Here is a 54610-nt window from a genome sequence, read left to right on the forward strand (position 1 = left end):
ATGGCGGAGGGCTACACCCGCACCCACCCCGGCAACATCGGCGTGTGCATCGGCACCTCCGGACCGGCCGGCACCGACATGATCACCGGCCTGTACTCCGCGACGGGCGACTCCATCCCGATCCTGTGCATCACCGGCCAGGCGCCGACCGCGGTGATCCACAAGGAGGACTTCCAGGCCGTCGACATCGCCTCCATCGCCAAGCCGGTGACCAAGATGGCGGTCACCGTGCTGGAGGCCGCGCAGGTTCCGGGCGTCTTCCAGCAGGCGTTCCACCTGATGCGGTCCGGCCGTCCGGGCCCGGTCCTGATCGACCTGCCGATCGACGTCCAGCTCACCGAGATCGAGTTCGACCCGGAGACGTACGAGCCGCTGCCGGTCTACAAGCCCGCCGCCTCCCGTGCCCAGGTCGAGAAGGCGATCGGGATGCTGAACGCCGCCGAGCGCCCGCTGATCGTGGCCGGCGGCGGCGTCATCAACGCCGACGCCGCCGAACTGCTCGTGGAGTTCGCCGAGCTGACCGGCACCCCGGTCGTGCCGACCCTGATGGGCTGGGGCACCATCCCCGACGACCACGAGCTGAACGCCGGCATGGTCGGCCTGCAGACCTCGCACCGCTACGGCAACGCGACCTTCCTGGAGTCCGACTTCGTCCTCGGCATCGGCAACCGCTGGGCCAACCGCCACACCGGCAAGATCGACGTCTACACCGCGGGCCGCAAGTTCGTGCACGTCGACATCGAGCCGACCCAGATCGGCAAGATCTTCGCGCCCGACTACGGCATCGCCTCCGACGCCAAGGCCGCGCTGGAGCTGTTCGTCGAGGTGGCCCGGGAGCTGAAGGCGGCCGGCAAGCTGCCCGACCGCTCCGGCTGGTCCGCCGCCGCGCAGGAGAAGAAGGCGACCCTCCAGCGTCGTACCCACTTCGACGACATCCCGATCAAGCCGCAGCGTGTGTACGAGGAGATGAACAAGGCCTTCGGCCCGGAGACGCGGTACGTCACCACCATCGGCCTGTCCCAGATCGCCGGCGCCCAGATGCTGCACGTCTACCGCCCGCGCCACTGGATCAACTGCGGCCAGGCGGGCCCCCTCGGCTGGACCATCCCGGCCGCGCTGGGTGTCGCCAAGGCCGACCCCGAGGCATCCGTGGTCGCGCTCTCCGGCGACTACGACTTCCAGTTCATGATCGAGGAACTGGCGGTCGGCGCACAGCACCGCATCCCGTACGTCCACGTCCTGGTGAACAACTCCTACCTGGGCCTGATCCGGCAGGCGCAGCGGGCGTTCGAGATCGACTTCCAGGTCAACCTGGAGTTCGAGAACCTCAACTCGCCCGAGCTCGGCGTCTACGGCGTCGACCACGTCAAGGTCGCCGAAGGCCTCGGCTGCAAGGCCATCCGGGTGACCGACCCCAGTGAGCTGGGCGCGGCCTTCGAGCAGGCCAAGAAGCTCGCCGCCGAGCACCGGGTGCCGGTCGTCGTCGAGGCGATCCTGGAGCGGATCACCAACATCTCCATGTCCGGCACCAACGACATCAGCAACGTCGTGGAGTTCGAGGAGCTCGCGACGGAGCCCGGCCACGCACCGACGTCGATCAGGACGCTGAAGGTCTGATCCGGCGCACGACGGTCGAGGGCGGCTCACCCGAGGGGTGGGCCGCCCTGTCGTCGTTCTCCCGGTTCTGCAGCTCAGTCCCCGCCGCCCCCGCCACCGCCGCACCCGTACCCGCCGCCTCCGCCGTGACTCCCGACACCTCCGCCGTGGTACTCGCCGGAGCCGCCGCCGCCCTGCTCGTCGCCCTCCTCGGCGCCGAACGTGCGGCGCAGGCCGGTGCCCCGGCCGAACGGGAAGCGTCCCTCGTCCGCGAGGGCGCCGCGGCCGGCGAGCCCGCCGGCGCGGGTGAAGTGCGGTAGGAGTGACGTCAGGGCCCGCCGGCCGTGCAGCGCGACCGCGAGCAGGATCTCCTCGTCGGTGAGGCCGGCCGGGCCGGAGGGGAGCGGGTGCCGTGCGCGCAGGGCGGCGAGGTGACGGCGTGCCGTGCGGGTCGGGCCGGGCAGACCCGAGCGAAGCAGCCCGGCCGCGGTGAGGTCGCGGCGCATCCGGGCGAGGGCCAGGCGGACGGCCGCGCGGCCGGGCAACTCCCGGATGCCGGCGGGGCGGTGGAGTCCGACACGTACCGCCTTCTGCAGCGGGTGGTCGGGGGCGGGGAACGCGGCCGCCTTGCGCAGCGTCCCCGGCCGCCCGGCATCCACCAGGCCCCGCAGATGCAGGCCGACCACGGCGACGGTGACGGCGGCCCGGGGGCCGCCGCGCAGCAATCCGATCTCGTGCGGCTCCAGCCGCCCTGTGGCGTCGTCGTCGCTCATCACAACCCGTCCCCGTCACCCGGGACCCGCCGCCCCCGTGCCGGCGGGCCCCGGTGTGTGAGGGGTATGTGCCCGCGTCGGGGGGCACCCGAAGCGTGTGGGCGGCGGATTCAGAGGTTGATTTGAGGAAGCCGTACCCGGCGTACGCCCCCTGGCGTACGCGTGGTCATCCCGCGCCGGGCTGCTCGTGGTGCTCCGACAGTCCGGGCCAGTCCTCGGGCCCGCCGCCCTGCCACTCGATGAAGTCGGTGTCCTCCACGTCGGTCACGTAGAGGTCGGCGAGCCTCAGGATCTCGCTGACGTCGTCCAGGTGCGTGGCGACGCCCAGTGTCTCGCCGCCCTCGGTGACCCGCCGCGAGCCGTCCAGGGCCGGCGGATGCACCACCACGTGCGGGTGCTCCGGTGGATGTCCCATGCCTTCAGGGTGCTGCGGCCGGAGAGGTTTCGCACCCTCGTGCGCGAAGGCGCGCGGCGGACAGGCCCTGACACGGAGGAGCGCCGGGTACGGGACCGTCCGTACCCGGCGCTCCTCGGCCGGTGAATGCCGGCCGTCCGGCGGTGCGAGGCTGGGCGCGACAGGACATTCGCGCCGCCGGACGGAGTCTGTGAGGCTGGGACCGCGGCGGCCGGCGACGGCACCGGTTCCTTCCCTCAGGTCGAAGAAGGAGCTCCGGGACCTTCACCACCGCACTGGCTCGCATGCCGCCGCGGTCCTCGCCTTGCCCGCCCGGCCACCGTGCGACCACCCCTCATCCGGGTCGCCGGTGGCCTGGCGGGCGGTGCGTCCGAAGTCCTGACCTCCCGTCAGAGTCCGGACGCAGCCCTTGGGTTCAGTCCTCGCGCAGGGCGCGGACCGCTTCCTGAACACGCTTGCCGTACTCGGGGTCGGCGGCGTGGAAGTGGGCCAGGTTCTTCTCGATCACGTCGTCGCGGGAGACCTGCGAGAGGCTGCCGGCGATGTTGGCGATCAGCCGGGACTTCTCCTCGGCGGACATCAGGCGGTACAGCTCGCCCGCCTGGAAGAAGTCGTCGTCCTTGGTGTGCAGCGGTGCCACGTGGTTGCCGGTGTGGCCGGACACCGCCAGCGGGGCCGACAGGGGGCGGCCGGTCTCGACGGGGCCGTCGTAGGAGTTCGGCTCGTAGTTCTTGGCGTGCCGCCCCTGGGCGTTGCTCGCCATGAAGCCGTCCCGGCCGTAGTTCTGCGCGGTGGTCGCCTTCGGGGCGTTGACCGCGAGCAGCGTGTGGTTGACGCCCAGGCGGTAGCGGTGCGCGTCCGCGTAGGCGAACAGGCGGCCCTGGAGCATCTTGTCGGGGGAGGGGCCGATGCCGGGCACGAAGTTGTTCGGGGAGAACGCGGCCTGCTCGACCTCGGCGAAGACGTTGTCCGGGTTGCGGTCCAGGACCAGGCGGCCCACGCGCTGCAGCGGGTAGTCCTTGTGCGGCCAGACCTTGGTCAGGTCGAACGGGTTGAAACGGTAGTCGGCCGCCTCGGCGGCCGGCATGACCTGGACGTACAGGGTCCACGACGGGTTGACGCCCCGCTCGATGGCCTGGAGCAGGTCCGTCTGGTGCGAGTTGCCGTCCTTGCCCGCGATCTCGGCGGCCTGCTCGGTGCTCAGGCAGCGGATGCCCTGGTTCGTCTTGAAGTGGTACTTGACGAAGAAGGCCTCGCCGTCGGCGTTGGTCCACTGGTAGGTGTGTGAGCCGTAGCCGTTCATGTGGCGGTACGACGCCGGGATGCCGCGGTCGCCCATCAGCCAGGTCACCTGATGCGTGGCCTCGGGGGCGTGCGCCCAGAAGTCCCAGACGTTGTCCGGCTCCTGGCGGCCGGTGAACGGGTCCCGCTTCTGCGAGTGGATGAAGTCGGGGAACTTGATCGGGTCCTTGATGAAGAAGACCGGCGTGTTGTTCCCGACGAGGTCGTAGTTGCCCTCTTCGGTGTAGAACTTCACGGCGAAGCCGCGCGGGTCGCGCACCGCGTCCGCGCCGCCCAGCGAGTCCGCCACCGTCGAGAAGCGCACGAACGTCTCGGTGCGCTTGCCGACGGTGCTCAGGAAGTCGGCGTGGGTGAAGCCGGTGACGTCGTCGGTCACCTCGAAGTAGCCGTACGCGCCCGAGCCGCGGGCGTGCACCACGCGCTCCGGGATGCGCTCGCGGTTGAAGCGCGCGAGCTTCTCCAGCAGGTGCTGGTCCTGGAGCAGCAGCGGGCCGCCGACGCCGGCGGAGGCGGAGTTCTGGTTGTCGGCGACCGGGGCGCCGGACTCGGTGGTGAGCACGCGCTTCGACATGGTGACCTTCCGTACGAGGGGCAGCGGAAAAAGAATTCCACTTTGTGGAGCATCCGCTTTGTGGAGCCTAGGTTCGGGGCGATCGCGACGTCAACAGTTTGTTGAAGTCGAGGTGGGTTCCGGGCGGCGCCACCGCCTGGGCGCGACAGGACAGGTGTCAGCGGCGGCGCCGCCCGGAGGTCTCGTGAGGGTCAGACCCGGGCGCCGGACAGGCGCTCCACGGCCCGCAGCAGGGCCGAGTGGTCCAGGCCCCCGTCGCCCTGCGTGCGCAGGGAGGCCACCAGCTGGGCGACCACGGCGCCGACGGGCAGCGCCGCGCCGACGTTGCGGGCCGCGTCGGTGACGATGCCCATGTCCTTGTGGTGCAGGTCGATCCGGAAGCCCGGCTTGAAGTCCCGGTTCAGGAAGTTGTCCTTCTTCCGGGTCAGCACGGCCGAGCCCGCGAGCCCGCCGTTGAGGACGTCGAGGGCGGCCTTGAGGTCCACGCCGGACTTCTCCAGGAAGACCACGGCCTCGGCGCACGCCTGGATGTTCACGGCGACGATCAGCTGGTTTGCGGCCTTCACGGTCTGGCCGGAGCCGTGCGGACCGCACAGCACGATGGTCTTGCCGAGCGCCTCGAAGATCGGCCTGGCCTGGTCGAAGTCGGCCTGGTCGCCACCGATCATGATGGACAGCACGGCCTCGACGGCGCCGGCCTCACCGCCGGAGACGGGCGCGTCCAGCACCCGGATGCCCTTGTCGCGGGCGGCGGCGGCAAGGTCGACGGAGGTCTGCGGGGTGATCGAGGACATGTCGATCAGCAGCGCGCCGGACCTGGCGTTCTCCAGGATCCCGTCCGGACCGTAGGCGATGGCCTCGACCTGCGGGGAGGCGGGCACCATCGTGATGACCACGTCGGCGTCCCGCACGGCCTCGGCGATCGAGGAGGCGGTGGTGCCGCCGGCGGCGGCCAGCCGGTCCAGCTTCTCCTGCTCCAGCGTGAAGCCGGTGACGTCGTAACCCGCCTTGATCAGGTTCTCCGACATGGGGGAGCCCATGATGCCGAGGCCGATCCAGGCGATCTTGGGAAGGGTGCTCATGATGTAAGGGGTGCCTCTCGGTACAGGGGGATCAGCGGGACAGCCAGTCGAAGGCCTCGGCGCTCGGGCGGTCGCCCGGCTTGTACTCCAGGCCGACCCAGCCGTCGTAACCGGCCTTGCGGAGCTGGTCGAGGAGGTCCTCCAGCGGCAGCGAGCCCGTGCCCGGCGCGCCGCGGCCCGGATTGTCGGCGATCTGCACGTGGCCGGTCTGCTCGGCGTACGCGGCGATCACCTGCGGCAGGTCCTCGCCGTTCATCGACAGGTGGTAGAGGTCCATCAGGAACCGGGCGTTGCCGAGGCCGGAGGCCTGGTTGACCTTGTCGACGATGCCGATCGCGGCCGGCGCCGACACCAGCGGGTACAGCGGCGACTCGGGCTTGTTGAGGGCCTCGATCAGCAGGATCGCGCCGATCCGGTCGGCGGCGCGGGCCGCCAGGACCAGGTTCTCCAGCGCGAGCGCGTCCTGTTCGGCCGGGTCGACGCCCTCGACGCGGTTGCCGTAGAGCGCGTTGAGGGCCTTGCAGCCCAGGGACGCGGCGAAGTCGGCCGCCACGTCGATGTTCGCGCGGAACCGCTCCGACTCCGCACCGGGGATCGACAGGGCGCCCCGGTCCGGGCCCGGGAGCTGACCGGCGTAGAAGTTCAGGCCGGTGAGCTGGACGCCCGCCTCCTCGATCGCCTGCTTCAGGGCGTCGAGCTCGGACCGCTCGGGAGTGGGGGAGTCGACCCAGGGCCACCACAGCTCGACCGCGGTGAAGCCGGCCGCGGCGGCCGCGGCCGGGCGCTCCAGAAGCGGGAGTTCCGTGAAGAGGATCGACAGGTTGACGTTGAAGCGCTGCTCTGCGAATCCCATCGGGGGTCGGCGCTCCCTTCCTGCTCTGCGCTTATTCCGTATTGCGGAAGTTGCTTTCTGCTTAACGGAAGAGTGCCTGTGGGGGGTGAGCGCTGTCAAGACCGGCTCGCAAAAAAGCGCCCCCGCGCGGGTGGCACGGGGGCGCAGCGGAGGCGATGGTTCAGAGCGCGTCGACGGCGCTCACCTTCCACCCACCGGACGTGCGGGTCATCGTCATCCGCACCCGGTTCAGGTCCACGCGGGATCCGGTGACCTGGGTGCTGCGGGTGACCTGGTTGACGAAGAGCAGGACCACGGCCCTGTCCGCCGAGGCCGACACCACGGAGGCGGCCGGGGAGCCGCCGCCCCCCGGCCGCGCCACCGTCGCCCGCACCACGCCGTCGTACTTCGCCGCCGTGGGCCCGACCACGGTCCGCGTGGTCTTGCCGTACTCGTCGCGGAACGCCCCGGTGAGGTGGGCGCGCGCCGCGGCGAAGTCCCGGTCCAGGTGGCGGTGGTCGTACGACAGCACGACGGGTGCCGCCTTCCGCGCGGCCGCCAGCGCTTCGACGCGTGCCTGCTCGTCCCTGGCCCCCTCCCGGTACCGCTGTCCCAGTGCGACGACGGCGAGCAGGCCGGCCAGGAGCAGGACGGACAGGACCGCGGCCCACAGCCCCCGCCGGGACCGCCCTGCGGCCGTCTCCCGAGGGCCGTCCTGCGCGAAGTCCTCCGGTGACGGCTCCGGCGGGTCGTCCCAGCCGTCCGGCGGCTCGATGACCACGGTGCGCCCGGCGATCGGTGCCCTCACCGGGGCGGAAGCGGGGTGCCGCTCCGCGCGTTTGGCCGCGGCGCGGGCCGCCGCGGCCATCGTGCGCCGGGCCGGGGAACCGGAGACGCGTCCTCGGGTGCTGGGTTTCGTCACGGTCTTCCTCCTCACTGGATCGGGCGGGATCGGCTCAGCCCACGAACTCGACGGCGGAGGTCAGCCAGCGGCCGTCCTCGCGGACGAGGTCGAGTTGCAGCCGGTAGGTCCGTGCCTCGCCGTGGGGCACCGCGGTGTTGGTCACCTTGCTGTCGGCGACCACCAGCACGCGGGCCGAGCGCTCGTCGGAGCGGACGATGCCCGCGTCCAGGACCTGACCCTCGGACACGGACTTGTTCTGCGCGACGAGCTCTGTCAGTTCCTCGGTCTGCGCGGCGAACTCCTTCTTGAAGTCACCGGTCGCGCCCTTGAGCACGTTGGCGCTGTCCCGGTCGTAGCGCCGGTGGTCGAGCGAGGTGAAGTTCAGCGCCGACTGGCGGGCCGCCGCCAGGATGTCCTGGCGGCGATGCTCCGCCTCCCGCTGCTCGTACAGCCGGCTGCTCAGCCACAGCGCCGACGCGGTGCACAGGACGGTCGCGACGACCAGTCCCACCGACACCGCCGCGGAGCGTCCGGCTCGGGTGAACACCTCACGGGTCGCCCGGACCACCCTCCCGCTCATGCCATCGGTCCGACGAGCAGCCATTGCCACGACTCCTTTCCGAATACGGTCTGCTGGCCGCCCGTCGAGCCGATCTCGACGGGCGTTCCGTCCGGGCCGGTGAAGCCGCCGGTCTCCGGGTCGTACGGCGCCACGTGCGCTGTCCGGCCGGCGCCGCCGGTGCCGGACGGCGCGCCGGGGGCGTTCTGCGCGCCGCGCACCGAGGTGGCGCTGCCGCGCGGGGCCGTGCAGCGCGCGCCGGTGTTCGCCTCGCGCGTGCTGGTGTCGGCCGGGTCGCGCCGGGCGGTGCCGCCGTACCCCTGGGTGCAGGGCGGCGGGTCGTCGGCGTTCACGACCAGGCCGAAGTGGGTGGTGCCGTCGCCGGGGACGACCGTGTGGCTGCCCGCGACCACCACCGGGAAGGTGACCAGCGCCTGCTCCACGCCGGGCAGCCGGGCGAGCGTGACCTGTCCGCCGCTGATCAGGTTGGCCAGCAGCACCGACAGCCGCGGCTCGACCGACTTCAGCAACGAGTTGAGCTCGACCGCCGCCGGCGTCGCGTTGCCGATGAGCTTGCGCAGGTCACCGTCGCTCGACTTCAACTCCTGGGTCAGCAGCGCCAGGTCGCGCGCGAAGGACTTGATCGAAGAGCCCTGGTCGGCCTGCGTCTTCAGCACCTTCCGGGAGTCCTCGATCAGCGCGATCGTCTCGGGCAGCGACCCGGACGCCGACTCGACCAGCGCGTTGCCCGAATCGACCAGCCTGCTCAGGTGCGGTCCGGTACCGGCGAAGGCCTTGCCCAACTCGTCGACGGTGACCCGAAGATCGTCCTTGCCGACCGAGTTCACCAGCCGGTCGAGGCCGAGCACGAGGTCCGTCGTGGGCAGCGGCACGCGCGTGCTGCCGCGCGGGATCGTGCTGCCGTCCAGCAGGTACGGCCCGTCGGACGCGCGCGGCTGGAGGTCGACGTACTGCTCGCCCACCGCCGAGCGGTTCGCCACCACGGCGAGCGTGTCCGCCGGGATGCGCGGTGCCCCGTCCTTGATGTCCAGCGCGACCGAGACCCCGCCGCCGGTCAGCCGCAACTCCCCGACCCGGCCCACCGGCACCCCGCGATAGGTGACCTCGGCGCCGGTGAAGATGCCCCCGGACGCGGCGAAGTCGGCCCGCACGGTGTAGCCGCGGCCGAGGACACCGTCCACCAGGCCCGTGTACTCGGCGCCGACGTACGACACACCGACGGCGGTGATGGCGGCGAAGGCGACCAGCTGGGCCTTGACCGTACGGGTGATCACGGCTGTATCCCCTTCAGCAGCAGTTCGGCGAGGGCGAGGTCGATCCCCGGCGTCAGGCCCCGGCCGGTGCCGCGAGCGCCGGTGCCAGGTGCGCCGCTGCCCTGTGCGCCGGTCCCGTGAGCTGCCGTGCACACCGGCGGGCACAGCAGGTCTCCGGGCGGACGTGAGGGCGCGGGCGGCGCGCCGGGCAGGCCGGGGCCGGGCGTCGGCACGCCTGGCAGGCCCGGGACGTCGGGAAGTTCCGGGACATCAGGAAGACCGGGCGTATCCGGAAGATCCGGAGCGTCGGGAGCGCCGCGCCCGTCGCCGCCGTCCGGCTCCTCCGCCAGGTTCCCGTACAGGCTCGCCAGATCGAGATCGGCCGTGACACTCAGGTTCACGTAGTCGCCCTTGATCGCGTCCACCGCGTTCCGTGGGAAGGGGTAGGTGGTCAGCAGTTCCAGGGCGTTGGGCAGGTCGGCGCCCGCCTTGTTCAGCTGCTTCAGGATCGGGCGCAGCTGCTTCAGATTGGCGACCGTGTCGTCCCGCGAGGCCTTGACGACTCTGGTGCCGGTGGTGCCCAGCCTCGACAGGGCGGTGAGCATCTTCGTCAGGTCGCGCCGCTGATCGGCGAGTACCTTGAGCGCCGGCGGCATCGTGTCGACGGCCGTGGCGATCGTCCGCTTCTCCTTCCCGAGCCGCCCCGCGAGCCGGTCGACGGCCTCGATCGCGCGGACGATGTCCCGGCGCTGGTCGTCCAGGCCGCCCAGGAAGGTGTCCAGCTCCTCGAGCAGGGACCTGACCCGGTTCTCCCGTCCTTCCAGTGCCTTGTTGAGTTCCACGGTGATCGTCTTGAGCTGGGCCACTCCACCGCCGTTGAGCAGCGCGGACAGGGCGGACAGCACCTCCTCGATCTCCGGGCTGCGGCCGCTGCGGCCGAGCGGGACACGGTCGCCGTCGCGCAGCCGCCCCACGGGCGCCGTGCCGGGCGGGGCGGACAGGGCGACGTACTTCTCGCCGAGCACGCTGGTCTGCCTCAGCTCGGCGACCGCGTTGGCGGGCAGCCTCACCGAGTCGGCGACCCGCAGTCGTACGCGTGCGTGCCAGCCGTTCAGCTCCACCTTCTCCACGGAGCCCACGGTGACGTCGTCGACCTTCACGGCCGACTGCGGGACCAGGTCGAGGACGTCGCGGAACTCGACGGTGACGCGGTACGCGCGGCCGTCCGAGGCGGCCCCGCCGGGGAGTTCGACGTCGTACCAGCCGTTGAACTCGCAGCCGGACAGCAGCAGCGAGGCGACCGCCACCCACGCACACCTGCGCAGCCCGCTCATGCGCCGCCCTCCAGGATGCCGCCCAGCGTCCGGTCGACCGTGCCGGGCACGGCGGGCGCGGTCGGCACCTCGGGCAGGGAGCCGAACAGCTCCTCCAGTTCCGCGCAGTCGGCCCGCTCGCCGGTGGTCCTCAGCACGGAGCACAGCAGGGCGGCCGGGTCCTGCGGGTGCTGCGGGTTGTTGCGGGTGTCGAGGGTGCCGGAGGAGGCGTTGTAGGCGTTCTGGAGGTTCGACAGGCCCGTGGGGGCGACCTCCAGCAGCTCCTCCAGTGCCGCCCGCTGGGCGACGAGGACCTTGGTCACCTTGCTGAGGCCCTTCACGTTCGACGTCAGGGACTGCTTGTTCTTCTTCACGAACGCGGACACGTCACCGAGGGCGGCGGCGAGGTTGCGCAGGGCCGCCGCGAGGTCCTTGCGCTCCCCGGCGAGCTGCTCGGCCACCTGGGCGAGGCTGGTGTTGAACGACCGCACACTCCTGTCGTCCGCCGCCAGCGCCGCCGTGAACACCTGGAGGTTGCGCACGGTGCCGAACAGGTCCCCGCGTCCGTCGGACAGCGTGGTCACGGCCTCCGAAAGGTCCTTCACCGTCCGGTGGATGTTCTCGCCCTGGCCGTCGAGGTTCTCCGCGCTCACCCCGAGCAGCCGGGACAGGGAGCCGTCCTTGCCGGCGCCGTCGGGGCCGAGCGCCTCTGCCGTGGTGTGCAGGCTGTCGAAGATCCGGTCCAGCTCGACCGGCACGGCCGTGCGCGACTCGGGAATGACGGCGCCGTCCCGCAGGACCGGGCCGTTGCGGTACACCGGCAGCAGTTGCACGTAACGGTCGCTGACCACCGAGGAGTTGATGATCGCGGCCTGCGCGTCGGCCGGCACCCGGCGGGCCTCGTCGTACTCCAGCTCCACCCGTACCCGGCCGCCCTCCGGCGTGACGGCCCGCACCTCGCCGATCCGGACCCCGAGGACCCGGACGTCGGAGCCGGGATAGATCCCGACCGTGCGCGCGAAGTAGGCGGTGACCCGCACCGTCCCGTGGCGCGGCCACAGGACGAGGGCGAGTCCGGCGACCAGGGCCAGTACGACGAGCAGCGCCAGTCGTTTCCTCGTCGCGAGTCTCATCGTGCGCCTCCCGTGCTCGGGACCACCGGGGCGGCGACCAGGTTCTGGACGTAGGAGTCGAACCAGCGGCCGTTGCCGAGGGTGTTGGTGAAGACCCGGACGTAGGGCGCGAGCAGCTTGACGCTGCGGTCCAGGCTCGACTGGTTGCGTTCGAGCATCTTGACCACCTGGTTCAGGCCCTTCAGCGCGGGCCCGATCTCCTTGTCGTTGTCCTCGACCAGGCCGGAGAGTTCGACGCCGAGCGCGGCGGAGGTCGTCAGCAGCTTGTGGATGGCCTCGCGCCGCTTGCTGATCTCCTTGAACAGCTTGTCGCCGTCCTCCACGAGGGCGGTGAAGTCCGAGGAGCGCGCGGCCAGTACGCCGGTGACGCCGTTCGCGTGGTCGAGGAGTTCACGCAGCGCCTTGTCGCGCGAGGCGACGGTCCGGGAGATCTTCGACAGGCCCTTGACGGACGCCCGCACCTCGGCGGGGGAGTCCTCGAAGGTGGTGGAGATGGTGTCCAGGGCCGTCGCCAGCCGTTCGGTGTCGACCTCCTCCGTGGTGGTCGTCAGATCGCTGAAGGCCTGCACGACGTCGTACGCCGGCACGGTCCGCGTCAGCGGGATCTCACTGCCGGGCGCCAGCTGTCCGGCGCCTTCGGGGTGCAGGGCGAGGTACTTGGCGCCGAGGATCGTCTTCACCCGGATCGAGGCGCCGGTCGCGGTGCCGAACTCCGGGTCGCCCTTGATCTTGAAGGTCACCTTGACGTGGTCGCCGTCCAGGTCGACCTCCTGGACCTTGCCGGTCTTGACCCCGGCGATCCGCACCTCGTCCCCGGGCTTGAGCCCGCCGGCCTCCGTGAAGGCGGCGCTGTACGTCTCCCCGTCGCCGATCACCGGCAGGGAGTCGGCGTTGAACGCGGCGACGGTGAGCAGCGCGAGGGTGGTGAGGCCGACGGCGCCGATCGTGACGGGGTTGCGCTCACGGAAGGGCCGCATGCTCACGCGCGGCAGCCGGATCGTCATCCCGCGCACCTCGCCCTCGCCACCCGCATCTCGGGCGTGATCACCTCGCGTGTCCTCGGCAGTACGATCCGGCCGTCGAAGTCGCAGAGGTAGAAGTTGAACCACGAGCCGTAGGACGCCGTCCCGGTCAGCTCGTTCAGCTTGTTCGGCAGCCGCTTCAGGACGCCCTCCACGGTCTTCTCGTTCCTGTTCAGCGTTCCGGTGAGGTCGGTCAGCTCGGCGATGTCGTCCTTCAGCGGCGGACGGGCGTCCGCGAGCAGGCCCGACGTGGCCTCCGTCAGGTCGCCGATGCTCACCAGTGACTCGCCGATCGGCTTGCGGTCGGCGGACAGCCCCGAGATCACCCGGCGCAGCTGCCTGAGCAGCCCGGAGAAACGGGCGCCGCGCCGGTCGAGCGTCGCCAGCACGGTGTTGAGGTTGTCGATCACGGAGCCGATCAACTGGTCCCGGTCGGCGAGCGTGGTGGTGAGCGACGCCGTGTGCGCCAGCAGGCTGTCGACCGTGCCGCCCTCGCCCTGGAGGGTCTTGATGATCTCGGTGGCGAGCTGGTTGACGTCCTGGGGGCTGAGTGCGGCGAACAGCGGTTTGAAGCCGTTCAGCAGCACGTTCAGGTCCAGCGCGGGCTGGGTGCGCGCCGGCGGGATCGTGCCGCCGGGCCGCAGCCGGGTGCCGTCGCCCGCGCCCTCGGTCAGGGCGACGTACCGCTGCCCGACGAGGTTGCGGTAGCGGATCACCGCGCCGGTGCTGGTGAGCAGCGGGCGGTCCTCGGTGACGGTGAAGGTGACCTCCGCCCGTGTCCGGTCCTTGATGCGGATGCCCTCGACCTCGCCGACCCGTACCCCGGCCACCCGGATGTCGTCGCCCTCCTCCAGGCCGGTCACGTCGGTGAACACCGCGCGGTAGGTGTGCTCGGGGGTGAGGGAGACGTTGACGATGGTGGCGGCGAGCAGGGCCGTCGCCAGGATCGTCACCAGCGCGAAGAGGCTGAACTTGATCAGCGGCGCCGCGGTCCGGCGCGCACGCGTGCTCATACGACGCTCACCGCCGTCCCCCGTGCCATCGGCCCGAACAGCAGCGTCGCCACCGGCGGCACCTCGTCGGCGGGCACACCCAGCACCGGCGCCACGAGCGAACCGACGGCCCGCTGCTCGGCCCGCGTCCCGGACACCTCCGACGTGCCGTCGTTCAGCTTGGTGTGCGGCGCGGGCACGCCCGGGTGGGGCAGGCCCCGGCAGTTCGGGCCGGACCGTTCACCGTAGCGCGGCTCCTCACCGGGCTCGTACGCGGGCCGCTGCCGTACGACCTCCAAAGTGATCCGCATCCTCCCGCCCCGGAACGCGTCCTGGGAGGCCGCGTCCTGCCGGACCAGGCCGTCGAGGAGGCACGGGTACTCGGGCGAGTAGCGGGCGAACAGCTCCAGTGTGGGCCGGGAGACCCGGCCCAGGGTGATCAGCCGGTCGCCGGTCGCGGCGAGGAATCCGTCCGCCGTGCGGGCGGCGGTCGTGGTCGAGGTGAGCGCTGCGGCCAACTGTTCCTTCTTCTCCACCAGCGTGCGGCTGGTCGTCACGGTGTTGTGCAGGATCCGCATCAGGTCGGGCGCCGCGTCGCCGTACACCTCGGCGACGTCCGCGAACCGCGCGATGTCCTCCTTCAGGGACGGCAGATGCGGATTGAGGCGGCGCAGATAGGCCTCCACGCGCGTGAGGTTGTCGCCGATCCGGTCGCCGCGTCCCTCCAGTGCGGTGGCGAACGCGGAGAGGGTGGCGTTGAGTTCGCCGGGCTTCACCGTCCGCAACAACGGCAACAGGTCGTTCATCAGCTGCTGGAGCTCGATGCCGACGCGGGTGCGGTCCTGGGTGATGACGTCGCCGGCGCGGATCGGCCGCGCGGACGAGCCGGCGGGCACCACCAGGTCGACGTACTTCTCGCCGAACAGCGTCTTGGGCAGCAGCCGCGCGTGCACGTCGGCGGGAATGTGCGCGACGTGCTCCGGCTTCAGCGCGATGTCCAGCGTCGCCTTCTTGCCGTCCGCGCGCACCCCGCGCACCTCGCCGACCAGCAGCCCGCGCAGCTTGACGTCGGCCCGCCGGTCGAGCTGGTTGCCCAGGCGGTCGGCCTCCAGCGTGATCCGCACGACCGGCGTGAACGCCTGCTGGTAGACGGCGACGGACAGGGACAGCAGCAGGGCGAGCACGGCGATGAAGACGACGCCGTACAACCGCAGCCTCAGCACCCTCACCCGGCTCACCCCGCTATCCGTACGGTCGTGCTGGCGCCCCAGATCGCCAGCGACAGGAAGAAGTCAAGGACGTTGATCGCCACGATCGAGGTCCGCACGGCCCGGCCCACCGCGACGCCGACGCCCGCCGGGCCTCCGCTCGCGTAGTAGCCGTAGAAGCAGTGCACGAGGATGATCACTACGGCGAAGACCAGCACCTTGCCGAAGGACCACAGCACGTCCACCGGGGGCAGGTACTGCTGGAAGTAGTGGTCGTAGGTGCCCGCCGACTGGCCGTAGTAGCCGGTGGTGATGGTGCGGGCGGCGAGGTACGACGACAGCAGCCCGACCACGTACAGCGGGATCACCGCGACGAACCCGGCGATCATCCGGGTGGTCACGAGGAACGGCAGCGAGGGCACGCCCATGACCTCCAGCGCGTCGGTCTCCTCGCTGATCCGCATCGCGCCGAGCTGGGCGGTGAACCCGGCGCCGACCGTCGCGGACAGGGCGAGCCCGGCCACCAGCGGGGCGATCTCGCGGGTGTTGAAGTACGCCGACAGGAACGCCACGAAGTTGGACGTGCCGAGCTGGTTGAGCGCGGCGTACCCCTGGAGGCCCACCTCGGTGCCGGTGAAGAACGACAGGAAGGCGATCACGCCGACCGTGCCGCCGACGACGGCGAGGGCGCCCCGGCCGAAGCTGACCTCGGCGAGCAGCCGCAGGACCTCCTTCTTGTAGCGGCGCAGGGTGCGGCCGGTCCAGGCCAGCGAGCGCCCGTAGAAGGTGAGTTGGGTGCCCAGGTCCTCGAGGGACTTCAGGGGGCGGTCGAGAAGTCTCATCGGCTAGCCCCTCTGCGGGACGACCTGGAAGTACACCGCGGTCATCACGAAGTTGGTCACGAACAGCAACATGAAGGTGATCACCACCGACTGGTTCACCGCGTCGCCCACGCCCTTCGGGCCGCCCTTCGCGGTGAGTCCCTTGTACGAGGCGACGATCGCGGCGATGGCGCCGAAGACGAGCGCCTTGACCTCGGCCGCCCACAGGTCCGATAGCTGGGCGAGGGTGGTGAAGGAGGCGAGATACGCGCCGGGTGTGCCGTCCTGCAGGACGACGTTGAAGAAGTAGCCGCCCGCCACACCCACCACCGACACCAGGCCGTTGAGCAGCACCGCCACCAGCATCGACGCCAGCACACGCGGCACGACAAGGCGCTGGATCGGGTCGATGCCCAGCACCTGCATCGCGTCGATCTCCTCCCGGATCTTCCGTGCCCCGAGGTCCGCGCAGATCGCCGTCCCGCCCGCGCCCGCGATCAGCAGCGCGGTCACGATCGGTGACGCCTCGCGCAGCACCGCGAGGACCGAGGCCGCGCCCGCGAACGACTGGGCGCCGAGCTGCCGGGTGAGGCTGCCGATCTGGAGGGCGATGACGGCGCCGAAGGGGATGGAGACAAGCGCGGTCGGCAGGATGGTCACGCTCGCGATGAACCATGCCTGCTGGATGAACTCCCGCACCTGGAAGGGCCGTTTGGGGACCGTCCGCACGATGTCCAGGGCCATCGCGAACAGGCTGCCGGAGTGGCGCAGCGCGCCGACGGGGTCGAGGCTCATGCCCGGGCCACCTCCTGCTCCCGCTCGGCGATGGCCTGCCAGCGGGGTGGCCGGGCGATGCCGGGGCCGGGCAGCAGCCGTGGCGTGAGGGGCTGGGGGGCGGTGGGTTCGTCGATCTGCGCCAGTTCCTGCTCGACCTGGGCGGCGTCCTTCTCCTCCGCCATGCCGATCGGGCCCTGCATGCGCCCGTTCAGAAACTGCCGCACGACCGGTTCGTCGCTGGTCAGGAGCTGGTCGCGAGGCCCGAACATCACCAGCTCGCGACGGAACAACAGCCCGATGTTGTCCGGGACCTGGCGGGCCGAGGCGATGTCGTGGGTGACGATCAGGAAGGTCGCGTCGATCTGGGCGTTCAGGTCGACGATGAGCTGGTTGAGGTAGGCGACGCGGACCGGGTCGAGGCCCGAGTCCGGCTCGTCGAAGAGGATGATCTCGGGGTCGAGGACCAGCGCGCGGGCCAGCCCGGCACGTTTGCGCATGCCGCCGGAGATCTCACCGGGCAGCTTCTGCTCGGCACCGATCAGGCCGACCAGGTCCATCTTCGCGAGGACGATCCGCCGGATCTCGCTCTCCGGCTTGCGGGTGTGCTCACGCAGCGGGAAGGCGATGTTGTCGTACAGGTTCATCGAGCCGAACAGCGCGCCGTCCTGGAACAGCACGCCGAAGAGCTTGCGCACCTCGTACAGCTCGTGCTCGCGCAGCCCGGTGATGTCCCGGCCCTGGATCGTGATCGAGCCCCGGTCCGGCCTGAGCAGTCCGACGAGCGTCTTGAGGAACACCGACTTGCCCGTGCCCGAGGGGCCGAGCATGACCGAGACCTCTCCGGCGGGCAGCGTCAGTGAGACGTCCTGCCAGATGACCTGGTGACCGAAGGACTTGGTCAGCCCTTCGACGCAGATCTCGACACCCATCCGGTTCACCCCTCAGCCGTGGAGCAGCTCTGACATCTGCTCTACGGGGAGGGGCGGGCGGTCCGTCGCGGCGGAGGCCGACTTTTTTCGGACCGGTCGAGCCGGGCTACGGGAGAGGGGTGACGGGTGCCACGGGGCTCTCCGCCGGATTCGGCAGATCGGGGAGGTCCGGGAGGTCCGGGAGGGCGGGACGCTCCGGTACGGCCTGCGGGAGGTCGCGCACGTCCGGGGTGACGGGGATGTGGGGCAGTTCGGGTACTCCGGGCACCTCGGGCGCCAGTTCCGGCGCCGCGGACACCTCCGGCAGGGAAGGAACCGACAGCGGCAGCAGCGCACGGTCGCCCGGCGTACGCGTCGGCTCCGGGGTGCCGGTCCGCTCGGCGACCGGGCGCCCGGGCGCGTCCGGGGGTGCCACCGGCCCGGGTATGGCCGGTCGCCGCCACGCCTCCGGCGCCGGGGAGACCGATGTCCGGGGCGTCCCGGGAGCCGTGTCCTGCCCGTCCCCGTCGTAGGCGTACGGCAGCACGAACCCGGCCACCGCCAGAGTCGCCGCCGTGGACGCCAGCGCGACGGCCTGCGCCTGCGACGCCCCGCGCGGCCTGCCCCGGCCGCACAGGAACAGGGCGAGACCGAGCGTGCCGGCCAGCGAGTCGCGCAGCGTGCGGCGGGCCCGGGCCAGCAGCGACTCCACCGTCCGGTAGCTCAGGCCCATCCGCACGGCGACCTGACCGACGTCCAGGTCCTGCGACTTCAGCCGGAGCGCCTCCGCCTGGCGCGCGGGCAGCTCCCCGCTGCGCACCGCCAGCCACTTGGCCTCCGCCCGGTCGCACACCGCCTCCTCGACCGGCACCGGGCCGGGAGCGATCAGCGTCGGGCTGGTGCGCACCTCGGCCTCGCGGTTGACCTGCCGGTACCGGTCGACGCACAGCCGGATCGTCACCGTCGTCAGCCAGGCGGCGAGCCGCTCGTCGTCCAGGTCGGGGCGTTCCGCCGCGCGCAGCATCGCCTCGTGCACGGCGTCCTCGGCGTCCTCCGGGGACATCGACCGGCGGCGGGCCACCTTGAGCAGGTGCTCACGGTGGCTCCACATGTGCTCCCAGCGGTCGCGGGCCGCCTGTGTCTTCGCGGGAGTGTTCGTCGCCATGAGGGCCCCTTCGCGCTCATCCGCCGGCCGGCTCACCCGGCGGAGGGCGACATTACCGCCCGGTAGCCACGCTTGGGGAGGGGGCGGCGCCCATCGCGTCAGCTGCGGGCAGCAGGTCGCCGCCGGGCAGGTCGCCGCCGGGCAGGACGGCTCCGCTGCCGGGCAGGGGGAGCGGGGGCCGTGGCGACGGCCGCGTGGACGGGTGGCCGGTGGGGGACGGCCGTGGTCCTGCGGGGGAGGGGGCCGGTCCGGGCGACGGTGTACCGGATCCGTTGCCCGGGCGGCGGGTGCCCGGTGCGGGTGACGGCTCGCGCGGCACCGGCGGGGCGGTCGCGCGCTCCGCGCCGCGACCGCCCGGCGTCCCGGCGTCGGGCACGACCCGGTGGCCCGCCAGGAAGTACGCGAACCAGGCCCGGACCGTGCGGAGGTACGCCGTCGAGTGGTTGTAGCCGAGGATCGCCGCGTCCAGGTCGCCGGGCGTGGTCAGATTCCGGCCGCCCGCGCACAGATAGCGCCCGGCCGCGAGCGCCGCGTCGAAGACGTTGTGCGGGTCGGCCCGCCCGTCGCCGGTGCCGTCCGTGCCCCACACCGCCCAGGTCGACGGGATGAACTGCATCGGACCGACCGCACGGTCGTACGCCGTGTCCCTGTCGAGCGCACCCCCGTCGGTGTCCCGGATGAGGGCGAAGCCGTTGCCGTCGAGGCGTGGGCCGAGGATCGGCGCCCGCGTCGTACCGTCCTCGGTCACCCGCCCGCCGCGCGCCTGGCCGGACTCCACCTGCCCGATGGCGGCCAGCAACTGCCACTGAAGCCCGCAGCCGGGCGACATGTGCGCGAGGCGGGCCTCGGCCCGCCGGTAGGCGGCGAACACGCTCACCGGCAGCGCGCCGTCCACCTCTGGCGTCGTGGCCCGCCGTGCTCGCAGCGGCGGGAGCTCCGTGCGGTACGGGGCGTCCCCGGACACGCTCGGCCCGCGTCCGGTGCCGGGCTCCGGGTGGGCGGGCGCGGCGGCCCGCGCCGCCGGCGTGGCCCCCGGCGCCTGCGACGCGGTCAACGCCGCCAGCGCCGCCACCGCGATCGCCGTACCCTTCGCGCCCCTGACTCCGTGCCGTTCTGACATGCTGCTGCCCCTCCCTGTGCGGTCACTGCGGTCGATTGCTCTACGGGGAGGGGCCGCCCGTCCGTCGCCGGACGTGCCGGTGCGGCGACGGGAAGGGTGCAGGAGCGCTTTCCTGCGCCTGAGGGAGCGTTCCGGACCGCGATCCATACGGCACCCTCCTGCACCCCGGCAGGCGTTGCCGGTCACCGGCTGGGCGGCACAATGTGCCCGCAGGTGCTCTCCGGGTGGAGGGCTGAGAGGATGCAGGTCAACGACGCCATGGGGGCACAGTGCGACTGAAAGTGGAATTCACCACGGAACCCTTCGACCTCGACGAGGCGCCCGCGCATGCGCTGGTGGCCCGCGAGGTCATCGAGGCGGCCGAGCTGGACGCCGTGGACGTCGGCCCCTTCGGCAACACGGCCGAGGGTGGCGCCGAAGAGGTGCTGACCGCCGTGGACGCCCTGCTGCGCCGGGCGCTGAAGGCCGGCGCCACTCGCGTCTCGCTCCAGGTCAACGTGGTCGGGGAGGGCGACAGGTGACCGGCAACGAGTCCTTCATCGCCGCGGTGAAGCCGCTGGTCGACGCCATCGGCGGCGTGCTGATCGCCCCCGACGAGGCGAGTTCCGACGACGTCGTGCTGGCCTGGGAGGGCGTCGACGTGGTCGGCGTACGGCTGCCGCAGCTCGCCGACTCCCTCGACCACATCCTCGCGGCCATGGAGCGCAAGCAGGGCAAGCCGCTGTCCGAGCTCGACCGCAGGTCCAAGCAGGAGGTGGTGCGCATACTGGAGGCGCGGGGCGCCTTCTCGGTACGGCACGGAGTGGAGACGGTCGCGGGCGCGCTCGGCGTCAGCCGGTTCACCGTCTACAACTACCTCAACCGAGAGAAAGAGGCCTGACCAGGGCTTTGCCTCCGGTGTGCGACCGCCGTCCCGTGCTGTGCCGGGACGGCGGTTTTGTTACCCCGATTTTTCAACAAAGTGTTGACGTGATGTTTCGGAGGGCGTTAGCTATCCGCAGCCCGTTCAGTACGAAGGCCGACAAGGCCACGGAGGCTCCCGTGACGTCCACTTCCACGCCGCCGGGCCTGGCCCGCTTCAACGCCCTGGAGGAGCACGCGGCCTTCACCGCGTTGCACGAGGCGTGTGCCTCCACGACCTGGGCGAACCGGCTGCTCGCCGCCCGCCCCTACGCCATCGCCGAGGACCTCTACGGCGCCAGTGACGCCGCGATGGCCGACCTGACCACCGCGGACCTCGAGGAGGCCATGGCCGGGCACCCGCCGATCGGCCGCCCCAAACCCGGCGATCCGACCTCGGCCCGGGAGCAGCGCGGCATGGCCGGCGCCTCCGAGGAGCTCAGGGCGGAGATGCTCGAACTGAACCTGGCCTACCAGGAGAAGTTCGGCCATGTCTTCCTGATCTGCGCCACCGGCCGCACCGGCGAGCAGATGCGCGACGCGCTCAAGGAGCGGATCGGGCACTCACCGGAGCAGGAGCGGGAGATCGTCCGCACCGAACTGGGGAAGATCAACCGCATCCGACTGGCCCGACTCGTCGAAGAGGACGCCTGACACCATGAGCACCAGCACCACCGCCTCCGTGTCCACGCACATCCTGGACACCTCCGTCGGCCGCCCCGCCGAGGGCGTCGCCGTCCACCTTTCCGCCCGTGCCGGGCGCGAAGCGGACTGGAAGGCGCTCGGCGGTTCCGCGACCGACGCCGACGGCCGGTGCAAGGACCTTCCGGCCCTGCCGGAGGGGACGACCCACGTGCGGCTCGACTTCGCCGTCGAGACGTACTTCGAGAAGAAGCAAGCCGATGCGCAGCAGGACGCCCCCGCGAATCGGGACAGCGGACCCGGTGTGTTCTTCCCGGAGGTGGCGATCACGTTCGCCGTCGTGCCGGGCGAGCACTACCACGTGCCGCTGCTGCTCAACCCGTTCGGCTACTCCGTTTACCGAGGGAGCTAGCAGACATGCCCACGATCCTGGGACAGAACCAGTACGGCAAGGCCGAGAACCGAGTCGTAAAGATCACGCGGGACGGCGCCACCCACCACATCAAGGACCTGAACGTGTCGGTGGCCCTGAGCGGCGACATGGACGAGGTCCACTACTCCGGCTCCAACGCCAACGTGCTGCCGACCGACACCACCAAGAACACGGTGTACGCGTTCGCCAAGGAGCACGGCATCGAGTCCGCCGAGCAGTTCGGCATCCACCTCGCCCGGCACTTCGTCACCTCGCAGGAGCCGATCCACCGGGCCCGGATCCGCATCGAGGAGTACGCCTGGGAGCGGATCGAGACCTCCGACGCCAACTCCAAGTTCATCGGCGCGGACGAGGTCAAGCACTCCTTCGTCCGCAAGGGCCAGGAGACCCGGCTGACGCAGATCACCTACGACGGGTCGTCGTGGGAGGTCGTCTCGGGTCTGAAGGACCTGGTGGTGATGAACTCGACCAACTCCGAGTTCTGGGGCTACGTCAAGGACAAGTACACGACGCTCCAGGAGGCCTACGACCGCATCCTGGCCACCCAGGTCGCCGGCCGCTGGCGGTTCAACTGGACCGACGACGAGCAGCGGATGCCCCACTGGGAGAAGTCCTACGAGCAGGTCAGGAAGCACATGCTCCAGGCCTTCGCCGAGACGTACTCGCTGTCGCTGCAGCAGACGCTGTACCAGATGGGCTCGCGCATCATCAACAACCGCAGTGAGATCGACGAGGTCCGCTTCTCCCTCCCGAACAAGCACCACTTCCTGGTGGACCTGGAGCCGTTCGGGCTGAAGAACGACAACGAGGTGTACTTCGCCGCCGACCGCCCCTACGGCCTGATCGAGGCCACCATCCTCAGGGACGGCTGCGAGGCGAGGATCCCGACGGACCTCACCAACCTCTGATCGCCCCACCTTCGGCACCCGCGGCCGGCGCAGACGCAGGTTTCCGGCTCCCCGGCCGCGGCACTCAAAACTTCCAGGGTCCTGCCGTGCCCACCCCGACACAGTCCACTGAGCGAAAAGGACGAATCATGGCAGCAGCCCAGCGCATCGTCATCGAGAACTGTGCGATCGCGACCGTCGACGCCGACGACACCGAGTACGCCTCCGGGTACGTGGTCGTCGCGGACAACCGCATCGAGGCGCTCGGCTCGGGCAAGGCCCCCGAGGGCCTGGAGAACGTCGTACGCCGTATCGACGCCTCCGGCCACCTCGTGACCCCCGGTCTGGTCAACACCCACCACCACTTCTACCAGTGGATCACCCGGGGCCTGGCCACGGACCACAACCTCTTCAACTGGCTCGTCGCCCTGTACCCGGTCTGGGCGCGCATCGACGAGCAGATGACGTACGCGGCCGCACAGGGCTCGCTCGCCATGATGGCCCGCGGTGGCGTCACCACGGCGATGGACCACCACTACGTCTTCCCGCGGGGCTCCGGAGACCTGTCCGGCTCCATCATCCGCGCCGCCCGCGAGATGGGCGTCCGCTTCACCCTCGCCCGTGGCTCGATGGACCGCAGCGAGAAGGACGGCGGCCTGCCGCCGGACTTCGCCGTGGAGACCCTCGACGGCGCGCTCGCCGCGACCGAGGAGACCGTCAAGCAGCACCACGACGCCTCCTTCGACGCGATGACCCAGGTCGCCGTCGCCCCCTGCTCCCCGTTCTCCGTCTCCACCGACCTCCTGCGCCAGGGCGCCGAACTGGCCCGCCGGCTCGGCGTGCGCCTGCACACCCACGGCTCGGAGACCGTGGAGGAGGAGAAGTTCTGCCACGAGCTGTTCGGCATGGGCCCGACCGACTACTTCGAGTCCACCGGCTGGCTCGGCGAGGACGTGTGGATGGCGCACTGCGTCCACATGAACGACTCCGACATCGCCGCCTTCGGGCGCACGAAGACCGGCGTCGCCCACTGCCCCTCCTCCAACGCCCGCCTCGCCGCCGGCATCGCCCGCGTCCCCGACATGCTCGCCGCCGGCGTCCCGGTCGGCCTCGGTGTCGACGGCACCGCGTCGAACGAGTCCGGCGAACTCCACACCGAGCTGCGCAACGCCCTGCTCATCAACCGGCTCGGCGCCCACCGCGAGGCCGCCCTGAACGCCCGTCAGGCGCTGCGCCTCGGCACCTACGGTGGCGCCCAGGTGCTCGGCCGTGCCGACCAGACCGGCTCCCTGGAGCCCGGCAAGCTCGCCGACCTCGTGCTGTGGAAGATGGACACCCTCGCCCACGCCTCCATCGCCGACCCGGTGACCGCGCTGGTCTTCGGCGCCGCGGCCCCGGTCACGGCCTCGTTCGTGAACGGCCGCCAGATCGTCGAGGACGGCCGGCTGCTCACGGTCGACGAGGACGCCATCGCCCGTTCCACCCGGGACGAGGCGCAGCGGCTGGCGCGGATCGCCGCCCAGGGCTGACCTTCCCGAGACTCCGGCCGGGAGGGACGGCTCCCGGCCGGCAGCCGTGGACCCGAGCGGGGTCCATGGCGGCCGTGTCCGGGGCGCGCTCGCCACGAGTGCGCCCCGGAACGGTCCCCGTCACCCCCGGTCCCGCACGACCGGCGCACCACCTCCCTGAAACCCACGGCAGCCTTCCCGCGCGGCCGTGTACCCGACCGGAGGAGCCGCCGTGGCCGCTCAGCCCGATGCCGTACCGCCCACCGCCCCCGAGCAACGAGCCGTCCATCCCGTCGACGAGAAGCTCCCCGCCCTGAAGATGGCGACCAGCGGCCTGCAGCACGTCGCCGCCATGTACGCCGGAGTCGTCGCCCCGCCCCTGATCGTCGGCGCCGCGATCGGCCTCACCGCCGCCGAACTCACGTTCCTCACCGGCGCCTGCCTGTTCACCGCCGGCCTCGCCACCTTCCTCCAGACCATCGGCGTCTGGAAGATCGGCGCCAGACTGCCCTTCGTCAACGGCGTCACCTTCGCCGGTGTGGCCCCCATGACGGCGGTCGTCGCCGCCACCGACGACAAGTCCGACGCCCTGCCGATCATCTTCGGCGCCGTGATCGTGGCCGGACTCCTCGGCTTCCTCGCGGCGCCCTTCTTCAGCAAGATGGTCCGCTTCTTCCCGCCGGTGGTCACCGGCACCGTGATCACCCTGATCGGCATCTCCCTGCTGCCGGTCGCCTTCGGCTGGGCGCAGGGCGCGAGCCCCACCGCCGACGACTACGGTTCGGCCACCAACCTGGGCCTCGCCGCCGCCACACTGGTCATCGTCCTCGTGCTGCGCCGCTTCACCCGCGGCTTCGTCAAACAGATCGCCGTCCTGCTCGGCCTGGTCGCGGGCACCCTGGTCGCCGTGCCGCTCGGCGTCACGGACTTCGGGCCGGTCGCCGACGCGGACATCGTCGGCTTCCCCACCCCGTTCCACTTCGGCGCCCCGCAGTTCCAGATCGCCGCGATCGTCTCGCTGTGCGTGGTCATGGTGGTGTCGATGACCGAGTCGACGGCGGACATGCTGGCGCTCGGTGAGATCGTGGACCGCCCGGCGGACGAGAAGACCATCGCGGCCGGCCTGCGTGCCGACACCCTGGGCTCGGCGATCAGCCCCCTCTTCAACGGCTTCATGTGCAGCGCGTTCGCCCAGAACATCGGTCTGGTCGCCATGACGAAGATCCGCAGCCGGTACGTCGTCGCGGCCGGCGGCGGCTTCCTGGTGCTGATGGGCCTGTGCCCGATGGCCGCCTCGCTGATCGCCGTCGTACCGCGCCCGGTGCTCGGCGGCGCGGGCGTCGTCCTGTTCGGCTCGGTCGCCGCGAGCGGTATCCAGACCCTGGTCCGGGCCGGGCTCGACAAGGACAACAACGTGCTGATCGTCGCCGTCTCGCTCGCCGTCGGCATCATCCCGATCACCGCGCCGGAGTTCTACCACGCCTTCCCGGAGACCGCGAGGATCGTCCTCGACTCCGGCATCTCGACGGGCTGCGTCGCGGCGGTCCTGCTCAACCTGGTCTTCAACCACCTCGGCAAGCGGGCTCGCGAGGCCGACGAGGTCACGGCGCCGATGGAGCCGGTGACCACGCCATGAGGTTGGCGAACAGCTCGGCCTGCTCGATGGCGTCGTCGAGGGCGTGATGGGTGTGGCGCCGCCTGCTCAGCAGGTGGCGCGGCATCGTGCCCTTGGCGACCGACCGCAGGGGAAGGCCCGCCTTCGTGGCGTACAGCGTCTTCATGTCCAGGCACCCCGAGTGCCCGAAGGGGCTCGCGCCGGTGAAGCGGATCAGGTACCAGTACAGGAACGTCCAGTCGTACGACGCCGGGTAGCCGCACATCACCGGCTGGGCGCCCTCGGCGACCTCCCGCACCCACGCCGCGAACTCGGCGAGGGCGACCGGCGGTTCGGCTCCTTCACGGGTGAGGCGCTCCCGGTCGAGCCCGCTCACCGCGAGCGCCTCGGGGACGAACTCCTCACTGATCGGGCGGAATTCGCGGTAGAAGGTCCGCTCCTCCGGATCGGCGGCGGTGAAGCCGTCGGCGTCCTGCCGCCCGGCGGCCGCCGCACCCAGGCTCAGCATCGAATACGGCCCGGGGATAGGGCCGTCGGCCTCGATGTCCACGGAGATGTACAGGCTCGGTTTGATACGTCGTGGGGCCATGACCCCGAGCTTCGCAGCCCGGGGTCATGGCCCGCATCCGAAATTCAGGGGGCTCGGGGCGTGTCCTCAGTCCCGCATCCGAATTCACGGACGCTCGGGGCGTGTCCTCAGTACGGCCGTCGCCAGCGCCAGCGCCCCCACCGCGACCGCCGTCGCCACCCGGAACGCCAGCTGGTAGCCCTCCGCCGTGGCCGCCACCTGCTCCCCGCCCCCGGCGAGCAGCCCCTCGGTGTGGCTCGCCGCGAGGGTGGACAGCACCGCCAGACCCAGCGAACCGCCCACCACCTGCGTCGTGTTGAACAGCCCGGACGCCAGGCCCCCGTCCTCCTCGTGCGCCCCCGACATGGCGAGCCCGGTCAGCGAGGGCATCGCGGCCGCGAAACCGGCGGCGAGCAGCAGCAGCGGCGGGAGTACGTCGGTGAGGTACGAGCCGCCCACGGGGGCCCGGCTGAGCAGGGCCATGCCGACGGTGATCAGCACGAGCCCGGCCAGCAGGACCCGGTACGCCCCGAACCTGCCGATCGTGCGGGCCGACAGCCCCAGCATCAGCAGACCGATCGCGATCGGCGCCGGAAGGAAGGCCGTGCCGGTGGTCAACTCGTCGTAGCCGAGGACGCGTTGCAGATAGAGCGCGCCGATGAACTGGAAGCCGTACATCGTCGCGATCATCAGGATCTGCACGGCGTTCGCGCCGGTCAGCAGGCGGGAGCGGAACAGGCGCAGCCGCAGCAGCGGGCGTTCGGCGCGGGCCTGGCGGACGACGAACGCCGTGAAGAGGGCGGCGGTGAGCCCGGCCAGCAGCAGCGTGGCGGTCGGGCCGAGGTCGCCGGCGCCGGTGATCACGTAGACCAGGAGCATCAGCGCCCCGGTGACCAGCGCCGCCCCCGGATAGTCCGCGCCCTTGCCCAGCCCGGCTCCCCGCTCGGGGGCGAGGACGCGCACCGCCGCGAGCCAGGCGACGACACCGATGGGCAGGTTGATCAGAAAGATCCAGTGCCAGCCCAGGACCTGCGTCAACGCCCCGCCGAGAAACGTGCCGAGCGCCCCGCCCGCTGCGCCGACCGCGCTGAACACCGCGATGGCGCGAGCCTGTTCACGCGGCTCCGGAAAGAGCGCGACCAGCATGCCGAGCACCACGGCCGAGGTCATCGCCCCGCCGACGCCCTGCAGGGCGCGCGCCGCGATCAGCAGGCCCTGGCTGGTGGCCACTCCGCACAGCACCGACGCCGCGGTGAACACCGCGAGTCCGGTCGTGAACATCCGCTTGCGGCCCACCAGATCGCCCAGGCGGCCCGCCAGCAGAAGCAGCCCGCCGAAGGGGATCAGATAGGCGTTGACGACCCAGGCGAGGCCGGGGCCGCTGAAGCCGAGGTCGCTCTGAAGGGCGGGCATCGCCACGGTGACGATGTTGCCGTCCAGGATCGTCATCAGCGTCCCCGCGCACAGCACGACAAGGGCCGCCCAGCGGGAGTACGTTCGTTCCAGGGGGCGCTCGACGGCTTGTGCCGCGGTCTCCGTCAGGGACGACATGGCCGGTCTCCTCCGCAGTCTCCATAGGTGCACGACTTGTAACGGGGAACATCGTGGGTGACCATGGAGGCCGCCATAAGGAGGCACTTCAATGTCCCAGGGGAACACCGGTGTTACCGTCCAGGTCGTGAACGCGCACGCGTGCCCGGTGCGGGAAGTTCTTGACAGGGTGGCCGGTAAATGGGCCGTCCAGATCCTGGTCGCGGCCGCGCACGGCCCGATCCGTTTCACCGAGCTGGAGCGCAGCATCGAGGGGATCAGCCGCCGCATGCTGACCCTCACCCTGCGCAATCTGGAACGCGACGGGCTGGTGGTGCGGACCGTGCATCCCACGGTGCCGCCGAAGGTGGAGTACGAACTCACCCCCGTCGCCCGTGAGTTGCACGAGACGCTGCAACGGCTGACGGACTGGGCCGAGCGCAACCGGGTGTACATCGCCGAGGCACGGGCGTCGTACGACGCCGAGCACGATCCGGAACTGGTCGGCGCGTAGGGCCGACCGGCGTTGCTACAGCCCGAGCAGGCCCGGGTCGGTCGCCAGCTTCTTGAAGTACGACGGCGGATCGGCCAGCAGCCTGCGCTCCTTCAGGTCCAGCAACCCGCCGACGCCGACAAGCTCCGCCGCGGCCGTGCCGTCGGTCTTGCGGATCGTCTGGCGTATCGTGAACGTCTTGCCCTCGCCCCACTCGAAGGCGCACGTGACGTCGACCTCGTCGCCGGCCCGCAGTTCCCGCACATAGCGGATGGTCGTCTCCAGGGCCACCGGTCCCACGCCCGTGCCGATCAGACCGGCTTGGCCGATGCCCGCCGCGCGGAGCAGTGACCAGCGGGCGTGCTCGGCGTAGTTGAGGTAGACGGCCTGGTTGAGGTGGCCCTGCACATCGGTCTCGTACCCGCGGACCGTCACCCGGACGGAGAACGGTTCGGTCATGGCTTCCCCCTGCTGTGGTCGGCGCCGGGCACCCTCGATCTTGTCATGTCCATCATGCCCTCCGTCACGCCCTCCGCGGCGACGCCAGCAGAAACCGCCTCCGCGTCCGCGGTTCGGAGTGCTCACCGACCTGCCAGCCCGCCCGCTGAAGCGTGGCCGCGCAGGCCCGCAGCGCCTCGGGGTCCGGCTCGTGCACGGCGACGGCCTCCGGCTGCGGGGTCGCCCGCACCCGGTAGCCCGCGCTGTCCTGGCCGGCGGGCTCGTGCCCGGCGGCCTCCAGCGCGAGGGCGGCGGCCTGCACCAGATGCGTCCGCTCCCAGCCGCACGGCCGGTCCGTGGCACCGTCGGGATTGGTCATCCGGCGCAGCTCCAGCAGGCCCTGCCAGGCGCTGTGCACCTCACGGACGCGGGACGGACCGGCGTCCGGCGAGGTCTCCTCCCCGCCGACGCGGGCGGCGAACACACCGGTGTCCCCATCGGGCTCCGGCGCGGGCGCCTCGGCCTCCCGTAGGCGATGCCCCGCCGGTGTCAGGAAGTGGTCGTGCGGCGGTCGCGGATGACGGAAGGCCAGCCCTCGCTTCACCAGCGCCGCGAGCTGAGCCTCCGTGCCCCTGAGCCGCCCGGTCACCGGATCCGCGGCGTCGATGACACGCCGCTGGGCGGCGGTCGGCGATCGTGTCACGGCGTGCTCCCTCCGGGCGCTGGGCTGCGTCCCCACCGCTTCGAAGGCTACGACCCGGGTCTGACATTCCACGCCGCGATCACCGGCCGCCCATGCTCGGTGCCCAGCCGGCACACCGTCCCCGTCGCCAGCTGGAACAGCGCGCCGTCCGCCGGCGGCAGCCCCAGCCGCCGGGCGGTGAGCACCCGCAGGAAGTGCCCGTGGGACACCAGCACCACCACGCCCTCGGTGTTGGCGAGGGCGGCGTCCACCTTGCTCAGCATCCGGTCGGCGCGCGCCCCGACCTGCTCCGCGCTCTCCCCGGGATGCTCCGGCGGCCCCGGGACCACCCCGTCCCTGAACAGGAACCAGTCCGGCCGTTCCTGCTGAATGTCGACGGTGGTGATCCCCTCGTATCCCCCGTAGTCCCACTCCACCAGATCCGCGTCCACCCGCACCGCGCCGTGCAGCCCGATCAGCTCGGCCGTCTCCCGCGCCCGCTGCAGCGGGCTGACGAAGCAGGCCCCGATCCGGTGCGACCGGATCAGCGGGACCAGGCCGCGCGCCTCCTCCCGGCCGTGCTCGGTCAGCGGTACGTCCGTCAGCCCGGTGTGCCGCCCGGACCGCGACCACTCGGTCTCGCCGTGCCGCACCAGCATGATGTCACCCATGCGGCACACGCTATGCGCCGGGCGCTGGTGGCGCCTGCGATGACACATACCCGCGCCGCCGCATCAGGCGGAGACGTGTGCAGTGGCGTATTCACGCCGGTCATGGCCATATGCACCAGTCATGCGCGGTAGGTATATCGGTCCGACTGCCGTGATCAAGGGGGACGGGCGGGCGTGCGCCGGCGTGAGGAGATCACCAGTGCGGTGGACGTGGCTCGGGCTGGAAGGGGGATCGGGGCGCAACGCCTCGTGGACCTGCCTGGGCCGAGCGGTTCGCACCGGTGAGCCAGGCGTGTTCACGATTGACGCGCGGGGAACGATTCGCCCGCCGACCAGGTGGAGTCCCTGCGCCTGGCCGGACCCCACGAGCCGTCGGGCGACACCGCAGGGCACGCCGTACTGGAGGCCTTCCAGAGCGGCTCCGCGCTGACTGTGCGCGTCGCCGAGTTCGCGCAGCCACCCGACCCGCACCTGTGGGTGCTCAAGCAGCCGCCCGCCTTCCTCATCGAGGCACTGCGGGACCGGTTCCGCACCCTTCAGGACGCCCCTCTGGCCGCGCTGCTCGCCGAGGGACGCCCCGGCGGCGCTCCGGGGACGGCGGCCCCGCCGGCGGGTCTGCTCCCGGCGGGCGAGAGCACGCGGACGAGTTCTCCCGGCTGTCCGCCTCTCCCTGCTGCCACCGCGACGACATCGAGATCCGCCGCGGTCAACGAGGCAACTGGTACTGGCGCTGCTACAACCGCACCTGCCCGCACGGTACGGGAAACCGGGTGTGGAAACGGGACATCGTCGTGGACCGGCGGGGGAGGAAGGCACGGTGAGGCCGGTCGGTGTCGGTGATCTACGTCAACGCTCCGCGCCCGGTACGCAACCGGACGCGGGGCGTCGGCATGTCGTACGTCAGTGATCGGCGGCGTACGAGACGAAGGCGGCCCACTGCTGGGCCCCGAAACCGAGCTGGGGGCCCTGCGCGCGCTTCGAGTCCCGTACGTGAACGGTCTCGGGGGCGAAGGCGACCTCCACGCACTCCGGGCCTTCATTCGTGCTGTAGCTGCTCTTGAACCACTCCAGCGCGGAACCGTTCCCCGTCGAGGGGTTGCTCATCACGTCTCTCCCAGCACTTTCTCGATGAAGGCCAGTGACTCACGGGGGGTGAGGGCCTGGGCTCGGATGATGCCATAGTGGATCTCGGCCAGCTGGACCTCCTTGGGGTGCGAGATCAGCCGACTGATGAGGTGTGCCTCGTTGTGCCCCACGGTGTCTCCCTCCTTGAGCCGGAGCAGCTGAAACGGCCCCGCCAGACCGCCGTGGTCCTCACGATCCGTGGGCATCACCTGGATCTCCACGTTCCGTCGGGTGCCGACCTCCAACAGGCGTTCGAGCTGCTTCCGCATCACCATTCTGCCCCCGAGCGGGCGGCGCAGCGTCACCTCTTCCTGGACAAAACTGAAGACAGGTGCGGGCTGCCGGTCGAAGAGTTCCTGCCGCGCCAGGCGCGCCGTGACCAGCCGCTCCACCTCCTCCTCGCTGAACGGCGGACGCCGCATCCCGTACAGCGCCCTCGCGTAGTCCGGTGTCTGCAACAGGCCATGGACGACGGAGTTGGCGTAGGCGCACAGCTCCACCGCCTCCGCCTCCAACTTCGCCAGATCCCGCACCTTCTTCGGATACCGCGCCTGCTCCACGTCCTTCTTCAGCCCGATGAGCAGGCCACCGGCGTCCAATACGCGATCGGCCGCCTCCAGAAAGCCCGGACTCGGCGCCCGCCGCCCCCGCTCCACCGAGGACACCTGCTCCTCGCTGTAGCCGATGGCCGTCCCCAACTCCGCCTGCGTCAGCCCCGCCCGCTCGCGGCACATCTTGACGATCCTGCCGACCGTGCGCAGTACCGCCGCCGACTCCTCGTCATCGGTGTCGTACGGCTCCATGCCGTCACCGTTCTGCGGCCCCTGCCCCGTCACACCCATGCTGCTCCACCTCCACGTGCCGCGTCCTCAACTCCCGACCGGTGCACGGCGTAACGCCACGCCGCCCGGACGCGGCCGGACAGCGGCCGGACAGTGACGCTGAGTACCGCCGTCGTCACTGGTCAGGGTAGAGACGGCCGACGACGCTGAGTGACATGAACGCCGATATTGCCCACGCGACGGCACCCCACCCGGGACCCACCCAACCCACCACCCCCACCCGCCACTTCACCCTCCGCCTCTCGGCCACCCCCAGAGGCGTCCGCCTCGCCCGCCGCCTCGCCGCCGAACAACTCCACACCTGGGGCTGGCCGTACGACACGGAGGCCAGCCGCACAGCGGCACTGCTGGTGGCCGAACTCGCCACGAACGCGGCGGTGCACGGCCGGGTCAGGGGCCGCGGCTTCCGTCTCCGTCTCACCCTCCACCCCGAGGACGCCACGCTCCGCATCGAACTCACGGACCCCCGCCCCGACTGACTGGGACCGTTCGCCGTTACTGCCGGTACCCGCCGAGAAACCGCCCGATCCGCCCGATGGCCGCCTCCAGATCATCCGCGTGCGGCAACGTCAGGATGCGGAAGTGGTCGGGAGTGGGCCAGTTGAAGCCCGTGCCCTGGACCACCTGGATCTTCTCCCGAAGCAGCAGGTCCAGGACGAACTTCTCGTCGTCGTGGATCTTGTGCACCTTGGGGTCCAGGCGCGGGAACGCGTACAGCGCGCCCTGCGGCTTCACGCACGACACGCCGGGGATCTCGTTGAGCTTCTCCCACGCCACGTTGCGCTGCTCGTGCAGCCGGCCGCCCGGCGCGGTCAGCTCGTGGATGGACTGGCGGCCGCCGAGCGCCGCCTGGATGGCGTACTGCGCGGGCGCGTTGGAGCACAGCCGCATGGAGGCCAGCATGGTCAGGCCCTCCAGGTAGTCCCTGGCGTGCTGCCTGGGTCCGGTCACCACGAGCCAGCCGGAGCGGAAGCCCGCCACCCGGTACGTCTTCGACAGGCCGCAGAAGGTGAGGACCACGAGGTCCGGGGCGAGCGCGGCGGCCGAGTGGTGCACGGCGTCGTCGTACAGGATCTGGTCGTAGATCTCGTCGGCGAACACCATCAGGCCGTGCCTGCGGGCCAGGTCGAGGACGCCCTCGACGATCTCCTTCGGGTAGACCGCGCCGGTGGGGTTGTTCGGGTTGATGAGCACCACGGCCTTCGTCCGGTCCGTGATCTTCGACGCCATGTCGTCCAGGTCGGGGTACCACTCGGCCTGCTCGTCGCAGAGGTAGTGCACCGCCTTGCCGCCGGCGAGGGTGGTCACCGCCGTCCAGAGCGGGAAGTCGGGGGCGGGGATCAGGATCTCGTCGCCGTCCTCCACCAGCGCCTGGACGGCCATCGAGACGAGTTCGGAGACGCCGTTGCCGAGGAAGACGTCGTCGACGCCGACCTGCAGGCCGAGGTTCTGGTAGCGCTGGGCCACCGCGCGGCGGGCGGTGAGGATGCCGCGCGAGTCGGTGTAGCCGTGCGCCTGGGGCAGCATCCGGATCATGTCCTGGAGGATCTCCTCCGGCGCCTCGAAGCCGAAGAGCGCGGGGTTGCCGGTGTTGAGGCGCAGCACGCTGTGACCCGCCTCCTCCAGCGCATTGGCGTGTTCGATCACCGGGCCGCGGATCTCGTAACAGACCTCGCTCAGCTTGTTCGACTGCCGGAACTCCATGCGGTGCGCCCCTCCGGTTGTGGTGTTGCTTGGTTTTACCAAGTGTGAGCTTGGAAAGTCCAATGACATGTCTAGACTGCGTCGCATGCCACCTCGTCGAAGTTACGACCAGTACTGCTCCGCCGCCCGCGCGCTCGATGTCGTCGGCGACCGCTGGACCCTGCTGATCGTCCGTGAACTCCTCGCGGGCCCGCGCCGCTACACGGACCTGCACGCGGACCTGCCGGGCGTCAGCACGGACGTACTGGCCTCACGGCTGAAGGACATGGAGCGCGACGGGCTGACGACCAGGCGCCGGCTGCCGCCGCCCGGCGCGGCGTACGTCTACGAACTCACCCCGCGTGGCCGGGAGTTGCTGCCGGTGCTGCAAGCGCTCGGCGTCTGGGGGCAGGCCGGGCTCGGCGAGCGGCGGCCCACGGACGCGGTCCGCGCCCACTGGTTCGCGCTGCCCCTGCTTCGGGCGCTGGAGGGGGAGGGGCTCGTCGAAGTGCGGCTGGAGGAAGGCGACTTCCACCTGTACGTCGGTGCGGAGGGGGGGCCCGTGTACGGCGACGGACCCGCGCCGGGCGAACCCGACGCGGTGCTGGTTCTCGACACCGCCACATGTGCGGCGGTCGGCCGTGGCGAGGTGAGCGTGATCGACGCGGTCCGGGACGGACGGATCACGGTGACCGGTGAAGGCACGGTGGCCAAGGCGTTGCGGGAGGCGTGACGGAAAGGCAGAAGGCCCGCACTGGGCGGGCCTTCCGGTACGGCGTCAGGGTCGGCTCGGTCGCCCCGACCCCCGCGTCAGCGCATACCCCCCGACTCCGGCCAGCGCGGCCAGCGCGCCGCCCACCGCCGTCCACACCCAGCGGTCGGACCACCAGCCGGAGGCCCAGCCGTCCTCCGGCTCGATGCTCGACAGGACGGCCGAATCCTCCTGGTCCTTCTCCGACGTGACGGCGGCTCCCGGCACCAGCGGCTCGGCCAGCGCCCCGTCCACCGCCGCCGCGCCGCCGATCTCCTTGACGTCCACCCGCACCTCGGTGCTCACCGGCAGCCCCAGGTCCGACGTCGGCAGACCCACCGCCGTGAGACGGACGTAGTACGTGCCCGGCAGCGGGTCGTCGGCCCACGGCTCCGACCAGGCACGGACCGTGCGCATCGTGCACGCCAGCTCCACGGAGGCCGCGTCCGCCGGGGCGGTCCGCGTCTGGGACCCGTACTGGCAGGCCTGGCGGCGCCGCAGACCGTCGTACACGTCGATCTGCCAGGTCTCGGCGGCGTGGGTGTCGGGCAGCTTCACCGTCGCCCTGACGGTGGGCCGCCGGCCGGCGTCCGCCGGGAACGACCAGTAGAGGTAGTCGCCCGCGGAGCCGTTCGCCGTGGCCGTCTGTCCCGGGTCGAACTCGGTCGCCGTACGGAACGACGTGCCCGCCTCGGTCGGGGCGGCCGCGTCGTCGTCCGACGGGCTCGGCGACGGGGAGTCGGCCGCGGCCGGAGCGACGGCCCAGCCCAGCGCCAGCAGAGCGACGCCCAAAGCCCTTACGATACGCATCAGTTGGTCCTCCAGACCGCGACCCGCCAGCGTGACAGCCAGCCCCACAGCAGACCGGCGACGAAACCGGTCAGGACGAGGGCGCCGAGCAGCCACCAGCCGCGCCCGAGGCCGAAGGCCGCCACATCGGCCGCCGGCGAAGGCCCGTCGACGACGTCGATCGTCAGCTCCAGCGGCAGGCCGGGAGAGGTCTTCACGCCGGAGGCCGCCGAGAAGGAGTGGGTGACCTGAAGGCACACGCTCTCGGCCACGGGCTCGTCCGCGTCGCTGTCGCGCTTCGGGTAGCGCAGCCCCGTCGAGATCACGTCCGTACGGCCGTTGCCCGCCGCCTCACCCCGGACGATCTCGCGGCCCTTCGCCGTGACCGCCCGGAGCAGCACGCCGTAGGCCGGGGTGACGTCGCGGTCCGCCGACACGCTCACGGAGGCGCGCAGTTCCTGGCCGGGCAGCACATCCACCCGGTACCAGCGCTGCTGCCCGAACTCCTCGCGGTCCGTGAACAGGCCCGACTTCAGCGTCGGCGCCTGTGCGCACTGCTGCGCGCCCTCGGTGGCCACCGGTGTCACCACCGGGTCGGCGGCCCGGTCGACCAACTGGTTGACGCGGTCGGTGAGTTCGTCCGTGTGCTGCACCGAGGTGTAGGTGCCGCCGGTCGCCTCGGCGATGCAGCTCAGCTGCTGCCGCATCCTGGTGCTGGGCACCAGGCCGAGCGTGTCGATGGTCAGTCCGATGCCCTTGGCGGCGATCTCGCGGGCCACCTCGCACGGGTCGAGCGGGGCGCAGGTGTCCTCGCCGTCGCTGATCAGCACGATCCGCTTGGAGCCGGTGCCGCCGTCGAGGTCGCCGGCCGCCTGCAGCAGCGCCGGGCCGATCGGGGTCCAGCCGGTCGGCGCCAGGGTGGCCACGGCCGCCTTGGCCTCGGTGCGGTCCAGCGGGCCGACCGGGTAGAGCTGCGCGGTGTCCTTGCAGCCCGTCTTCTGGTCGTCGCCGGGGTAGTTGGCCCCCAGGGTGCGGATACCGAGCTGCACGTCCTCGGGCGTGGCGTCCAGCACCTCGTTGAACGCCTGCTTCGCCGCCGCCATCCGCGACCCGCCGTCGATGTCGCGCGCCCGCATCGAACCGCTGACATCCAGTACGAGGTCGACCTTGGGCGCGGCGGCCGTGGTCTCGTCGGCGAGCGCCGTCGACGGGAGCGCGATCCCCGCCGCCAGCGCGGCGAGCAGGGCGCAGGCCCCCGCCGCCAGCCGTTGTCTTGTGATCATCGGCGGATCCTATTGATCAGAGGTGTCGGGCTCCAAAACAGAAGATCGTCGGGCCCGCACGGCAGGCCGTCCGGCTCCCCAACAGCCGGTCAAAGAAGCGGATTGGGCAGCTCCGTCCACAGATCGCCGACCCGCCCCGGCGACAGCCGCATCAGCGTCAGCGCCTTCACCGGCAGGGGCTCCCCGCACAGCGCGGCGAGATCGGGGGTGCGCGGCAGCTCCCGTACGGCACTCTGCAGCGCCTCCTCCAGCGCCGGCCCCGACCCGGCGGTGGCGGCCAGGGCGCCCGCCACCAACGAGCCGAACAGCTTGCGCCGCAGCGCCGTCACATCGTCCGTGAGGATGCGGGCCGGCAGCTCCGGTACCGGGATGCCGTGCCGGGCGAGCCGGGCCGGGCTGACCCGGATGTCGGCCAGGTCCCGATAGACCAGCCGCACCGGCGTGCCGCTCCCGGACAGCACGACGAGCAGGTTCTGGCCGTGCGCCTCCAGCGCCACGCCCAGGTCCAGCAACCGCAGCCCGACGGTGAGGGTGAGCCGCGCGAACTCCCCCAGCCAGGCCGCGGACCGTGCGAGCCCCGTGTACGCGAGCGCCGCCACCGGCAGCACGCGCTCACCGGCGCCCCCGTACTCCCCGGGCGACTCCCGCAGCACGGCCGCCAGATCCGGCGACCCGTCCGTGACCGCGCCCAGCGTGCGCGTGACGTGCATCAGGCCGTCCGTGCGCGCCGCCAGTTCCTCCGCGAACGCCGAAAGGGTCATGGACGCGGCGACCGACGGCACCGAGATGTCCCGCACCGACGACGTCAGACGCGCGCTGAGCGCCGTCTTGACGTGCACGCCGTCGTCCAGGGCGAGAGTGCGCAGGGACATCAGCGGGTGCCCGGTGAGCCGCTCCTCGCACGTCCGCTTCAGCACGTGGGCCGCCTGCCAGGGATGCACCGGGATCAGCACGCGCCGCCCGTCGCGCATCCGGTCCGGCCAGGCCCCTGTCACCAGGCACGCCTCCGCCGGAACCGGCACCAGACCGAGTTCCACCACCGGACGGTGCTCGGGGGCGTGGGCGAGCTGCTCGGCCACCGAGAACCCCGGCCGGGAGCGGCAGTTCGGGTGGTACGGATGCCCGTCCACCACCCGCTGCTCCCACTCCCAGTCCTTTTCGGGCCACTCCTCCGGCCGAGCCGGCTGTGCCGCCCTTGACAGGGCCAGGGAGGCGGCGCTGTGGTCGAGGTCCACGGCGAGTTCCGCGCCGTGCGGTACCGCGAGATCCGTCATCAGCTGTGCCGGACGGTCGTACGGCACGCCGTCCAGCCGTACGGCGGTGACGTACGCGGCGGTCGCGTACGGGTCCGGCGCGGGTCCGTGCAGCCGGCGGCCGTCGCGCAGCCGCACGGTGACGCCGTCCGGCCCCGGCACACGGCCCTCGATCCAGGGGAGCGGCTCATGGGTGAGCGCACGCCACAGGCGCGTCAGTACGGCCGCCCGGGCGGCGGGCAGTTCGGCCGCGTACCGCGCGGCGAGGTCCGGGCGGACGACGGACAGTTCGTCGGCGACCCCGGCCTCGGCGGTGGGGGGACGGTGCACGGGCGGGCTCCTCGGGGGCGGGTCGGGCCAGGCCGGCCCGACCTGGGCGGTCACGGCGGCGGTGACGACCGGGATACTGATCGTCTCCGCACGAATGAACCGTAGGGAACGAGTGGAACGCGTGGACCTCATCCCCCCGCCCGGCGGCGCCGACGCCGGGGCACCCGAGGACGTCGCCGATCTGGCCGACGCCTACGCCGCCGCGCCGCTGCTCAACTGTCTGCTGCGCGAGGTGGCCCGGCCGCTGCCCGGGCGTGAAGGGGTCTACCGGCTGCCCGGAGGGGACCGGCTGCTGCGGGTGCGCGGCAGCCGGCGGCCCACCGCTCCCGAGGTGTACACACCACGCGGCTGGCACCGCCTCGACCACACCGAACTCGTCAAGCTCGTCGCCGAGGAACTGCGCCGTCACACCGGCCTCGCCAACCACGAACTGCCCGCCGAGATGGCCGACAGCCGGGACGCCGTCGCCGCCGTCCTCGCCGCACGCGCGCGTGCCACCCCGCCCGAGGACCCCTATCTGCGCTCCGAGCAGTCCCTGATCACCGGCCATCCCCACCACCCCGCCCCCAAGGCGCGCGGCGGCGGACCCGTCGCCGGCTGGCTCCCCTACGCCCCCGAGGCGCACGCCCGCTTCCCCCTCGTCCTGCTCGGGCTGCGCGAGGACGCCGTCGTCGAGGAGGGGGACACCTCGGCGCTCGACGCCCTCGGCGAGCCCCCGTCCGGCTACCGGCTGCTGCCCGCCCACCCCTGGCAGCTCGACCTGACCGCGCGCGACCTCGCCCCCGCCTTCGCCGACGGGCGGCTGATCCGGCTGGGCACCACCGCCTGTCCGGTCTGGCCCACGGCCGCGATCCGCACGGTGTACGCCCCGGAGCGCGACCTGTTCCTCAAGTTCAGCCTCGACGTGCGCATCACCAACGACGTACGGCGGCTGTGGCGGCACGACCTGGTCCGGCTGCGCCGTACCGACGCCGCCACGAGCAATGCCTTCACGGGTGGTACGGCGGCCTGGCTGACGGACCGGGGATACCGCACCGCCGGTTTCGCCTTCGAGGAACTCGCCGTCCTGGTCCGCGACGGGCTGCGCGGTCACCTCCTGCCCGGCGCGACCCCCTTCCTGGCGGCGGGACTGGTCGAGGGCTTCACGGGCAGCCCGCTGGACGGCGCGACGGACCCGGCGCGCTGGTGGGAGGCGTATCTGCGCCAGATGGTGCCCCCGGTCCTCGGGGCCTTCGCCCGCCACGGCGTCGTCGTCGAGGCGCACCTGCAGAACTCGCTGGTCGCCTGCGACACCGACGGGACCCCCGTGCAGGCGCTGTTCCGGGACGCGGAGGGCGTGAAGCTGCTACCGGAGGTGTCGCGGGCGGCCGGGTGGGAGCGGCTGGTGTACTGCCTGGTCGTCAACCACCTGGTCGAGGTGGCCGGGGCGCTGGCGGAACGGCACGCGGGACTGGACCCCTGGCCCGCCGTCCGCCGCGAGCTGGCCCGGCACGACCTGCCCGAGGTCGCCGGACTGCTCACCGCACCCACGCTCCCCGCGAAGACCAACCTGCTGCTGCGCTGGACGGGCGCGGACGGCGCCGACGCCCGCTACCGGCCGTTGCCCAACCCGCTGGCCGGGGGATAGGCCCCGGTCACCCGTTCGTACACCTGGCTTACTCTGACCGGTGTGCCGGACGGTGGCCGGCCAGGGGCGGAAGGGCGGAGCATGCTGGAGCCGGTGGGACTCACGGACGCCGAGACCGACGCGTACCGCGCCCTCGTCTTCGCCGTCACGGCGTCGGCGACGGACGTGGCCACGTCGACGGGCACGGACGCCGGGACCGCCCGGCGCCTCCTCGCGGCGCTGGAGGAGAAGGGCCTGGCCCGCGGTGTGGACGGCGCGCCGGGGCGGTTCGCCGCCAACCCGCCCGACGTCACACTGCTGCCGCGGCTCGAACGCCGGGCCGGCGACCTGGACAAGGCCCGCGGCGTCATCGCCGAGCTCATGGAGGCCTACCGCCACCACGCCTGGGCCCGTGACGCGGGCGAGGTCGTCGAGATCATCACCGGCGCCGGGGCGCTGCGCCAGCGCCTGCAGCAGGTCCAGTCGACCGCCCGCCGCGAACTGCTCTGGTTCTGCAAGGCGCAGTACGTCGCGATGCCGTCGGGTACCAACGAGGCCGAGTTCGAGGCCATGGCAGGCGGGGTCGCCTACCGGGTCCTGTACGAGCAGGCGTTCTTCGACGACGCGGGCGCCGTCGACAACGTCGTCAAGGCCGTGCGGGCGGGTGAGGTGGCGCGCGCCGTGCCGGCGCTCCCGCTGCGCATGGCCGTCGCCGACCGGTGCCTGGCCATCTGCCCCCTGGCACCGGCCGGCCCGGCGAGCGACCCCCGCGACGTGACGGCCGCCGTCATCCGCGGCAGCAGCCTGCTGGCGGCGCTCGTGGCGCTCTTCGAGCGCTACTGGGAGATCGGCGTGCCCCTGCATGTCACGCCGGAGGGCCGGCTCGGCGGATCCGGCGCGCAGACCGACCCCACCGCGCTCACGGCGGACGACCGGCATCTGCTCTCGCTGATGGTCGCCGGACTCACGGACCACGCCATCGCCGGCCAGCTCGGCATCAGCCGTCGTACCGTCCAGCGCCGGATCCAGGGCCTGATGAGCCTCGCGGGCGTCGCCACCCGGATGCAGCTCGGCTGGCACGCCGCCCGCCGCGGCTGGATCTGAGCCCGGTGCGGGGGACCGAGCACCGCCCCCCGCCCCCCGCACCGGGGCGCTCAGGCGCGGGGGGGGGCGGGGCGTACAGGCTCTTGCCGCCGCAGACGTACAGCACCTGGCCGGTGACCGACCGGCTCGCGGGCGAGGCGAAGAACCGCGCGGCCCAGGCCACGCCGGCCGGTTCGCCCAGGTGCCCATGGGCTGGGTCGGCAGCAGCCGGTCCATGACCTCGGGGGGCTCGTGGCGCGGCGGCGGCACCCCGTCGTCGACGCGTCCGGCGCGGTGAGCGCCGCGGTGCACGTGTCCGCGCCCCGGGGGCGGCTGTCCCCGGCCCGGCTGTCCTTCGTCGTCGCCGCGATGTCGCGGACCGCCGCGCAGATCTCGCGGCAGCTCGGGGCCGCGGAGGAAGCGGTCACGCTCAGGTCCATCGACGAGATCCGCGGCTTCGAGCGGGAGCGGCACAGCGCGCGAAGCTGACAGGGCGGTGCCCACCGCGCACTCCCCAGGGCACGTGTGGACACCGCCCACGGCCGCCCGCGCCGCTCTGCGGGTACGGCCCCTGCATCCCATCGCCACCCGATGTGGTGCAGGCGTCGGTGTGGCGGGCCCGCTTCAGCGGGCCCGCGCGTCAGTCGCTCCCGCCGGACAGCTCGGCTTCCCGGACGCGCCGGTGCCTGCCGCTGCCGGGCAGCCCCAGGAGAAAGGGGTGCTCGTGGGCGCGCCGGCCGCGGTGGCGGCCGCCTGCGGTGGCATCGCCTGTCGGGTGCAGCTGTGCGGCGGTCGGGAAGATCGTGGTCTTGAGCATGGGAACTCCGGGAAACGCAGAGGTCGAAGCGGTGGCCGTGGTCGGTGCCGGTGAGTCCCGGCTCCTGGCCATCGCGCTTACGTTGAACCTAACAGATGGTTGATGGAGTTCAATGATTCCTTGAGTGTGATGGTTGTAACGTCCGGGATCGCTCGCTCCGTGGAACTCACCCGGACGCGATCCAGGGCCCGTCGGCCTTGACTGCTGCGTGGCCCGTCCGACGACGACTGGTCCCGGCCGGTACCTGCGGCTGCTGTGCGGGCGCAACGGTCCGGAGGTCCCGATCGAGGTCGACGGCGACCCGTCCGCCCGCGGTCGTTTCGCGCGTGGTCATTGCAGCCCTGACACGGTTTCCAGGGTGCGGACGAGGGTGCGCTGAGCCAGTTCGATCTTGAACGCGGTGCCGGGCAGCGGACGGGCCCCCACCAGGGCGGCCCGGGCGGCGGCAAGGAACGTCTCCGAGGTCGCGGGAGCGTCCCGCAGCACGTCCTCGGCGTCCCACGCCCGCCACGGAACGGTGCCCACCCCGCCGAGCCCGATCCGCGCCTCGCGCATGACGCCGTCCTCGAGAAGCAGCGCCACGCCCGCCGAGACCAGCGCGAACTCGTACGACACCCGGTCGCGGACCTTGATGTAGTGCGAACGCGCCTCGCCCGGCAGCAGCGGGATCTCGACCGAGGTGATCAACTCGCCGTGCTGGAGCACGTTCTCGATGTGCGGGGTGTCACCGGGCGGAAGATAGAACTGGGTCAGCGGCACGGCACGGGCGCCGTTCGCACCCTGGACGTGGACGATGGCGTCCAGCGCGGTCAGGGGCACGGCGACATCCGACGCGTGCAGTGCGATGCAGTGGTCGCTGGTGCCGAGGATGGCGTGCATCCGGTGCACCCCGGTGATGGCGGCGCACCCGGATCCGGGGCTGCGCTTGTTGCACGCGGCCACGGCCGGGTCCCGGAAGTAGCGGCACCGGGCGCGTTGCAGCAGATTCCCGCCGATGGTGGCCATGTTGCGCAGCTGCGCCGAGGCCCCGAGCAGAAGTGCTTCCCGCACGAACGGCAGCCGTTCCCGCACGAGGGGGTCGGCGGCGAGCTCCTCCATGGTCGTCAGTGCCCCGACATGGACCGCCGACTCGGTGTGCGTGATGCCGCCGAGCGGCAGCCGGGTGATGTCGACGAGCCGGTGCGGATGCAGCACGCCGTCCTTCATCAGGTCCAACTGCGTGGTGCCGCCCGCGAGATAGGAGGTGCGGGGATCGTCGCTGACGACGGCCACGGCCAGGTTGGAGTCGGTGGCCCGCACGTATTCGAAGGGGTCCATCGTCGTCAGCCCTCCGCCACGACGTCGCGGATCGCGGCGCGGATGCCGGGATAGGCGCCGCAGCGGCAGATGTTGCCACTCATGAACTCGCGGATGTCCTCGTCGCAGGAGGTGCGCCCCTCGGCGATGAGGGCGACAGCCGACATGATCTGCCCCGGGGTGCAGTATCCGCACTGGAACGCGTCGTGCCGCGCGAACGCCGCCTGCAGGCGGTGCAGTTCACCGTTGGTGGCCAGGCCTTCGACGGTGGTGATCTTCCGCCCTTCGTACTGCGCGGCCAGTGCCAGGCACGCGACCACGCGGCGTCCGTCGGCCAGCACCGTGCAGGCTCCGCACGCCCCCTGGTCGCAGCCCTTCTTGGCGCCTGTCAGGCCGAGGTGGTCACGCAGCGCGTCGAGGAGGGTGACGCGGCTGTCGAAACGCAGGTGGTATCGGGTGTCGTTCACGTCGAGCGTGACGTCCACCTGAGGTACTTCGGGCGGGGCGTCGGTGGGGGACGGCATTGCCGCGGCGTCTGCATGATCCATGGCAGCAACTCGATTCCAGGGCATGAGACCGAGCGGAACAGAGAGCGGCAGCCCCCTGGGCCGGCTGTTGCAGACGAGTTTATGGCTGCGGCATCACATGTGCGATTCAAGTCGAACGGACGACCTTCCTGGCATTGCGGTCGTCATTGCGGCGCCTCGGGTCGCCGCTCAGCCGCCGACGGCGTGCAGCACCGCTACGCAGGCCGCTGCGGCGGCCGCGGCGAGGGCCGGCGTGGCCGCGGCGAGGGGGTCCCTGACGCGCAGATGGGATGCCGCCGCGCCGAGCGTCAGCAGGGTCACGCCCGCGCCCGCGGCCAGCCCGGCCCACGCCTCGAAGAGACCCACCAGCAACCCGATCGCGGCGACGACCTCCGCGAGGCCGGCGAGGCGCAGCAGGCCGGTGGGCACCCTCAGGTGCCTGGCCATCTGCTGCGTTCTCGGGCGGACCGAGAGCTTGGGTGTGCCGGCAAAGGCCATGAAGGCCGCGAGCGCGCAGGACAACAGCGCTGTGGTGAAGGGCATCGGGTTCTCCGGTCGGTGTGGTGAACAGCCCCGTGTCGGGCAATAAGTTGACTGACGAAATTAATAGGTGACAGTCAATGATTTAGTCATCGTGATGATCCTCTCCTTGATAGTGTGGGGGGATGAGCGTGAACGAATCCGTGGCCGACGCGGCCGGGAGCGATCCTCTGAACCGGCTCGGATTCCTGCTGGCCAGGAACGGCGCCATCGCCAACAGCCGCGTCCACCGTGCCTTCGAGGCCTGCGGGCTGGCCGCCCGGCCGGGTGCGGCGCTGATGCTGGTGGGCAGGACGGGATTCATGAGCCAGCAGGCCCTGGCGACGGCGCTCGAGGTGGACCCCAGCGTCATGGTCGGGATTCTGAACGAACTGGAGTCCGCTCAGCTCGTGGAGCGCCGTCGCGACCCCTCCGACCGCCGGCGCCACATCGTCGCCGTCACGGAGGAGGGTCGCGCCCTCCTGGCTCAGGCTCAGGACGCCGTGGCCGAGGTGGAGCGCGGGCTCTTCGCCGACCTCTCGTCCGAGGAGATCGCGACCCTGCGTGATCTGCTGGCTCGGGTTCGCACCACTCCCGGCGACGCGGCCTGCGCCGAGGGTGGCGGGGCCTGCGCCGAGGAGTGACCGGCGCCCTGCCCGCCTGCGCCGCCGGGCCTGCCTGACGGCGTGGTGACCCCCGGGTGCCGGCCCCCATGGCGCTACTCGGTGCAGGCGGGCTCGTCCGGAGGTGTCTCGATCCGCAGGAGCAGGCTGCGTAGTGTGGCTGTCTCCTCCCGGGAGAGATGGCCGAACAGGCGCCGCTCCACCTCGGTCACGGCCTGATCGGTCTTGGCCAGGAGGCATCTGCCCTCGCTGGTGATGGCGACGATGTGACGCCGGCGGTCGGACCGGTCGCGACGGCGCTCCACGAGCCGCGCGGACTCCAGCTCGTTGAGAATCCCGACCATGACGCTCGCGTCGACGCCGAGCGCCGCGGCGAGGGTCTGCTGTCCCATGGACCCCGAGGCGCCCAGCAGGATCAGTGCCGTGCCCTGTCGTGGTGTGAGCCGGAAGCCCTCCAGGGCGTGCCGGATCCGGCTGTCCGCCACCGCGCCATGCCTGGCCAGAAGCAATCCGAGCCGGTCCAGGAGGTCGCTCGCCGGGTCGTCTGGCGGGTGCGCGTCAACTGTCACACCGCGATGCTAGCAGTGGATCAATCATCAGGCGACGTATATCGTTTATGTTCATCCATTAATTTTGGGTCGGCGGCGGCCGTGACGTAGAGGGAGCTCACGCGGCCGTGTCGCGCGTCGGCGCGGCGCCGTCCCGCCCTCGGGGGAGAGGGGCTCGAAGCCGGTGCATGCTCGCGGGCCCTGGAGGAGACTGGACGGGTGCAAGGCTCCGCGGCGAGTGAGAGCTGATCCGTCATGTCTGCGTCACACACCACGGGCAGGGGTCGCCCGGTTCACGGCCCCGTGGCCCCGGAGCGGATTCACGTCCTGGTCGATCGTCAAGGCCGCCTGGCGGGATGGAGTCCGGCCGCCGAGAAGCTGCTCGGCTACCCGGAGGAGGCCGTACGGGGACGTCCCGCCCTGGGGCTGCTGGCCGACCCGGCTGCCGACGGGCGTCCGCCCGGCCCCGCTGAGGACTTCGCCGTCTCGTTGCGGCGCCGCGACGGTGGCGTGGTGAGGTGCCGGCTGGCCGTCCGGCCCGAGGGCGTGGGCGACGAGGGCTCAGGGTGGGAGGTGCTGCTCGCACCCCTGGAGCGGGACGAGACGGGGGCGGCGGGGCAGGACGGCACGCCCGAGCTGGAGAGGGCGCTTCTGGAGACGCTCTTCACGCGCTCGCCCGTGGGCTTGTTCCTGCTCGACCCCCAGCTGCGCGTGATCCGGTTCAACCCCGCGGGCGAGGGCATGCAAGGTGCCTCCGTGGAGGAAGCGGTCGGCAGGCGCCCTACGGAGGTGTGGGCCGGCGTGGAGCGGGTCGAGCGAGTCATGGAGGAGGTGCTCGCCACGGGCCGGCCGGCGATCGGCATCGAGAAGCGGGTGCGTCCCCCGGGCGATCCGGACCACGATCACGTCTACTCCGCCTCCGTCTTCCGCCTGGAGGACGCCCGGGGCAGGATCCTCGGCCTGGCCGACGCCACCGTCGATGTCACCGACCGCCACCTCGCCCACGAACGGCTGACCGTGCTCGCCCGGGCCAGCTCCCGGATCGGCTCCACCCTGGACGCACTGGACACGGCCCGGGGCCTGGCGGAGGTCTCGGTGCCGGTGGCGGCCGACGGTGTCGCGGTCGAGGTGCTGGAAGAAGTGCTCGCGGGTGAGGACCTGACGGCAGGGCCCGTGCGGCCCGGCGCCGTGCTGCGCCGGGCCACTTCGTGCTTCCGGGACGACCGGACCTCCGGGACGGCCGCCGGCCATGAAGGCCCGCTCCCCGCGGCGGTGGCCGCCGAGGTCCTCGCCGATCTCGAGCCGCGTCCGGTCGATCCGCTGAGCTCCCTGGGGCGGAAAGTCCTTCGTGGCATGGGGAACCCCACGCGCGGCGGGCAAGAGGCGCACTCGCTGATCGTGGCGCCGCTTGCCGCCCAGGACCGGGCGCTCGGCCTCGCGGTCTTCTGCCGCTGGGGAGAGGCCAGGCCCTTCGGGCCCGATGACCTGACCCTGGTCGCGCAGCTCGCGCGGCGCACCGCCGAGAGTCTGGACAACGCCCGCCGGCATCTGCGCGAGCACAACTCCCTGGTGGCCCTCCAGCACACCTTGCGCCCTGGCGGACTCCCGCCCCAGCAGGCCCTGGAGGTGGCGCACACCTCCGTGTCCGCCGGGTCGGGGGGTGACTGGGTCGATGCCGTACCGCTCTCCGGTGCCCGGGTGGCCCTGGTGGCCGGACACGTGCCGGGCCGGGGCATACAGTCCGCCGCGGCGGCAGGAGGGCTGCGGGCCGCCTTGCAGACGTTGTCGGACCTGGACCTGGAGCCGGACGAACTGCTCGCCCGGCTCGACGACATGGTCCGCGGGACCAGCGGGGGGAACGGTCACGGCGGCAGCGACGGCCGTCCGCCCGCGCCGGGCTCCGGCAGGACCGGCCACGGGCAGCTGTGCGGCGCCACGTGCCTCTATCTCATCTACGATCCCCTGTCCCGGCGCTGCTCCGCCTCCTCCGCCGGCCACCCCTGGCCCTTGGTGGTGCATCCGGACGGCACCGTGCGCACCGTGCGGGGTCCCGCGGGAGACGCGTTGTGCTGCCCGGGTGCGCCGTTCGGCAGGGAGGACTTCGAGGTGCCGGAGAACTCGAGGCTCGTCCTCTACACCCCTGGGCTCCTCCAGGCGGAACGGACGTGGCAGGTGGGACACGCGGGACAGGCGATGGGGCAGGGGCCCGACGATCCGGCCCTGCAGCGCCTGACCGGCCTGCTCACCCGCTCCCACGGCTCCGTGCAGGCGATGTGCAGCGCGCTGACCGACGCGCTGCTCCCACCCCACCCCCGCGACGACGCGGCCGTTCTGGTCGCCCGCACCCATGAGCTGGACCCGGCCCACGTCGCCTCGTGGGACCTCCCGAGCGATCCGGCAACGGTCGCCACGGCCCGCTCCCTCGCCGCCCGGCAGCTCACCGCCTGGGACCTGACCGAAGCGGCCTTCGTCACCGAACTGATCGTCAGTGAGCTGGTCACCAACGCCATCCGGTACGGCAAACCGCCGGTGACGCTCCGGCTGATCCGGGGCCACGTCCTGACATGCGAGGTCTCCGACGGCAGCAGTACCTCTCCGCGGCTGCGGCACGCCCGCACCACCGACGAGGGCGGTCGCGGACTGCTCCTCGTCGCACGGACCTCGGACCGCTGGGGGACCCGCTACACGGACGACGGCAAGATCGTCTGGGTCGAGCAGAGCACCGTCTGAGCGGGCTGCCGCGCGCCCGGTGCCACGCGGACGACGCTGTCGACGTGGCACCGGCGCGGTCCCGGCCGCAAGGGCCGGGACGGGTTCAGCCCTGGCGGGCGCCGTACTCGTAGGCGTACCGGAGCTGGTCGAGGTACCAGGTGTCGGCACCGTGCCGACGGTCCGTCATCACCACGACGACCCACCGGCCGTCCAGCCGGCGCAGGAGGTGGTGACCGTCGTAGCGGTAGTGGTGTCGGTGGTCGAGGCTGTAGTACCAGTAGCCGCGCCCGTCCCTCTCCTGGTGCCACCGCCACCGGTCGTCGCGGTCGTGACGCCTCCCGTCCCGCTGGTGACGTTCGCCGTCCCGGACCGTCACGTCCCGGTCCGGGACACGCCGCTCGGTGACAGCGGCACCGGTGGCCTGCCGGTCCTCCGCGGCGGGAAGCGGCTTCGCGGACGCCGGGCCCGCGGTGCCGGCCAGGGCGATACCGGCCAGCGTCACCGAGACGGCGGAGGTGGCGACGCGTCGCATCAGCTTGCTCATGTTCGTGTCTCCTTGCTGCGCCCGCCTTCGGGCGCCGAACGACGGGACGCCATGGGAGCGGGTCCGTCCAGGAGCGCGGTGTGTTCCGAACGCCATCGCGCTGAATGAAACGTAGCAAATGATTGAAGCACTTCAATGATTTAGCTTGCGTGATGGTTGTCTCACACATGTGATCTGCGTCCGGGAATGCCTGAGCCCCGATGCCTTGGTCAGAGAATGGCTGAGCCCGGGCCGGACGGCCCGGGCTCACAGGTGGCAGCTCTGGTTACGCCGGCTGGATCGGTGCTCCAGTGGCGCGGGGCCGGTCACTTCCGTGTGTGCGCCGTGCCCGGACGGGGCTCCGGCAGGTGCCTCCTGGCCCACTCCCCGAGCTCCTTGAGCGCGGGTTCGAGCGCGGCCCCGGCCTCGGTCAGGCGGTAGGAGACGCGCAGTGGAGGCCCCTCGTCGACCTCGCGCACGACGAGCCCGGCCGGTGTCGAACCCGAGGAGGACGGCCCACTCGGTGAGTGTGTCCGCCCACCGCCGCACGTCTCCGGCGAGCCCCTGGCCGGCCCCCTGCCGGCCGATGGACCCGATCACGTCGTAGACGCGGCGGATCGACTCGGGGGCGCGTCCCGCCGCCGCGGCCGCTTCGTCGATGATCTCCTGGCGGCAGGGGACCTGCGCCGGGGGCACGTAGATGTCCAGCGGGGAGATCCAGCCGTCCGCCGCACGTCCGGTCACCGCGAGCATCCTGGGCTTCTCGGCGCCGAGCCAGAGTTCCACGGGCCGCGCCGGTACGGGGCCGGCACGGTAGCCGGTCACCGAGTGGTGCGCGCTGTGCAGCCGTACCGGCTCTCCGGCCAGGGCGCGGCGCATCAGCCCGAGGGACTCCTCGGTGCCGGCGACCATCTGCCCGCCGCGCCGCGGCACTGCGCCCATCGAGGCGATGGCCTCGGCGAAGGCGCCGCCGCCGACGCCGAGCTGGATCCGGCCGCCGGTGAGCACGCTCAGCGACGCGGCGGCCTTGGCCAGCATGGCCGGCGGACGCAGTTGCAGGTCGGCGACGTCCGTGAAGAAGGAGATGCGTTCGGTGGTCGCGGCCAGGTTGCTGATCAGGGTCCAGGTGTCGAGGTGTGCCGGCTGGTAGGGGTGGTCCTGAACGGCGAGGTGGTCCAGGCCGCCGTCCTCGGCCAGGCGCGCCAGGCGCCTGGTGTGTTCCGGTGCGGCGGGGGGATCGAGGCTCAGCCCGAAGGAGAGCGGGCGTGCGTAGTCGGTCATGCGGCCAGATTCCGGCGGCCGGACCGCCCCGGGCAAAGCCGGGGGTAAGTCACTGATCACAGGTAAGCGCCCCGCTCGCCGAGGAGGCGCGGAGCCGGGCGGATGAGGCGATCCTGAAGGTGAGGTGACCGGCGACCGGGTCGGGGTCGGCCTCCGCCGACGGACCCGCGCCCTCCCGGGTCGACCTCGCGCCCGCGTCCGAACGAGCCGTCCTGGAGGCGCAGATGGAAGTGAGCCGACTCGGCCTGGTCGTGCACGGCGGACGCACGGAGGCCCTGGACGCCGCTCAGGTGGTCCGTGCCTGGTGCGAGGAGAACGCCGTCCGCTGCACGGACATCGACGTCTGGTGCGACGGCGGGCGGCGCGGCGCCGTCGAGGAGGTCGCCGCCGCGGGCGACCCCGATCTCATCGTCACCCTGGGCGGCGACGGCACCTTCCTGCGCGGTGCCCGGCTGGCCGCCGTGCACGACGCCCTGCTCCTCGGCGTGAACCTGGGGCGGGTGGGCTTCCTGACGGAGGTGCCCGCCTCCGGCCTGCGTTCGGCGCTGGACGCGGTGCTCGACGACCGGCTCCGGGTCGACAGCCGCATGCTGCTGGCCATGCGCGCCTCGTGCCGCCTGGAGATGCCGGCGGACATGGAGGCCTGGGCGCGGTACGGGCGCGGGCCGTTGCTGCCCCCACCCCAGGTGGTCCCCGACTGCGCGGTCGACGCGGAGTGGGGTATTCCGCTGGACGTCACCGCGCTCAACGACGTCGTCCTGGAGAAGCTGGCCAGGGACCGGCAGGTGTCCGTCGGCGTCTACGTCAGCGGCAGGCTCCTGGCGTCCTATTCGGCCGACGCGCTCCTCGTGGCCACGCCGACCGGCTCGACGGCCTACAGTTTCGCCGCGGGCGGGCCGGTCGTCTCGCCGCGCGCCGAGGCACTCGTCTTCACGCCGGTCGCCCCGCACATGGCGTTCAACCGCTCGGTCATCACCGCCCCCGACGAACCCGTCGGTCTGCGGGTGCTCGAACGGTCGGGGCCCGCCGCGGTCAGCGTGGACGGCCAGTTGCGGGGCGTGCTGAAGGCGGGGAACTGGATCGGCGTATACGCCGCCCCCCGCCGGCTGCGGGCCGTACGGCTCGGGCCGATGGACTTCTACGGCCGGCTGCGGGACCGGATGAACCTGACCGACGCCCCGGCCGCGGTCGCCGACGGCTCGCCCGCGCCGCTGTGGTCGATCACGACCCCGCCGCCCGGAGACCTGGCCCATCTGGCACTGCCGTCGCCCTCGGAGGACACCTCCCCCCACCTGTGAGCGCCGCCGCGCGGCTCACCCCGCTGTCGCGGGACACGGCCCCCGCGCGGAGACGTCCGGGTGCTCATGAGCAGCGCCGGGGCCCCGGCGTCCGGGCGTCGGACGCGGGGGCCCCGGCATCGGTGTGCCCGGCGCGGCCTGCGCGCCTTCGGCACCGGCGGCCGAATACGGCCGCGTCAACCGCCGTTGACCGCGGACGCGATGCGGTCGCCGATGTTCTTGTCGATGTTCCGCCAGTACTGGAGCGCGCGGTCGACGACCGGGCGGGAGACGCCCTGGAGCAGATGGCCGCTGACGTTGGAGACCAGCCGATCCCGGGCCGCGTCGTCCAGGACCTCGCGGACCATCGTCCCGGCCTGGCCCCAGTCGTCGTCCTCGGCGTGCAGCTTGGTCGCCTCACGGACCAGCTCACCGGCGGTGTGCCAGCTCGCGGCGTCGCCGAAGCGGCCGAAGTCCGCGGCCGGGCCGCCGTAGGAGTTCGGCGCGTACGGCATCGACGCCCGGGACGGCTCGTAGCGCATCGGGCCGTCCTTGGCGTACGAGTTCACCGGGGAGTGCGGCCGGTTCGGCGGGAGCTGTGCGTAGTTCGGGCCGATCCGGTACCGGTGGGTGTCCGGGTACGAGAACAGCCGGCCCAGCAGCATCTTGTCCGGCGAGGGGCCGATGCCCGGCACCAGGTTGGACGGCTCGAACGCGGCCTGCTCGATGTGGACGAAGTAGTCCTCGGGGTTGGTGTCGAGGACCATCCGGCCGACGTCGATCAGCGGGTAGTCGCCGTGCGGCCACACCTTGGTGAGGTCGAACGGGTTGAAGCGGTAGTCCGCGGCGTCCTCGAACGGCATGATCTGGACCTTGAGGGTCCAGCTCGGCGCGTTCCCGGACTCGATCGCCTCGAACAGGTCGCGGCGGTGCTTGTCCGCGTCGGCCCCGGCCAGCTCGTCGGCCTCCTCCTGGGTCAGGAAGTCGATGCCCTGGTCGGTCTTGAAGTGGTACTTCACCCAGAACCGCTCGCCGCCACCGTTGATCCACATGTAGGTGTGCGACGAGTAGCCGTTCATGTGGCGGTAGGTCTTCGGGATGCCCCGGTCGCCCATCAGCCACGTCACCTGGTGCGCGGACTCGGGGGAGAGGGTCCAGAAGTCCCACTGCATGTCGTTGCTGCGCAGCCCGGTCACCGGGTGGCGCTTCTGGGAGCGGATGAAGTCCTGGAACTTGATCGTGTCGCGCACGAAGAAGATCGGCGTGTTGTTGCCGACCATGTCGTAGTTGCCGTGCTCGGTGTAGAACTTCAGGGCGAAGCCGCGCGGGTCGCGCCAGGTGTCCGGCGAACCCTGCTCACCGGCGACGGTCGAGAAGCGCGCCAGCATCTGCGTGCGCTTCCCGGGCTGGAAGAGGTCGGCCTTGGTGAACTGGCTTACGTCGTTGGTCACTTCGAAGAAGCCGTACGCTCCGCTGCCCTTGGCATGGACCACCCGCTCGGGCACCCGTTCCCGGTTGAACTGGGCCATCTTCTCGATCAGGTAGTGATCCTGGAGCAGGATGGGGCCGTCGGCTCCCACGGTGAGCGAGTGCTCGTCGCTCTCCACCGGGATGCCGTGGTTGTTGGTGGTGTACGGGGCCGTCCGGGGCTCCTGAGTCATGAGCCTCCTCCGTCCTGAGCGGTGACAGGTGGCACCCAGCAGTCAACTCCGCTGCCACGACATCGGCAACATTTGGACTTTGTCCAATGCTGGGCGTTGTCGTGCGGGTACCCCCAGTCGAGCCGCTCCAACGGCACCGTCGCCACACCGTGCCCACGGTGGTCGAGAATGCGGCCGACGTTCTTCTCCGTGCGCAGGACCACCGCGCGGTCGCCGACCCGGAATCCGAGGTGGGCCATCTCGCCGGTGCGAGGTAGCCGCTCACCCGGGCGGCCCCGCTGTCGGTGAGCCTCTTCCACCTGCGGGCGACGGTGACCGCGTCCACGCCGAGCACCCGGCCCATCAGAGACCCCTGCAGCCGGCAGTACCGCCGGCAGCCTGGTCGGCCAGGACCTCGGCCACGACCGGCACCCCGGGGGCGGAGGCGGGCAGGAGTTCGATCGGTCATGGCCCGTTCGTTCCCGCGTCGTTCCTGTTCGGCCACGCTTTCAGTCTCACGTGGGCACCGTCGCTTCGCCCCGTGGACGGATCCTGACCCGCGCCCCAGGTGTCACGCTTGGTTAATATGCTCACTTCATGCCGGAGACCGGAGACCGGAGATATGGGCGGCACCGCGACCGACGGACTGCTGGGGAGACCGAGACACGGGGATGCCGGCCGAATCCCCGCCAGTCCTCGCGAATGTAAGGTAACCGACCGGTTGGGCCTTGGAAGATGCTGAGAGAAGTCACCGCGACCCGCTACATCGAGCCCCTGCGCTCCGGCGGCTCCGTCCCCGGCATCGTCGAGGCCGACGACTGCGGGACCTACGTCGTGAAGTTCACCGGCTCCGCGCAGGGCCGCAAGGCGCTGGTCGCCGAGGTGGTCGTCGGTGAGCTGGCGCGGGCGCTGGGGCTGCGTTTCCCGGAGCTGGTCCTGGTGCACTTCGACCCGGCGATCGCCGGGCACGAGGAGCACCAGGAGGTGCGCGATCTGCACACGGCGAGCGACGGGGTCAACCTCGGCATGGACTATCTCCCGGGGGCGCGGGACTTCACCCCGGAGGTCGCGAAGGTCTTCCCGGTCGATCCGCTGGAGGCCGGACGGATCGTCTGGCTCGACGCGCTGACCGTCAACGTCGACCGTACGGTGCACAGCTCCAACCTCATGGTCTGGCCCACCCTCGGCGTCGCACCCCCGCGCCTGTGGCTGATCGACCACGGCGCCGCCCTCGTCTTCCACCACCGCTGGGACACCTCCGCCCCCGGGAAGGCGTACGACTTCCGCCACCACGCCCTCGGCCACTACGCGCCCGACGTACGGGCCGCCGACGCCGAACTGGCCCCCCGTGTGAGCGAGGAACTGCTGCGCGCGGTGCTCGCCGAGGTGCCGGACGCCTGGCTGGCGGGCGACCCGGACTTCGGCACGCCCGACGCGGCCCGGGACGCCTACGTGGGCTACCTGCACGCGCGTGTGCGGGCCTCCGGTGCCTGGCTGCCCACGGACTTCCCCACCCGCGAGGAGATCGCCGCCGAGGAGGCCGTGCGCGCGGCGAGGACACGGCAAGGCAGGCCGCAATGGCTCAAGCAGGTCCCCGACCTGCACGGCAAACCCGCCGCGGAACAGGATTGGTCGGTGCACCTGGGATGACGACCGGGATCCAGCGCGTCCAGATCGAGTACTGCACCCAGTGCAAGTGGCTGCCCCGTGCCGCCTGGCTGGCGCAGGAACTGCTGACGACGTTCGAGGCCGAGCTGACCGAGCTGGCGCTGAAGCCCGGCACGGGCGGGGTGTTCGTCGTCCGGGTGAACGACGAGGTGGTCTGGGACCGCCGCGAGCAGGGCTTCCCCGAGCCCACCGCGGTCAAGCGGCTCGTACGCGACCGAGTGGCCCCGGGGAAGTCCCTGGGCCACTCGGACAGGTGAGCGCCGCTTGCTCCGGGCTCAGCCCTTGAGCTGCTCGTACGCC

General features: G+C 71.7%; 55 protein-coding genes and 3 pseudogenes (2 of these 58 running past the window's edge). 19 read left to right on the forward strand and 39 right to left on the reverse strand.

Annotated elements, in window-relative coordinates; translation table 11 throughout:
• Positions 1-1617: the 3' portion of a glyoxylate carboligase gene (gcl, locus tag ACIHCM_RS11850; RefSeq protein WP_399892974.1), read on the forward strand. Its footprint begins 168 nt before the window's first position; only the last 1617 of its 1785 coding nucleotides appear in the window; its start codon lies beyond the left edge, outside the window; the stop codon is at positions 1615-1617.
• Positions 1618-1691: 74 nt separating this feature from the next.
• Here gcl and ACIHCM_RS11855 read toward each other — a convergent pair whose 3' ends face one another.
• The 18 genes from ACIHCM_RS11855 to ACIHCM_RS11940 form a co-directional block, all read right to left on the reverse strand.
• Entirely contained in the window at positions 1692-2369 is a 678-nt protein-coding gene (locus tag ACIHCM_RS11855) for a TIGR04222 domain-containing membrane protein (RefSeq protein ID WP_399892977.1), read from the reverse strand.
• 166 nt (positions 2370-2535) lie between these two features.
• Entirely contained in the window at positions 2536-2784 is a 249-nt protein-coding gene (locus ACIHCM_RS11860; RefSeq protein WP_399892979.1) for a hypothetical protein, read from the reverse strand.
• A gap of 415 nt (positions 2785-3199) precedes the next feature.
• Positions 3200-4657 carry a catalase gene (locus tag ACIHCM_RS11865; protein WP_399892982.1) on the reverse strand — a complete coding sequence of 486 codons (1458 nt, stop codon included), beginning with the start codon at positions 4655-4657 and terminating at the stop codon, positions 3200-3202.
• Between the two features lie 191 nt (positions 4658-4848).
• Positions 4849-5739: a 2-hydroxy-3-oxopropionate reductase gene (locus ACIHCM_RS11870; protein WP_399892984.1), complete on the reverse strand. Its 891-nt coding sequence runs from the start codon at positions 5737-5739 to the stop codon at positions 4849-4851.
• A gap of 31 nt (positions 5740-5770) precedes the next feature.
• Entirely contained in the window at positions 5771-6592 is an 822-nt protein-coding gene (locus ACIHCM_RS11875; protein WP_399892987.1) for a TIM barrel protein, read from the reverse strand.
• Between the two features lie 160 nt (positions 6593-6752).
• Entirely contained in the window at positions 6753-7493 is a 741-nt protein-coding gene (locus ACIHCM_RS11880; RefSeq protein ID WP_399892990.1) for a hypothetical protein, read from the reverse strand.
• Positions 7494-7527: 34 nt separating this feature from the next.
• Positions 7528-8079 carry a hypothetical protein gene (locus tag ACIHCM_RS11885; protein ID WP_399892993.1) on the reverse strand — a complete coding sequence of 184 codons (552 nt, stop codon included), beginning with the start codon at positions 8077-8079 and terminating at the stop codon, positions 7528-7530.
• A complete protein-coding gene (locus ACIHCM_RS11890) occupies positions 8052-9329 on the reverse strand; it encodes an MCE family protein (RefSeq protein ID WP_399892996.1) in 1278 nt (425 codons plus the stop codon). Before ACIHCM_RS11890 ends, ACIHCM_RS11885 begins: the two co-directional genes overlap by 28 nt.
• The gene (locus tag ACIHCM_RS11895) at positions 9326-10642 is read right to left on the reverse strand and encodes an MCE family protein (RefSeq protein ID WP_399892999.1); all 1317 of its coding nucleotides are present in this window, start codon (positions 10640-10642) and stop codon (positions 9326-9328) included. The genes ACIHCM_RS11890 and ACIHCM_RS11895 overlap by 4 nt, the downstream gene beginning before the upstream one ends.
• Positions 10639-11754, reverse strand: a complete 1116-nt coding sequence (locus tag ACIHCM_RS11900) for an MCE family protein (protein WP_399893002.1) — start codon at positions 11752-11754, stop codon at positions 10639-10641. The genes ACIHCM_RS11895 and ACIHCM_RS11900 overlap by 4 nt, the downstream gene beginning before the upstream one ends.
• Complete coding sequence (locus ACIHCM_RS11905) at positions 11751-12731, reverse strand: MCE family protein (RefSeq protein ID WP_399893394.1); 981 nt, start codon at positions 12729-12731, stop codon at positions 11751-11753. Before ACIHCM_RS11905 ends, ACIHCM_RS11900 begins: the two co-directional genes overlap by 4 nt.
• A gap of 23 nt (positions 12732-12754) precedes the next feature.
• Entirely contained in the window at positions 12755-13789 is a 1035-nt protein-coding gene (locus ACIHCM_RS11910; RefSeq protein WP_399893005.1) for an MCE family protein, read from the reverse strand.
• Complete coding sequence (locus ACIHCM_RS11915; RefSeq protein WP_399893007.1) at positions 13786-14997, reverse strand: MCE family protein; 1212 nt, start codon at positions 14995-14997, stop codon at positions 13786-13788. The genes ACIHCM_RS11910 and ACIHCM_RS11915 overlap by 4 nt, the downstream gene beginning before the upstream one ends.
• A 5-nt stretch (positions 14998-15002) precedes the next feature.
• On the reverse strand, positions 15003-15818 hold the full coding sequence (locus ACIHCM_RS11920; protein WP_399893010.1) for an MlaE family ABC transporter permease: 816 nt from the start codon (positions 15816-15818) through the stop codon (positions 15003-15005).
• Positions 15819-15821: 3 nt separating this feature from the next.
• Positions 15822-16592 carry an MlaE family ABC transporter permease gene (locus ACIHCM_RS11925; RefSeq protein WP_399893013.1) on the reverse strand — a complete coding sequence of 257 codons (771 nt, stop codon included), beginning with the start codon at positions 16590-16592 and terminating at the stop codon, positions 15822-15824.
• A complete protein-coding gene (locus ACIHCM_RS11930; protein WP_399893016.1) occupies positions 16589-17503 on the reverse strand; it encodes an ABC transporter ATP-binding protein in 915 nt (304 codons plus the stop codon). Before ACIHCM_RS11930 ends, ACIHCM_RS11925 begins: the two co-directional genes overlap by 4 nt.
• Positions 17504-17609: 106 nt before the next feature.
• Positions 17610-18647 carry a sigma-70 family RNA polymerase sigma factor gene (locus ACIHCM_RS11935; protein WP_399893018.1) on the reverse strand — a complete coding sequence of 346 codons (1038 nt, stop codon included), beginning with the start codon at positions 18645-18647 and terminating at the stop codon, positions 17610-17612.
• 52 nt (positions 18648-18699) lie between these two features.
• On the reverse strand, positions 18700-19767 hold the full coding sequence (locus ACIHCM_RS11940; RefSeq protein ID WP_399893021.1) for a lytic transglycosylase domain-containing protein: 1068 nt from the start codon (positions 19765-19767) through the stop codon (positions 18700-18702).
• A 269-nt stretch (positions 19768-20036) separates the two neighbouring features.
• Between ACIHCM_RS11940 and ACIHCM_RS11945 the strand changes: the two genes are divergently transcribed.
• From ACIHCM_RS11945 to ACIHCM_RS11975, 7 genes are all read left to right on the forward strand, one after another.
• On the forward strand, positions 20037-20288 hold the full coding sequence (locus tag ACIHCM_RS11945) for a hypothetical protein (protein WP_399893024.1): 252 nt from the start codon (positions 20037-20039) through the stop codon (positions 20286-20288).
• Entirely contained in the window at positions 20285-20647 is a 363-nt protein-coding gene (locus ACIHCM_RS11950) for a helix-turn-helix domain-containing protein (RefSeq protein WP_393107197.1), read from the forward strand. The genes ACIHCM_RS11945 and ACIHCM_RS11950 overlap by 4 nt, the downstream gene beginning before the upstream one ends.
• 161 nt (positions 20648-20808) lie before the next feature.
• The gene (gene uraD / locus ACIHCM_RS11955; RefSeq protein WP_399893028.1) at positions 20809-21321 is read left to right on the forward strand and encodes a 2-oxo-4-hydroxy-4-carboxy-5-ureidoimidazoline decarboxylase; all 513 of its coding nucleotides are present in this window, start codon (positions 20809-20811) and stop codon (positions 21319-21321) included.
• A gap of 4 nt (positions 21322-21325) precedes the next feature.
• The gene (gene uraH, locus ACIHCM_RS11960) at positions 21326-21721 is read left to right on the forward strand and encodes a hydroxyisourate hydrolase (protein WP_399893031.1); all 396 of its coding nucleotides are present in this window, start codon (positions 21326-21328) and stop codon (positions 21719-21721) included.
• Positions 21722-21726: 5 nt separating this feature from the next.
• The gene (pucL, locus tag ACIHCM_RS11965; protein ID WP_399893035.1) at positions 21727-22650 is read left to right on the forward strand and encodes a factor-independent urate hydroxylase; all 924 of its coding nucleotides are present in this window, start codon (positions 21727-21729) and stop codon (positions 22648-22650) included.
• 128 nt (positions 22651-22778) lie between these two features.
• Positions 22779-24158, forward strand: a complete 1380-nt coding sequence (locus tag ACIHCM_RS11970; RefSeq protein ID WP_399893038.1) for an 8-oxoguanine deaminase — start codon at positions 22779-22781, stop codon at positions 24156-24158.
• A gap of 298 nt (positions 24159-24456) precedes the next feature.
• Positions 24457-25773, forward strand: coding sequence for a nucleobase:cation symporter-2 family protein (locus tag ACIHCM_RS11975; RefSeq protein WP_399893397.1), 1317 nt, complete (start codon positions 24457-24459; stop codon positions 25771-25773).
• Here the strand turns inward: ACIHCM_RS11975 and ACIHCM_RS11980 are convergent.
• A complete protein-coding gene (locus ACIHCM_RS11980) occupies positions 25739-26341 on the reverse strand; it encodes a 3'-5' exoribonuclease domain-containing protein (RefSeq protein ID WP_399893040.1) in 603 nt (200 codons plus the stop codon). The genes ACIHCM_RS11975 and ACIHCM_RS11980 overlap by 35 nt on opposite strands.
• An 84-nt stretch (positions 26342-26425) precedes the next feature.
• Positions 26426-27871, reverse strand: a complete 1446-nt coding sequence (locus ACIHCM_RS11985; RefSeq protein WP_399893043.1) for an MFS transporter — start codon at positions 27869-27871, stop codon at positions 26426-26428.
• 91 nt (positions 27872-27962) lie between these two features.
• On the opposite strand from ACIHCM_RS11985, the gene ACIHCM_RS11990 reads away from it, so the two are divergent.
• Positions 27963-28364 (forward strand): winged helix-turn-helix transcriptional regulator, encoded by a 402-nt coding sequence (locus tag ACIHCM_RS11990; RefSeq protein ID WP_399893046.1) that lies wholly within the window; start codon positions 27963-27965, stop codon positions 28362-28364.
• 15 nt (positions 28365-28379) lie between these two features.
• On the opposite strand, the gene ACIHCM_RS11995 is transcribed toward ACIHCM_RS11990, so the two are convergent.
• The 5 genes from ACIHCM_RS11995 to ACIHCM_RS12015 form a co-directional block, all read right to left on the reverse strand.
• Complete coding sequence (locus ACIHCM_RS11995) at positions 28380-28802, reverse strand: acyl-CoA thioesterase (RefSeq protein WP_399893049.1); 423 nt, start codon at positions 28800-28802, stop codon at positions 28380-28382.
• 64 nt (positions 28803-28866) lie between these two features.
• Entirely contained in the window at positions 28867-29484 is a 618-nt protein-coding gene (locus tag ACIHCM_RS12000; protein WP_399893052.1) for a hypothetical protein, read from the reverse strand.
• Between the two features lie 47 nt (positions 29485-29531).
• Complete coding sequence (locus tag ACIHCM_RS12005; protein WP_399893055.1) at positions 29532-30134, reverse strand: histidine phosphatase family protein; 603 nt, start codon at positions 30132-30134, stop codon at positions 29532-29534.
• 900 nt (positions 30135-31034) lie between these two features.
• Complete coding sequence (locus ACIHCM_RS12010) at positions 31035-31238, reverse strand: DUF397 domain-containing protein (protein WP_399893058.1); 204 nt, start codon at positions 31236-31238, stop codon at positions 31035-31037.
• Positions 31238-32101: a Scr1 family TA system antitoxin-like transcriptional regulator gene (locus ACIHCM_RS12015; protein ID WP_399893061.1), complete on the reverse strand. Its 864-nt coding sequence runs from the start codon at positions 32099-32101 to the stop codon at positions 31238-31240. The genes ACIHCM_RS12010 and ACIHCM_RS12015 overlap by 1 nt, the downstream gene beginning before the upstream one ends.
• Positions 32102-32256: 155 nt before the next feature.
• On the opposite strand from ACIHCM_RS12015, the pseudogene ACIHCM_RS12020 reads away from it, so the two are divergent.
• Positions 32257-32577 (forward strand): annotated as a pseudogene (locus tag ACIHCM_RS12020) (ATP-binding protein); the annotation flags it as partial.
• 19 nt (positions 32578-32596) lie between these two features.
• On the opposite strand, the gene ACIHCM_RS12025 reads toward ACIHCM_RS12020, so the two are convergent.
• A complete protein-coding gene (locus ACIHCM_RS12025; RefSeq protein WP_399893064.1) occupies positions 32597-33805 on the reverse strand; it encodes a pyridoxal phosphate-dependent aminotransferase in 1209 nt (402 codons plus the stop codon).
• Positions 33806-33890: 85 nt separating this feature from the next.
• On the opposite strand from ACIHCM_RS12025, the gene ACIHCM_RS12030 reads away from it, so the two are divergent.
• Entirely contained in the window at positions 33891-34517 is a 627-nt protein-coding gene (locus ACIHCM_RS12030; RefSeq protein WP_399893067.1) for a winged helix-turn-helix transcriptional regulator, read from the forward strand.
• Positions 34518-34562: 45 nt separating this feature from the next.
• Here ACIHCM_RS12030 and ACIHCM_RS12035 read toward each other — a convergent pair whose 3' ends face one another.
• The 3 genes from ACIHCM_RS12035 to ACIHCM_RS12045 all read right to left on the reverse strand — a co-directional run bounded on the left by ACIHCM_RS12035 (position 34563) and on the right by ACIHCM_RS12045 (position 38190).
• Entirely contained in the window at positions 34563-35345 is a 783-nt protein-coding gene (locus ACIHCM_RS12035; protein ID WP_399893070.1) for a hypothetical protein, read from the reverse strand.
• Positions 35345-36607: a VWA domain-containing protein gene (locus tag ACIHCM_RS12040; protein WP_399893072.1), complete on the reverse strand. Its 1263-nt coding sequence runs from the start codon at positions 36605-36607 to the stop codon at positions 35345-35347. The genes ACIHCM_RS12035 and ACIHCM_RS12040 overlap by 1 nt, the downstream gene beginning before the upstream one ends.
• Before the next feature lie 89 nt (positions 36608-36696).
• Positions 36697-38190 (reverse strand): IucA/IucC family protein, encoded by a 1494-nt coding sequence (locus ACIHCM_RS12045; protein ID WP_399893075.1) that lies wholly within the window; start codon positions 38188-38190, stop codon positions 36697-36699.
• Positions 38191-38302: 112 nt separating this feature from the next.
• On the opposite strand from ACIHCM_RS12045, the gene ACIHCM_RS12050 reads away from it, so the two are divergent.
• The 3 genes from ACIHCM_RS12050 to ACIHCM_RS12060 all read left to right on the forward strand — a co-directional run bounded on the left by ACIHCM_RS12050 (position 38303) and on the right by ACIHCM_RS12060 (position 41368).
• Complete coding sequence (locus tag ACIHCM_RS12050; protein ID WP_399893078.1) at positions 38303-39817, forward strand: IucA/IucC family protein; 1515 nt, start codon at positions 38303-38305, stop codon at positions 39815-39817.
• Between the two features lie 81 nt (positions 39818-39898).
• Positions 39899-40900 carry a helix-turn-helix domain-containing protein gene (locus ACIHCM_RS12055; protein WP_399893082.1) on the forward strand — a complete coding sequence of 334 codons (1002 nt, stop codon included), beginning with the start codon at positions 39899-39901 and terminating at the stop codon, positions 40898-40900.
• Positions 40901-41131: 231 nt separating this feature from the next.
• Positions 41132-41368, forward strand: coding sequence for a hypothetical protein (locus ACIHCM_RS12060; protein WP_399893085.1), 237 nt, complete (start codon positions 41132-41134; stop codon positions 41366-41368).
• Between the two features lie 151 nt (positions 41369-41519).
• Here ACIHCM_RS12060 and ACIHCM_RS12065 read toward each other — a convergent pair whose 3' ends face one another.
• The 4 genes from ACIHCM_RS12065 to ACIHCM_RS12080 form a co-directional block, all read right to left on the reverse strand.
• Positions 41520-41696, reverse strand: a complete 177-nt coding sequence (locus ACIHCM_RS12065; RefSeq protein ID WP_399893088.1) for a hypothetical protein — start codon at positions 41694-41696, stop codon at positions 41520-41522.
• A gap of 330 nt (positions 41697-42026) precedes the next feature.
• A complete protein-coding gene (locus ACIHCM_RS12070; protein WP_399893091.1) occupies positions 42027-43013 on the reverse strand; it encodes an FAD binding domain-containing protein in 987 nt (328 codons plus the stop codon).
• Between the two features lie 5 nt (positions 43014-43018).
• Positions 43019-43540: a (2Fe-2S)-binding protein gene (locus ACIHCM_RS12075; protein WP_399893093.1), complete on the reverse strand. Its 522-nt coding sequence runs from the start codon at positions 43538-43540 to the stop codon at positions 43019-43021.
• 168 nt (positions 43541-43708) lie between these two features.
• Complete coding sequence (locus tag ACIHCM_RS12080) at positions 43709-44062, reverse strand: DoxX family protein (protein WP_399893095.1); 354 nt, start codon at positions 44060-44062, stop codon at positions 43709-43711.
• 122 nt (positions 44063-44184) lie between these two features.
• On the opposite strand from ACIHCM_RS12080, the gene ACIHCM_RS12085 reads away from it, so the two are divergent.
• Positions 44185-44682 (forward strand): MarR family winged helix-turn-helix transcriptional regulator, encoded by a 498-nt coding sequence (locus ACIHCM_RS12085; RefSeq protein ID WP_399893099.1) that lies wholly within the window; start codon positions 44185-44187, stop codon positions 44680-44682.
• Between the two features lie 74 nt (positions 44683-44756).
• Here ACIHCM_RS12085 and ACIHCM_RS12090 read toward each other — a convergent pair whose 3' ends face one another.
• A complete protein-coding gene (locus tag ACIHCM_RS12090) occupies positions 44757-45230 on the reverse strand; it encodes a MarR family winged helix-turn-helix transcriptional regulator (protein WP_399893102.1) in 474 nt (157 codons plus the stop codon).
• 282 nt (positions 45231-45512) lie between these two features.
• On the opposite strand from ACIHCM_RS12090, the gene ACIHCM_RS12095 reads away from it, so the two are divergent.
• A complete protein-coding gene (locus ACIHCM_RS12095) occupies positions 45513-47939 on the forward strand; it encodes a SpoIIE family protein phosphatase (RefSeq protein ID WP_399893105.1) in 2427 nt (808 codons plus the stop codon).
• 85 nt (positions 47940-48024) lie between these two features.
• Here the strand turns inward: ACIHCM_RS12095 and ACIHCM_RS12100 are convergent, their stop codons facing one another.
• The 3 genes and pseudogenes from ACIHCM_RS12100 to ACIHCM_RS12110 form a co-directional block, all read right to left on the reverse strand.
• Positions 48025-48465 (reverse strand): hypothetical protein, encoded by a 441-nt coding sequence (locus tag ACIHCM_RS12100; protein WP_399893108.1) that lies wholly within the window; start codon positions 48463-48465, stop codon positions 48025-48027.
• A 305-nt stretch (positions 48466-48770) separates the two neighbouring features.
• Positions 48771-48935: pseudogene (locus ACIHCM_RS12105) on the reverse strand (winged helix-turn-helix transcriptional regulator); the annotation flags it as partial.
• Positions 48936-49050: 115 nt separating this feature from the next.
• A pseudogene (locus ACIHCM_RS12110) lies at positions 49051-49725 on the reverse strand (LLM class flavin-dependent oxidoreductase); the annotation flags it as partial.
• A 224-nt stretch (positions 49726-49949) separates the two neighbouring features.
• Here ACIHCM_RS12110 and ACIHCM_RS12115 point away from each other — a divergent pair.
• Entirely contained in the window at positions 49950-51023 is a 1074-nt protein-coding gene (locus ACIHCM_RS12115; protein WP_399893111.1) for an NAD(+)/NADH kinase, read from the forward strand.
• Positions 51024-51199: 176 nt separating this feature from the next.
• Here the strand turns inward: ACIHCM_RS12115 and ACIHCM_RS12120 are convergent, their stop codons facing one another.
• Positions 51200-52663, reverse strand: a complete 1464-nt coding sequence (locus ACIHCM_RS12120) for a catalase (RefSeq protein WP_399893113.1) — start codon at positions 52661-52663, stop codon at positions 51200-51202.
• Positions 52664-53377: 714 nt separating this feature from the next.
• On the opposite strand from ACIHCM_RS12120, the gene ACIHCM_RS12125 reads away from it, so the two are divergent.
• Positions 53378-54292: a HipA family kinase gene (locus ACIHCM_RS12125; protein ID WP_399893116.1), complete on the forward strand. Its 915-nt coding sequence runs from the start codon at positions 53378-53380 to the stop codon at positions 54290-54292.
• On the forward strand, positions 54289-54567 hold the full coding sequence (locus ACIHCM_RS12130; protein WP_399893118.1) for a SelT/SelW/SelH family protein: 279 nt from the start codon (positions 54289-54291) through the stop codon (positions 54565-54567). The genes ACIHCM_RS12125 and ACIHCM_RS12130 overlap by 4 nt, the downstream gene beginning before the upstream one ends.
• Before the next feature lie 18 nt (positions 54568-54585).
• Here the strand turns inward: ACIHCM_RS12130 and aceB are convergent, their stop codons facing one another.
• Positions 54586-54610, reverse strand: partial view of a malate synthase A gene (aceB, locus tag ACIHCM_RS12135; protein WP_399893121.1) — the final stretch only. Its footprint extends 1598 nt past the window's final position; only the last 25 of its 1623 coding nucleotides appear in the window; its start codon lies off the right edge, out of view; its stop codon occupies positions 54586-54588.

The sequence above is a fragment of the Streptomyces sp. NPDC052023 genome (assembly GCF_044548465.1).
GTDB lineage: Bacteria > Actinomycetota > Actinomycetes > Streptomycetales > Streptomycetaceae > Streptomyces.

Bases quoted from the DNA above. Each gene is read 5' to 3' on its own strand.
- ACIHCM_RS11855 (WP_399892977.1), bottom strand. From the start codon at position 2,369: ATGAGCGACGACGACGCCACAGGGCGGCTGGAGCCGCACGAGATCGGA.
- ACIHCM_RS11860 (WP_399892979.1), bottom strand. From the start codon at position 2,784: ATGGGACATCCACCGGAGCACCCGCACGTGGTGGTGCATCCGCCGGCC.
- ACIHCM_RS11865 (WP_399892982.1), bottom strand. From the start codon at position 4,657: ATGTCGAAGCGCGTGCTCACCACCGAGTCCGGCGCCCCGGTCGCCGAC.
- ACIHCM_RS11870 (WP_399892984.1), bottom strand. From the start codon at position 5,739: ATGAGCACCCTTCCCAAGATCGCCTGGATCGGCCTCGGCATCATGGGC.
- ACIHCM_RS11875 (WP_399892987.1), bottom strand. From the start codon at position 6,592: ATGGGATTCGCAGAGCAGCGCTTCAACGTCAACCTGTCGATCCTCTTC.
- ACIHCM_RS11885 (WP_399892993.1), bottom strand. From the start codon at position 8,079: ATGGCTGCTCGTCGGACCGATGGCATGAGCGGGAGGGTGGTCCGGGCG.
- ACIHCM_RS11895 (WP_399892999.1), bottom strand. From the start codon at position 10,642: ATGAGCGGGCTGCGCAGGTGTGCGTGGGTGGCGGTCGCCTCGCTGCTG.
- ACIHCM_RS11900 (WP_399893002.1), bottom strand. From the start codon at position 11,754: ATGAGACTCGCGACGAGGAAACGACTGGCGCTGCTCGTCGTACTGGCC.
- ACIHCM_RS11905 (WP_399893394.1), bottom strand. From the start codon at position 12,731: ATGCGGCCCTTCCGTGAGCGCAACCCCGTCACGATCGGCGCCGTCGGC.
- ACIHCM_RS11910 (WP_399893005.1), bottom strand. From the start codon at position 13,789: ATGAGCACGCGTGCGCGCCGGACCGCGGCGCCGCTGATCAAGTTCAGC.
- ACIHCM_RS11920 (WP_399893010.1), bottom strand. From the start codon at position 15,818: ATGAGACTTCTCGACCGCCCCCTGAAGTCCCTCGAGGACCTGGGCACC.
- ACIHCM_RS11925 (WP_399893013.1), bottom strand. From the start codon at position 16,592: ATGAGCCTCGACCCCGTCGGCGCGCTGCGCCACTCCGGCAGCCTGTTC.
- ACIHCM_RS11930 (WP_399893016.1), bottom strand. From the start codon at position 17,503: ATGGGTGTCGAGATCTGCGTCGAAGGGCTGACCAAGTCCTTCGGTCAC.
- ACIHCM_RS11935 (WP_399893018.1), bottom strand. From the start codon at position 18,647: ATGGCGACGAACACTCCCGCGAAGACACAGGCGGCCCGCGACCGCTGG.
- ACIHCM_RS11940 (WP_399893021.1), bottom strand. From the start codon at position 19,767: ATGTCAGAACGGCACGGAGTCAGGGGCGCGAAGGGTACGGCGATCGCG.
- uraH (WP_399893031.1), top strand. From the start codon at position 21,326: ATGAGCACCAGCACCACCGCCTCCGTGTCCACGCACATCCTGGACACC.
- pucL (WP_399893035.1), top strand. From the start codon at position 21,727: ATGCCCACGATCCTGGGACAGAACCAGTACGGCAAGGCCGAGAACCGA.
- ACIHCM_RS11970 (WP_399893038.1), top strand. From the start codon at position 22,779: ATGGCAGCAGCCCAGCGCATCGTCATCGAGAACTGTGCGATCGCGACC.
- ACIHCM_RS11975 (WP_399893397.1), top strand. From the start codon at position 24,457: ATGGCGACCAGCGGCCTGCAGCACGTCGCCGCCATGTACGCCGGAGTC.
- ACIHCM_RS11980 (WP_399893040.1), bottom strand. From the start codon at position 26,341: ATGGCCCCACGACGTATCAAACCGAGCCTGTACATCTCCGTGGACATC.
- ACIHCM_RS11985 (WP_399893043.1), bottom strand. From the start codon at position 27,871: ATGTCGTCCCTGACGGAGACCGCGGCACAAGCCGTCGAGCGCCCCCTG.
- ACIHCM_RS11990 (WP_399893046.1), top strand. From the start codon at position 27,963: ATGTCCCAGGGGAACACCGGTGTTACCGTCCAGGTCGTGAACGCGCAC.
- ACIHCM_RS11995 (WP_399893049.1), bottom strand. From the start codon at position 28,802: ATGACCGAACCGTTCTCCGTCCGGGTGACGGTCCGCGGGTACGAGACC.
- ACIHCM_RS12005 (WP_399893055.1), bottom strand. From the start codon at position 30,134: ATGGGTGACATCATGCTGGTGCGGCACGGCGAGACCGAGTGGTCGCGG.
- ACIHCM_RS12010 (WP_399893058.1), bottom strand. From the start codon at position 31,238: ATGAGCAACCCCTCGACGGGGAACGGTTCCGCGCTGGAGTGGTTCAAG.
- ACIHCM_RS12015 (WP_399893061.1), bottom strand. From the start codon at position 32,101: ATGGGTGTGACGGGGCAGGGGCCGCAGAACGGTGACGGCATGGAGCCG.
- ACIHCM_RS12025 (WP_399893064.1), bottom strand. From the start codon at position 33,805: ATGGAGTTCCGGCAGTCGAACAAGCTGAGCGAGGTCTGTTACGAGATC.
- ACIHCM_RS12030 (WP_399893067.1), top strand. From the start codon at position 33,891: ATGCCACCTCGTCGAAGTTACGACCAGTACTGCTCCGCCGCCCGCGCG.
- ACIHCM_RS12035 (WP_399893070.1), bottom strand. From the start codon at position 35,345: ATGCGTATCGTAAGGGCTTTGGGCGTCGCTCTGCTGGCGCTGGGCTGG.
- ACIHCM_RS12040 (WP_399893072.1), bottom strand. From the start codon at position 36,607: ATGATCACAAGACAACGGCTGGCGGCGGGGGCCTGCGCCCTGCTCGCC.
- ACIHCM_RS12055 (WP_399893082.1), top strand. From the start codon at position 39,899: ATGCTGGAGCCGGTGGGACTCACGGACGCCGAGACCGACGCGTACCGC.
- ACIHCM_RS12065 (WP_399893088.1), bottom strand. From the start codon at position 41,696: ATGCTCAAGACCACGATCTTCCCGACCGCCGCACAGCTGCACCCGACA.
- ACIHCM_RS12070 (WP_399893091.1), bottom strand. From the start codon at position 43,013: ATGGACCCCTTCGAATACGTGCGGGCCACCGACTCCAACCTGGCCGTG.
- ACIHCM_RS12075 (WP_399893093.1), bottom strand. From the start codon at position 43,540: ATGGATCATGCAGACGCCGCGGCAATGCCGTCCCCCACCGACGCCCCG.
- ACIHCM_RS12080 (WP_399893095.1), bottom strand. From the start codon at position 44,062: ATGCCCTTCACCACAGCGCTGTTGTCCTGCGCGCTCGCGGCCTTCATG.
- ACIHCM_RS12085 (WP_399893099.1), top strand. From the start codon at position 44,185: ATGAGCGTGAACGAATCCGTGGCCGACGCGGCCGGGAGCGATCCTCTG.
- ACIHCM_RS12100 (WP_399893108.1), bottom strand. From the start codon at position 48,465: ATGAGCAAGCTGATGCGACGCGTCGCCACCTCCGCCGTCTCGGTGACG.
- ACIHCM_RS12115 (WP_399893111.1), top strand. From the start codon at position 49,950: ATGGAAGTGAGCCGACTCGGCCTGGTCGTGCACGGCGGACGCACGGAG.
- ACIHCM_RS12120 (WP_399893113.1), bottom strand. From the start codon at position 52,663: ATGACTCAGGAGCCCCGGACGGCCCCGTACACCACCAACAACCACGGC.
- ACIHCM_RS12125 (WP_399893116.1), top strand. From the start codon at position 53,378: ATGCTGAGAGAAGTCACCGCGACCCGCTACATCGAGCCCCTGCGCTCC.
- ACIHCM_RS12130 (WP_399893118.1), top strand. From the start codon at position 54,289: ATGACGACCGGGATCCAGCGCGTCCAGATCGAGTACTGCACCCAGTGC.